The 57671-nt window shown below is 41.0% G+C and carries 51 protein-coding genes (1 of these 51 running past the window's edge); 18 read left to right on the top strand and 33 right to left on the bottom strand.

Annotated features, from left to right (window positions below; all coding sequences use genetic code 11):
* A protein-coding gene (locus Q0037_RS04885) for a prolyl oligopeptidase family serine peptidase (RefSeq protein WP_297516262.1) crosses the window boundary here: on the bottom strand, window positions 1-1590 show its 5' portion. It extends 816 nt beyond the left edge of the window; the window shows 1590 of its 2406 coding nt (coding positions 1-1590); the start codon lies at window positions 1588-1590; its stop codon lies off the left edge, out of view.
* 134 nt (window positions 1591-1724) lie between these two features.
* Between Q0037_RS04885 and Q0037_RS04880 the strand changes: the two genes are divergently transcribed.
* Both Q0037_RS04880 and Q0037_RS04875 read left to right on the top strand, forming a co-directional pair.
* Complete coding sequence (locus Q0037_RS04880; RefSeq protein ID WP_297516257.1) at window positions 1725-2975, top strand: T9SS type A sorting domain-containing protein; 1251 nt, start codon at window positions 1725-1727, stop codon at window positions 2973-2975.
* Window positions 2976-3090: 115 nt separating this feature from the next.
* Entirely contained in the window at window positions 3091-4098 is a 1008-nt protein-coding gene (locus Q0037_RS04875) for a 3-oxoacyl-ACP synthase III family protein (protein WP_297516254.1), read from the top strand.
* Between the two features lie 99 nt (window positions 4099-4197).
* Here the strand turns inward: Q0037_RS04875 and Q0037_RS04870 are convergent, their stop codons facing one another.
* Entirely contained in the window at window positions 4198-8772 is a 4575-nt protein-coding gene (locus Q0037_RS04870; protein WP_297516252.1) for a choice-of-anchor L domain-containing protein, read from the bottom strand.
* Window positions 8773-8971: 199 nt separating this feature from the next.
* On the opposite strand from Q0037_RS04870, the gene argS reads away from it, so the two are divergent.
* Window positions 8972-10744 (top strand): arginine--tRNA ligase, encoded by a 1773-nt coding sequence (gene argS, locus Q0037_RS04865; RefSeq protein WP_297516249.1) that lies wholly within the window; start codon window positions 8972-8974, stop codon window positions 10742-10744.
* A 31-nt stretch (window positions 10745-10775) separates the two neighbouring features.
* Here the strand turns inward: argS and Q0037_RS04860 are convergent, their stop codons facing one another.
* From Q0037_RS04860 to Q0037_RS04850, 3 genes are all read right to left on the bottom strand, one after another.
* Complete coding sequence (locus Q0037_RS04860) at window positions 10776-13223, bottom strand: TonB-dependent siderophore receptor (protein WP_297516246.1); 2448 nt, start codon at window positions 13221-13223, stop codon at window positions 10776-10778.
* An 83-nt stretch (window positions 13224-13306) separates the two neighbouring features.
* Window positions 13307-14218 carry a FecR family protein gene (locus tag Q0037_RS04855; protein ID WP_297516243.1) on the bottom strand — a complete coding sequence of 304 codons (912 nt, stop codon included), beginning with the start codon at window positions 14216-14218 and terminating at the stop codon, window positions 13307-13309.
* A 42-nt stretch (window positions 14219-14260) separates the two neighbouring features.
* Window positions 14261-14770, bottom strand: coding sequence for a sigma-70 family RNA polymerase sigma factor (locus Q0037_RS04850; protein ID WP_297516240.1), 510 nt, complete (start codon window positions 14768-14770; stop codon window positions 14261-14263).
* An 88-nt stretch (window positions 14771-14858) separates the two neighbouring features.
* Between Q0037_RS04850 and Q0037_RS04845 the strand changes: the two genes are divergently transcribed.
* From Q0037_RS04845 to Q0037_RS04820, 6 genes are all read left to right on the top strand, one after another.
* Entirely contained in the window at window positions 14859-15881 is a 1023-nt protein-coding gene (locus Q0037_RS04845; RefSeq protein ID WP_297516237.1) for a hypothetical protein, read from the top strand.
* Between the two features lie 187 nt (window positions 15882-16068).
* Window positions 16069-16770 carry a hypothetical protein gene (locus tag Q0037_RS04840; protein ID WP_297516234.1) on the top strand — a complete coding sequence of 234 codons (702 nt, stop codon included), beginning with the start codon at window positions 16069-16071 and terminating at the stop codon, window positions 16768-16770.
* Window positions 16771-16809: 39 nt separating this feature from the next.
* A complete protein-coding gene (locus Q0037_RS04835; RefSeq protein ID WP_297516231.1) occupies window positions 16810-17271 on the top strand; it encodes a hypothetical protein in 462 nt (153 codons plus the stop codon).
* Between the two features lie 131 nt (window positions 17272-17402).
* A complete protein-coding gene (gene ffh, locus Q0037_RS04830; RefSeq protein WP_297516228.1) occupies window positions 17403-18764 on the top strand; it encodes a signal recognition particle protein in 1362 nt (453 codons plus the stop codon).
* Between the two features lie 86 nt (window positions 18765-18850).
* Window positions 18851-19738 carry a bifunctional 5,10-methylenetetrahydrofolate dehydrogenase/5,10-methenyltetrahydrofolate cyclohydrolase gene (locus Q0037_RS04825; protein ID WP_297516225.1) on the top strand — a complete coding sequence of 296 codons (888 nt, stop codon included), beginning with the start codon at window positions 18851-18853 and terminating at the stop codon, window positions 19736-19738.
* Window positions 19738-20226 (top strand): GNAT family N-acetyltransferase, encoded by a 489-nt coding sequence (locus Q0037_RS04820; protein ID WP_297516222.1) that lies wholly within the window; start codon window positions 19738-19740, stop codon window positions 20224-20226. Before Q0037_RS04825 ends, Q0037_RS04820 begins: the two co-directional genes overlap by 1 nt.
* Here Q0037_RS04820 and Q0037_RS04815 read toward each other — a convergent pair whose 3' ends face one another.
* The 6 genes from Q0037_RS04815 to Q0037_RS04790 form a co-directional block, all read right to left on the bottom strand.
* Window positions 20227-22443, bottom strand: a complete 2217-nt coding sequence (locus Q0037_RS04815) for a T9SS type A sorting domain-containing protein (protein ID WP_297516219.1) — start codon at window positions 22441-22443, stop codon at window positions 20227-20229. It abuts the gene before it with no gap.
* Window positions 22444-22929: 486 nt separating this feature from the next.
* A complete protein-coding gene (gene rluF / locus Q0037_RS04810; protein WP_297516216.1) occupies window positions 22930-23655 on the bottom strand; it encodes a 23S rRNA pseudouridine(2604) synthase RluF in 726 nt (241 codons plus the stop codon).
* A gap of 26 nt (window positions 23656-23681) precedes the next feature.
* Entirely contained in the window at window positions 23682-24515 is an 834-nt protein-coding gene (locus Q0037_RS04805; RefSeq protein ID WP_297516211.1) for an alpha/beta fold hydrolase, read from the bottom strand.
* A gap of 49 nt (window positions 24516-24564) precedes the next feature.
* On the bottom strand, window positions 24565-25344 hold the full coding sequence (locus Q0037_RS04800) for a C4-type zinc ribbon domain-containing protein (protein WP_297516209.1): 780 nt from the start codon (window positions 25342-25344) through the stop codon (window positions 24565-24567).
* A 3-nt stretch (window positions 25345-25347) separates the two neighbouring features.
* Window positions 25348-26481 (bottom strand): Nif3-like dinuclear metal center hexameric protein, encoded by a 1134-nt coding sequence (locus Q0037_RS04795; protein ID WP_297516206.1) that lies wholly within the window; start codon window positions 26479-26481, stop codon window positions 25348-25350.
* 41 nt (window positions 26482-26522) lie between these two features.
* On the bottom strand, window positions 26523-27089 hold the full coding sequence (locus tag Q0037_RS04790) for a hypothetical protein (RefSeq protein WP_297516202.1): 567 nt from the start codon (window positions 27087-27089) through the stop codon (window positions 26523-26525).
* Between the two features lie 48 nt (window positions 27090-27137).
* Between Q0037_RS04790 and lpxK the strand changes: the two genes are divergently transcribed.
* On the top strand, window positions 27138-28169 hold the full coding sequence (gene lpxK / locus Q0037_RS04785) for a tetraacyldisaccharide 4'-kinase (protein ID WP_297516200.1): 1032 nt from the start codon (window positions 27138-27140) through the stop codon (window positions 28167-28169).
* A complete protein-coding gene (locus Q0037_RS04780; RefSeq protein ID WP_297516197.1) occupies window positions 28141-28962 on the top strand; it encodes a purine-nucleoside phosphorylase in 822 nt (273 codons plus the stop codon). The genes lpxK and Q0037_RS04780 overlap by 29 nt, the downstream gene beginning before the upstream one ends.
* Here Q0037_RS04780 and Q0037_RS04775 read toward each other — a convergent pair.
* From Q0037_RS04775 to Q0037_RS04720, 12 genes are all read right to left on the bottom strand, one after another.
* Window positions 28954-31131 (bottom strand): ATP-binding protein, encoded by a 2178-nt coding sequence (locus Q0037_RS04775; protein ID WP_297516194.1) that lies wholly within the window; start codon window positions 31129-31131, stop codon window positions 28954-28956. The genes Q0037_RS04780 and Q0037_RS04775 overlap by 9 nt on opposite strands.
* A 32-nt stretch (window positions 31132-31163) precedes the next feature.
* Complete coding sequence (gene gap, locus Q0037_RS04770; RefSeq protein WP_297516191.1) at window positions 31164-32162, bottom strand: type I glyceraldehyde-3-phosphate dehydrogenase; 999 nt, start codon at window positions 32160-32162, stop codon at window positions 31164-31166.
* An 11-nt stretch (window positions 32163-32173) separates the two neighbouring features.
* Complete coding sequence (gene lipA / locus Q0037_RS04765) at window positions 32174-33046, bottom strand: lipoyl synthase (protein ID WP_297516189.1); 873 nt, start codon at window positions 33044-33046, stop codon at window positions 32174-32176.
* A 77-nt stretch (window positions 33047-33123) separates the two neighbouring features.
* On the bottom strand, window positions 33124-34368 hold the full coding sequence (locus Q0037_RS04760; protein WP_297516186.1) for an MFS transporter: 1245 nt from the start codon (window positions 34366-34368) through the stop codon (window positions 33124-33126).
* 76 nt (window positions 34369-34444) lie between these two features.
* Window positions 34445-35266, bottom strand: a complete 822-nt coding sequence (locus Q0037_RS04755) for an energy transducer TonB (protein WP_297516183.1) — start codon at window positions 35264-35266, stop codon at window positions 34445-34447.
* Between the two features lie 166 nt (window positions 35267-35432).
* Window positions 35433-35981, bottom strand: coding sequence for a sigma-70 family RNA polymerase sigma factor (locus Q0037_RS04750; protein ID WP_297516180.1), 549 nt, complete (start codon window positions 35979-35981; stop codon window positions 35433-35435).
* Window positions 35972-37096, bottom strand: coding sequence for a glycosyltransferase (locus Q0037_RS04745; protein WP_297516177.1), 1125 nt, complete (start codon window positions 37094-37096; stop codon window positions 35972-35974). The genes Q0037_RS04750 and Q0037_RS04745 overlap by 10 nt, the downstream gene beginning before the upstream one ends.
* 59 nt (window positions 37097-37155) lie before the next feature.
* Entirely contained in the window at window positions 37156-37770 is a 615-nt protein-coding gene (locus Q0037_RS04740; protein WP_297516175.1) for an FMN-binding negative transcriptional regulator, read from the bottom strand.
* 1 nt (window position 37771) lies between these two features.
* Window positions 37772-38785 (bottom strand): UDP-N-acetylmuramate dehydrogenase, encoded by a 1014-nt coding sequence (murB, locus tag Q0037_RS04735; RefSeq protein WP_297516173.1) that lies wholly within the window; start codon window positions 38783-38785, stop codon window positions 37772-37774.
* A gap of 39 nt (window positions 38786-38824) precedes the next feature.
* Window positions 38825-39502 (bottom strand): DUF2461 domain-containing protein, encoded by a 678-nt coding sequence (locus Q0037_RS04730; RefSeq protein ID WP_367274078.1) that lies wholly within the window; start codon window positions 39500-39502, stop codon window positions 38825-38827.
* A complete protein-coding gene (locus Q0037_RS04725) occupies window positions 39499-40221 on the bottom strand; it encodes a thioredoxin domain-containing protein (protein ID WP_297516171.1) in 723 nt (240 codons plus the stop codon). Before Q0037_RS04725 ends, Q0037_RS04730 begins: the two co-directional genes overlap by 4 nt.
* A 54-nt stretch (window positions 40222-40275) precedes the next feature.
* Window positions 40276-41355 carry a DNA replication/repair protein RecF gene (locus tag Q0037_RS04720; protein WP_297516169.1) on the bottom strand — a complete coding sequence of 360 codons (1080 nt, stop codon included), beginning with the start codon at window positions 41353-41355 and terminating at the stop codon, window positions 40276-40278.
* A gap of 140 nt (window positions 41356-41495) precedes the next feature.
* Here Q0037_RS04720 and Q0037_RS04715 point away from each other — a divergent pair, with 140 nt between their 5' ends.
* From Q0037_RS04715 to Q0037_RS04690, 6 genes are all read left to right on the top strand, one after another.
* Window positions 41496-42305, top strand: coding sequence for a hypothetical protein (locus Q0037_RS04715; RefSeq protein ID WP_297516167.1), 810 nt, complete (start codon window positions 41496-41498; stop codon window positions 42303-42305).
* A 36-nt stretch (window positions 42306-42341) separates the two neighbouring features.
* Window positions 42342-42833 carry a 6,7-dimethyl-8-ribityllumazine synthase gene (ribH, locus tag Q0037_RS04710; RefSeq protein ID WP_297516164.1) on the top strand — a complete coding sequence of 164 codons (492 nt, stop codon included), beginning with the start codon at window positions 42342-42344 and terminating at the stop codon, window positions 42831-42833.
* A gap of 106 nt (window positions 42834-42939) precedes the next feature.
* Entirely contained in the window at window positions 42940-44805 is a 1866-nt protein-coding gene (gene mutL / locus Q0037_RS04705) for a DNA mismatch repair endonuclease MutL (protein ID WP_297516162.1), read from the top strand.
* Complete coding sequence (locus tag Q0037_RS04700) at window positions 44802-45590, top strand: rhomboid family intramembrane serine protease (RefSeq protein WP_297516160.1); 789 nt, start codon at window positions 44802-44804, stop codon at window positions 45588-45590. The genes mutL and Q0037_RS04700 overlap by 4 nt, the downstream gene beginning before the upstream one ends.
* A 1-nt stretch (window position 45591) precedes the next feature.
* Complete coding sequence (locus Q0037_RS04695) at window positions 45592-46458, top strand: rhomboid family intramembrane serine protease (protein ID WP_297516158.1); 867 nt, start codon at window positions 45592-45594, stop codon at window positions 46456-46458.
* Window positions 46458-47510 carry an endonuclease/exonuclease/phosphatase family protein gene (locus tag Q0037_RS04690; protein WP_297516156.1) on the top strand — a complete coding sequence of 351 codons (1053 nt, stop codon included), beginning with the start codon at window positions 46458-46460 and terminating at the stop codon, window positions 47508-47510. Before Q0037_RS04695 ends, Q0037_RS04690 begins: the two co-directional genes overlap by 1 nt.
* On the opposite strand, the gene Q0037_RS04685 is transcribed toward Q0037_RS04690, so the two are convergent.
* From Q0037_RS04685 to Q0037_RS04640, 10 genes are all read right to left on the bottom strand, one after another.
* Window positions 47496-48119 carry a WbqC family protein gene (locus Q0037_RS04685; protein WP_297516154.1) on the bottom strand — a complete coding sequence of 208 codons (624 nt, stop codon included), beginning with the start codon at window positions 48117-48119 and terminating at the stop codon, window positions 47496-47498. The two genes, Q0037_RS04690 and Q0037_RS04685, sit on opposite strands and share 15 nt — an antisense overlap.
* A gap of 2 nt (window positions 48120-48121) precedes the next feature.
* Entirely contained in the window at window positions 48122-49717 is a 1596-nt protein-coding gene (gene lepB, locus Q0037_RS04680) for a signal peptidase I (protein WP_297516152.1), read from the bottom strand.
* 12 nt (window positions 49718-49729) lie between these two features.
* Window positions 49730-50428, bottom strand: coding sequence for a 4-hydroxy-tetrahydrodipicolinate reductase (dapB, locus tag Q0037_RS04675; protein WP_297516150.1), 699 nt, complete (start codon window positions 50426-50428; stop codon window positions 49730-49732).
* 35 nt (window positions 50429-50463) lie between these two features.
* Entirely contained in the window at window positions 50464-51036 is a 573-nt protein-coding gene (locus tag Q0037_RS04670) for a DUF5683 domain-containing protein (protein WP_297516148.1), read from the bottom strand.
* Window positions 51033-51935 (bottom strand): ParB/RepB/Spo0J family partition protein, encoded by a 903-nt coding sequence (locus Q0037_RS04665; RefSeq protein WP_297516146.1) that lies wholly within the window; start codon window positions 51933-51935, stop codon window positions 51033-51035. The genes Q0037_RS04670 and Q0037_RS04665 overlap by 4 nt, the downstream gene beginning before the upstream one ends.
* Before the next feature lie 6 nt (window positions 51936-51941).
* Window positions 51942-52706, bottom strand: a complete 765-nt coding sequence (locus tag Q0037_RS04660) for a ParA family protein (RefSeq protein WP_297516144.1) — start codon at window positions 52704-52706, stop codon at window positions 51942-51944.
* Between the two features lie 164 nt (window positions 52707-52870).
* Entirely contained in the window at window positions 52871-53755 is an 885-nt protein-coding gene (locus Q0037_RS04655) for an SDR family oxidoreductase (protein ID WP_297516142.1), read from the bottom strand.
* 367 nt (window positions 53756-54122) lie between these two features.
* Window positions 54123-55055, bottom strand: a complete 933-nt coding sequence (locus tag Q0037_RS04650) for a T9SS type A sorting domain-containing protein (protein WP_297516140.1) — start codon at window positions 55053-55055, stop codon at window positions 54123-54125.
* A 186-nt stretch (window positions 55056-55241) separates the two neighbouring features.
* Window positions 55242-56162 (bottom strand): LysR family transcriptional regulator, encoded by a 921-nt coding sequence (locus Q0037_RS04645; protein WP_297516138.1) that lies wholly within the window; start codon window positions 56160-56162, stop codon window positions 55242-55244.
* Window positions 56163-56266: 104 nt separating this feature from the next.
* Complete coding sequence (locus Q0037_RS04640; protein WP_297516136.1) at window positions 56267-56542, bottom strand: hypothetical protein; 276 nt, start codon at window positions 56540-56542, stop codon at window positions 56267-56269.
* A gap of 10 nt (window positions 56543-56552) precedes the next feature.
* Here Q0037_RS04640 and Q0037_RS04635 point away from each other — a divergent pair, with 10 nt between their 5' ends.
* Window positions 56553-57668, top strand: coding sequence for a methionine aminotransferase (locus tag Q0037_RS04635; protein ID WP_297516133.1), 1116 nt, complete (start codon window positions 56553-56555; stop codon window positions 57666-57668).
* Window positions 57669-57671 lie beyond the last annotated feature (3 nt).

Raw genomic sequence — 57671 nt, 5'->3', positions numbered from 1 at the left:
ATTCTTAAATTGGGTAATAGGTGTTAACTTCCCAGACTTTATATTCCGGAAAAAGTAATTCGGGAATTCGTTTTTGGATTGAATCATGACAAGCAATTCCCCTTTTTTGAAGTCTTCAATCGAAAGTAAATCCTCTTTTTTGTCTTTCAACTTAGATTGATACAATCGTTTGGTTTTTAATGTTTTAAGGCTAAATTCATCCACGAAAGGAAACTGTCCTTCTTTGGTGAATCCATCGCCTAAAAGGTATAAATTGTCGTTTTCAATAGCCAAAACATTTCGATTGTATGCATTGCGCTTGGTTTCAAAATTACCCGGATCGGCATAAATGTCTTGTGAGTTTACATCCCATACAATTTTGGGATTTGTATTGTTGATCGAAGGATTGATAAAGTACGTTTTTTGATTTCGCGTATCATACCAATCATCATACACAAAGGCCACCGTTTCATTCCCCCAAGTGATTCCTGCAAAACGTTGTTGGGTTCGCATAAATTCACGTGGAGCCGCAGTAAATGGCGCTTCCCATACCCATAGTGCATCACGGTGTGTTACCGTTTTTCCCGCATCACCCTCATCCAAAGCTTCCACATAAAACAAAGTTGCCGCTTGATCAGGTCGCCAAGTCATGTTTCGTTTTCCTTTGCGTACCGAAGAAAATCCTTTGGGCATAATCTCTGTCAAAGGGACTTCGTTTACTTGTTGCACCAAAGTGCCATCAATTCGATACACCAAAGAGCGTTGTGGAAAACGACTCATGGGTACGATATACGAGTAAGGACGCTCAATTTGCGTAAGCATCAAATAGTTTCCATCAGGGGAAAAGCTCATGCTGGCATAAATGGCAGCCGGTTTAAACAAGGTTTTTTTGGCGTCCAATCCAATCCAGTACAACTCCGATTGCACCAATGCGTCAAAATTGGCTTCGTCGGTTTTGTTTTTTAAAAGGTCTTGGTACGTTCGGTTTTGCGACTTTTTGCCCTCACTCACCGAAACCGTAGGACCCGTAGGTAAGTCCTTTTTTTCGTCAACTAAGGCAGCCCGTTGGGAGGGTAATTGCAATACCAATAACTGTGAATTGTCGTTTTTCCATAGGAAGGGCGAACCCAAATTAGCATTCAAAACGGCCTCTGTAAGGCGCTTGGCCGTAGCGGTAACCACGTCAATTACCCACAATTCAACGCCAGTGGCCGTAGTATGCGTGAACGCAATTTTTTGTTCATCAGGCGACCATGTGATAAAGGCAATCTTCGGGTTTTCAGGCAAACCTTTGACTTGCATTTCTTGCGCATCTTTTACGTTACGCAGTTTTAAATTATTCACATAATTGGTCGTACTCGCACTATTGGTGATGGGGTTGATACGTAAACCTGCCAATCGCATTTCCTCTTGATTCAAGTCGTCGAGGGATTTGTAGGTATTGCGATACGAGAGCAACATATAGTTTTTCTTGCTATCCATTGAAACCGAAGGAGCGCGTTGGTAATCGGCCAAGGTCATAATTTCGGCGGGTGGTTTTTGGTACGTAACATTTTCCTGAGCCCAAGTGGAGGTCGTTAACAGGAATAAAAAGAAAGCTTTTAATTTCATTTTTTTTGGATTGTTGTTCGTCTTTTAAAACGAAATGTTTTCACGAAGTTAAAACTCCTATTTTTATTTGAATCGAACGACTAATAAAAAGTTAATTTTTTTACATTTGGTCAAATTCCAACCCGATGAAAACAATGCGATTCCTTCTTTTGTGCTTTTGTTTCCCAATGTACGCACAGTTAACGTGGGCGCCTCTTCCCAACATTACCGTGAATACCAACGGACAACGTTTTGATGATGTGTTTTTTTTAAATGAAACTACCGGTTGGGCTGCCAATGGGTATTATGCAGCGGTTTATAAAACAACCGATGGTGGTGAAAATTGGGTTTTGCAAACCAACAATGCTCTTTTAGGAAGTGATCATTATTTTCGAAATATCGAATTCATTGATGAAAATGTTGGGTTTTTAGGCACCTTAAACGGTAAGTTTTACCGCACAACGGATGGGGGTATTACGTGGAATTTAGTTTCTATTTCGCCCAATCCACAAGCCATTTGCGGCCTTGATGCTATAGGATCAACGGTGTATGGCTGCGGTGCTTATTTTTCTCCTGCTTACATGATTAAGTCAACCGATAGCGGCCAAACCTGGCAATATTCCGATATGGCAACCTATGCCAATGCGTTGGTAGAAGTACTTTTTTTGGATGCGCAAACGGGTTTTGCTTGCGGAAATAATGCTACTGGAGCTTTAATCTTAAAAACCACCGATGGCGGACAATCGTGGTCGGTATTGTATAACGGTTCGATTCCCGGCGAGTATGTTTGGAAGTTGCAAGTTTTACCCAATAATCCCAATCAAATCTTTGGCGCAGTGCAATCGTTTGGTCCTCAGACTGGAAAATTGATTGCCTCTAGTGATGGAGGACAAACGTGGACAACCAAAACAGCCCCTGAAACCGGTATTCAAGCGGTAGGTTTTCTAGACGCCAATCACGGTTGGATGGGGGGCTACTCAGCAGGGATTTATGAAACCACCGATGGAGGCGATACCTGGGTGAATACCAACGTAGGAGGGAATTTGAACCGCATTTTCATGGTGAATTCGACCTTAGCCTTTGCTTGTGGCACCACAATTTATAAGTTGTCGGGCAATTTGAGCGCCACTACTTTTGTAGACCAAGGACGTATGCCCTTGCAGGTTACTGTTGCTCCCAATCCTATTCGCGATAAATTGCAACTCACTATTGAATATTTGGGGACCGATCATTTGAACTTAGGTTTGTATGATGCCCAAGGGAAATGGTTGAAAACATTGATTATCGACGAGATTCAGCACAAAGGACCCAAAGCGTATCAATTTGATTTCCCGTATCCTTCAGGGGTGTATTATATAAATCTGCATACCAATACCGGTCGTCAATCGGTAAAAATTGTAAAATAGGTCAAGGATTTAGGGACTTAAATTTTGTCAAAAGCACTATTTTTTGGGTGGTAATCAGGTCAGTTTTTTAACAATTCACTAAATTTGTAGACTTAATTTTGTAAAAAAGAAGTCTATGTATCGTTCCAAAATAAAAGGCTTAGGCTTTTATGTTCCCGATAATGTTGTCACTAATGATGATTTGTCCCAACGCATGGATACCAACGACGCTTGGATTCAAGAACGTACTGGGATTCAGGAGCGGCGACATGTGATTCGTGGCGAAGATACGACCACCTCGATGGGGGTTAAGGCGGCCAAAATAGCAATTGAACGCGCTCAAATTTCTAAAGACGATATCGATTTTATCATTTTTGCTACCCTTAGTCCCGATTATTATTTTCCGGGACCGGGCGTGTTGGTGCAGCGTGATTTGGGATTAAAAACGGTGGGAGCATTGGATATTCGCAACCAATGTTCGGGATTTGTATATGCACTTTCCATTGCCGATCAGTACATCAAAACAGGTATGTATCAGAATATATTGATTATTGGTTCTGAATTACACTCCCATGGATTAGACATGACGACACGAGGGCGGGGCGTTTCCGTCATTTTTGGCGATGGGGCAGGAGCGGCGATTATCAGTCGTGAAACCGAAATGCAAAAAGGAATTCTTTCGACCCATTTACATTCCGAAGGACAACACGCTGAAGAATTGGCCTTGATTGCACCCGGGATGGGACAGCGTTGGGTTACTGATATTATTCGCGATAATGATCCCAATGATGAATCGTATTTCCCATATATGAACGGCCAATTTGTGTTTAAAAATGCAGTGGTTCGTTTCACAGAAGTCATAAATGAAGGTTTGGAAGCCAATCATTTGCAGGTTTCCGACATCAATATGTTGATTCCACATCAAGCTAATTTGCGTATTGCTCAATTCATTCAGCAAAAGTTCCGCTTACAAGACGATCAAGTCTACAATAATATCATGAAGTATGGCAATACTACAGCCGCTTCGATTCCAATTGCGTTAACTGAAGCATGGGAGCAAGGAAAAATCAAAGAAGGTGATTTAGTCGTTTTGGCTGCCTTTGGTAGTGGTTTTACTTGGGGAAGTGCCATTATTCGATGGTAATTCAACCCCGATTTTACAACTAAAAAAAGCCCGACATTCCATCGGGCTTTTTCATGTACAAACGTAATTACTATCCTTTTCATTTGGGGCAAAAAGGTGTTATCGTTTCAACGCAAAATGCGCTCTAAATTCTTTTTCTTGTCCATCTTTCTGATAGGTTATAGCGAACCAATAATCATCAGAAGGCATAAGTGTATTGTTATACGTACCATCCCATCCCGATCCCGAAGGTTTGATTTTAGTAAGCACTTTTCCATAACGGTCATAAATATAGATGTAAGCTACTTCTTGATCCCGTAAGTCGCGAATATTCCATGTTTCATTGGCACCATCACCATTGGGTGTGAAGAAATGCGGGTAGTTCACTACAACAATTTGAGATACGGTAAGACCACAACCGTTTTTGTCACGAACGGTCAACGTATGGAAACCACTCATTACATTGTAAAAGATAGGGCTGTCTTGAAATTCACCGTTATTCAATTGGTACTCATATTCACCACTGCCTTGTGCATTTACAGTCAATGTTTGCGAATCTGCAAAATCTTCACTCACAGTATACGTTACAATTGCAGGTTCAGAAGGAGTTACAGTCACCATGACTTCCTCTGAAGCACATCCCGTAGCGTTGTTTGTGGCAATAACGCTATATACACCAGGAGTAAGAACCGTATATACTGCACCCGTACCAACTTGATTTCCTTCTTCATTATACCAACGAATCGTGTGTGTTGAAGCCGATAGACCACTGTTTAATGTGTACGATTGGATCAACTGATTGGTAGTAGTGTTGTAGCAAATGATACCATCTTGTGGTGTTGGCTCAGGTAATTTATTAATGATGAATTGAAGCGTGCGTACTGCAAAACAATCTGGTGCTAACGTATTGCTCACACGAACATACACAAGGCTAGCAGCACTTTGCGTAAGGGAAGCTGTATTGCTTTGTGCATCAATTAATGTAGCGTGATAGGTAACTACAAATTCAGGACCGCTTTGGTTCCCCAAAACCGTAGTATTGAATTGGGTTAAATCAAGGTTTAAAACACCATCATTTGTTCCATCGGTATCACAAAAAGTACGCTGCGCTACAGGTACAGCTTGAGCTGTTGGAGCAGGAACAATTGTTACTGTAAACGACGTTTCATCGGTACAATTTGGAGTGTATCCCGATTGACCAAACACGTAAATGGTTTGACTTTGGGTGACTACACTGCCCACTGCAATTTGTCCTCCTGTCCCATTGGGTCCGTTGAAATAGTTCCCTGTTGTTAAAGCCGGTAAAACATAGCTCGAACAAGAAACAACATTATTCATTTGAGGAACATTATAAATTGTGATTGAAAAACTAGTTTCAGTAAAACAGTTAGGTGTAGTTCCCGTTTCAGCATACACATACAAAGTTTGATTTGAAGTGATCATTGTACCAGCGGCAACTAAATCTCCTCCTTTATTAGGTTGAGTGTAATAGTTTCCTGCAGTAAGAGTCGGTAACGTATAAGATTCACAAACAAAAACGGATGGGATAACGGGTAATACAGGCGTTTGGTTTACCGTAACGACAAAGCTACTTTCATTGGAACAATTGATACGTTCACCCGATTCTACATAGATATAGATTGTTTGGGAAGTTGTGACGGTAGTACCAGGAGCCAACTCTTGACCCGTTCCGTGTTGTCCTCCTGTTTGGGTAAAATATTTATTGTTTCCGGGTAACGCTGGAAGTACATACGAATCACAAACGGTAACATCATTTAACTCATGGGCATCAATAGTGAAGATGTTGATTGAAAAGCTCGTTTCATTAGTACATCCATTACTTTCTGCATAAATATATAAGGTTTGCGTTGTTTGGATAACATCACCGCCTTGTAATTGTGTGCCAGTTCCATTTGGACCTGTGAAATAATTTCCATGTTCCAAATTGGTGAGTACATACGCATGACACGCATCAATATCAGAACGCGAGTCAACTTCTGGGAAAGGATGAATAGTTACAGGGAAACTTACATCATTTACACATCCTCCTTCACCATCAAGGTAAACATACATGGTACGACTAGTAGTAACTAAATCTCCAGCAAACATGATGTCTCCTGTTCCGCCTGGTCCAGTAAAGTAGTTCCCGTAAGGAAGTTGAGGTAATTCATAGCTTCCACATCCTGCCGCATTTTGTGGAGGATTTAATGGTGGTAAACTGATGGAAATTGTAAAATTGTAATTATCGGTACAGTTCGGTTGATTTTGGGTCACTGCATATACGTAAATGGTTTGTGTGGTATTAATCACTGTTCCCACTGGAATTTGTGTTCCCGTTCCCATAGGACCTGTATAGTAATTTCCAGCGTCTAAAGCAGGTAACGTGAAAGAAACACACTCATTAACTGAAGTAGGGAAGTTCATACCGATAACAACTTGAAATGAAGACTGACTTGTACAGGTACCATTGGTTGCATAGATAAATACCATTTGTGTACTTGTGAGTACCGTTCCAGGCGCTAATTGCGTTCCTTGTCCGCCTGGTTCGGTGTAGTAAGCACCAAATGACAAGGAAGGTAAGGTATACGACGTACAATCATAGACGTTATCCATCGTTGGCACATCACCAAAAGGAATAATGGTGACATTAAATGGCATATCAATTTGACAAAACGGCGGTTCTGGTGAAATAAAATAATAGTAAATAGTTTGTGAGGTAGTAATAATGGTTCCTCCAGGTAATAACATACCTCCTCCATTGGGAGCAGTGTGATAATTTCCGCGTACCAAAGCGGGTAAGGTATAACTGTTACAATGCTCCTCATCAGGAATAGATTCATCGGGTCGGATAATTGTAATAGTGAAAAACGTTTGATTAGGACATAATGGAGGGGTAGGATTACTATTAAAAATGTAAATAGTGGAGTTTTGCGTAATTACATCCCCGGGAAATAATTGCGTTCCTTGTCCGTTAACCTCTGTAAAGTATTGTCCGTTGGTTAAGGCAGGAAGCGTATAATCATCACACGTGATTACATTTTCCAAATCATCTACAGGAGGAATAGGTAATACTACCATGTTTACGGGTACTACAGCAAAACACGTTGGGTCGGTAAATACGAATACACGAACATAGCAAGTTCCACCCAATGAACTGATGACACCATTAGCAACAATATTGGTATTGTTGGTAGCATCAGTCAAGGTTTGGTATACGCCAACCCCATAAATAGTTGGATTTTGACCTCCCAATACTTGGCTGGAAACCGCTTGACGGATGTTAAAATTTACTAGACTTCCATCGGGACGCGCACACATTTGTACGGTATTTGGAGTATTGGCAACGGGAGGTGCGGTTAGTAGTAATTGGAATGATTTTACCATACCACAGCCTGTTACCGGACTCGTTACGCGAACGAATATCGTTTCATTTCCTGCGCTAACATAACTAGTTCCAATGGGGTTTACGTTGTTTTGCGCATCAGCTTGTGTTGCAAAATAGGCTACTGTATGACCAGGCGCAATACCATTAGTAACATGGCCAGTATTGTAATTTAAATTGTAAGTGTAAGGACTACTTCCCGTATTACATTTGTATAAATTCACAGGATTCGGAAATACAAAATTAGCATGAAATTCTACCGTTAACTCATCCGTAACTTCTTGGCATGGAAAGGCAATATTAGTGTAGGTAAGCGCGTACGTTCCTGGTTGTGTTACTGTTAGTGTTGGACTAGTTTGTCCTGGAATTACGACACCATTACGACTCCATTGAAACGAATATTGAGCTGGATTAAGTCCAGAAGTAATGACAGTAGATCCCCCTTGACAAACCGCCGTGCCACTGGCAACAGTTCGGTTTGGACCCAATACATTTTGTCCAATATTGAAGCTATTGGAAGCAATAAAAATAGCCGAATCCGAATTGAAATCACCGCGGTCGGCAATGACCAATTTGATTCGGTAATTGCGCCCTGGGACTAAAGTAGCAGTTGCATTTAATACCGTAGTTTGACCGTTGTAGTTTATTGGAGCCGAAGCGGCATTGTTTCCTCCATTAAAACGACCAAAATATTGCTCATTTACCGATGGACACCCCGAATTGTAAAGAAAGTCACGAATGGTTACTACCGAAATAGGCGTATTGGTGTTTGGTACCACCGCCAAATTCTGTGTTGTACCAGTACTTAAATCCGTCAACAAAAAGGCAAAGGCATCGGAAAATTGACATTGAAAATTGCCATATTCTTCAGAAGCAAATAAGAAATTAAAATCGAAATAGGGCGATAATGCCGAAAACTCAAATTCCAGAACCGTAGCATTAGTAGAATTCATCGAAATCCCAGAAGCAGCCAATATAGCTTCCAAGTCAGTGTCTCCCGTCCAAGCAACATTTCCTGAGTTCAATAAAACAGTATTTGGTCCTGCTGCTTCAACAGCACTACCCGTTGATAAGACAATACCGCTTTGCATAGGGAAATTTGGATTCGTATTCACAAAATATCCAATACCATTAACAGATCCAAAATTGGAACCCGTACGCCAAGAGATATTCTGTGTTGAAATACATGGAGAATTGATCAAAATATTATTGACCAATTGCGGTACGGTATACGTACTCGCATCAACAGTGATCGGCTGTGATAAGCCTGCGACACTGATGCACAGTAACAAAAGGGTTAGTAGTTTTTTCATAGGGGCTTGATTTTGACAAAACAAATATGCACTATAAAATCGATAAAAAACAAATAAAATCGATGAAATGTATAAAATTATGTTAATTGTAAGAAAAAGATTATATATAATCAATTTTTCTGAGGAATGGTATTCGTAGGCATTGGATTACAATTACTATTCTTTTTATGTGGTATATTTGCCATCAAAAAAAATACCAATGACGACTCAACATTTTTTAACTGTTCCCATTCAAAAAGCCCTAGCGCTTCATTTTGACGTAACCCCTGAGAAAATTGAATTTCAGGAGACGCGCAAAGAGTTTGAAGGAGACATTACCGTTGTTATTTTTCCTTTTTTAAAATGTATCAAGGGCAATCCCGTTCAAATCGGTACCCTCCTCGGTGAGTATTTGTTGACAAATACGCAAGAGGTAACGGCTTATAATGTTGTCTCCGGTTTTTTGAATTTGTCCATTGCCGATTCGTTTTACGTCCAATCCTTTCAAGAAATACGGGAAGACGCCACTTTTGGATTTTCTACCCCCAAAGCGACAGAGGCCGTGATGGTCGAATATTCTTCCCCGAATACTAACAAACCATTACACCTTGGCCATATTCGCAATAACTTATTAGGCTATGCCGTGGCCGAAATTTTAAAAGCCTCGGGAAAAAAAGTATACAAAACTCAAATTATCAATGATCGCGGAATCCATATTTGTAAGTCAATGGTGGCTTGGCAAAAATTTGGAAACGGTGAGACACCCGAAACAAACGGTATTAAAGGCGATAAACTCGTAGGAAACTATTATGTCGCTTTCGATAAGGCTTATAAATCTGAAATTGAAAAGGCTCTAGCGCAAGGTGTTGCTGAAGAGGAAGCCAAAAAAACAGCGCCAATCTTACTCGAAGCACAAGAAATGCTGCGCCAATGGGAAGCGGGTAATCCCGAAGTAGTCGCTCTTTGGAAGACTATGAATCAGTGGGTTTATGATGGTTTTAATACTACTTACACCAATTTAGGGGTTGATTTTGATAGTTATTACTACGAAAGCAATACTTACTTGCTTGGAAAAGAAGTGGTGCAATTAGGTTTGGACAAAGGAATCTTCGAACGCGATCCCGATGGCTCTGTTTGGATTGATTTGACCGCCGATGGCCTCGACCGTAAGATTGTTTTGCGCTCCGACGGTACTGCCGTCTATATGACACAAGATATTGGTACTGCCATTCAAAGGGTGAAGGATTATCCCGATGTTAAGGGCATGGTCTACACTGTCGGGAATGAACAAGATTATCATTTTAAAGTGTTATTCTTAATCCTCAAAAAATTAGGTTTCACTTGGGCTGAACACTTGTATCATTTATCGTACGGTATGGTTGAATTACCTTCTGGAAAAATGAAATCCCGTGAAGGAACCGTAGTTGACGCCGATGATTTGATGCATGATATGACCCAAACGGCAGGAAATATTGCTGCTGAGTTAGGGAAACTAGACGGATATTCTGAAGCGGAAAAGCAGGAGTTATATCGTATCATCGGATTAGGGGCTTTGAAATATTACATTTTAAAAGTCGATCCAAAGAAGCAAATCCTATTCAATCCTGAAGAATCGGTAGATTTTAATGGCAATACGGGACCCTTTATTCAGTATACCTATGCCCGAATTCAGTCGATTTTGCGAAAAGCCGATTTTGAGTATCAAAACCCGGTTCTCGTTGCATTGCATCCCAAAGAAAAAGCGTTGTTGAAGCAACTCTTTCAATTCCCAGCTGTCATTCAAGACGCTGCACGTAACCACAGTCCCGCCTTGATTGCCAATTATACTTATGAATTGGTCAAAGAATACAATTCGTTTTATCAATCGGTATCTATTTTGGGAGAAGAAGATGAGGATAAAAAAGTGTTTCGTGTACAACTCTCAGCAAAAGTCGCCGTAACGATTCATAAAGCTTTCGGACTCCTTGGAATTCAAGTTCCTGAACGTATGTAAAAAAAAGAAATCCGATGCATGTCGGATTTTTTTATAGCGAATAGCGCACAAAAATATTGAGCGTTCGTGCCAAAGAAAAGGTGTCAATTTGCTCCAACGTTTGCGCATTGGTATTAATCCTGAAAAATTGGTTGATACGATTTTGCGTATTGGTCAAGTTAATCACCGAAGCCCCCAAGGTTAGGGTATGTTTTTGAAGGGAAAAAGCATAACTTCCCGAAGCATTCAGCTGGAAAAACTCAGGCAAGCGATCACTATTGGGCGATTGATAATTGACAAAACTATTTCCTGCTTGGGGATCAAAAAGAATAGCGGGTTCGCTCGGTAAAGTGGTCGGACGGCCGCTAAACCATTTTCCTCCCAACGTGATTTTGAGGGCTTTGTTCACATATCCAATACCTGAAGCGATATGGTGTCGAATTTCGTTGTTGTTAGGAAACTCACTCTCGGGACGTAATCCTTTGAACGTATAGGTGTTATAATTATAGCTGTAGGTGATCCAACTTACCCAATTTTCCCATTTTTTTTGTAAAAGAATTTCCGCGCCATATACCAAAAAGTCTCCATAGAAGTCCAAATTTTCATATTGATTTTGAAAATCTTGACTACGCCCAGTAATGCCTGTTACTTTTTTAGCAAAAAGCTCAGTACCCCAAAGCCACCCGTTATTTTTAAAGGTAATTCCTGAAGACAGTTGTCGGCTTTGTAAAATCGGACGATCCTCGTTATTACTAAAAATCCAACGCCGGCGTTCAATTCCCAAAAAATCTTGTTGACGGTCGACTATTTTGCTAACGGTTTGACTTTTCATTTCCCCAGCCCATTCCCATTCCCATGCGGGATGAAATTGCCAAGTCGCTGTAAAACGGGGCTCAGTCAGCCAAACACCCCAGCGTTCATAATAGTTTTGTCGTAGGCCGCCACTCAACTTAAAAGCGTTTCGTTGCCAATTAACATTCGCAATTAAGGCATGATTTTGCAATACGTTCACTTCATTGCGATCCACAAAAGGACTGTTGACTCGGGTGATGTTTTGATTGCTTATCGCATCCCATTGATAACCTGCATCCAAAGTGATTTCGGGTGTCCAGATATACGCTTGACGCCATTCAAGTCCCAAATGGTTAATATCGTTTCGTATAAATGTGGTTTGATTAGAAAACAGCGCTTCATTAGAAGCATAGAGTTCATGTCGGGTAAAAAACGCTTTCAATGCACTATTTGTTTTGGCATTCCATACTATAGTTCCATTGATTACACCGCCAAAAGTTTCTTGATTCAACCCATTTTCTTTTTCAATAAGTAACGTATTTTCTTGACGCGATTGTTTGAAATTAAGTTGGTTGGAAATGGTCAGAAAATCAAAAGTTAAAGTAGTTTTAGAACCAATCTTTTGGGCATATTGCCCCGTGAAATCTAAAAAGTAAAAGTTGGATTCCGTAGTGTAATTCGTGGTTGCAGCTTGTCCTAAATCGGTCACAATGGTGTTTTGGAATACCCTATCGAAGTAGTTTTGATACGTTGGTGTATTCAACACATCGGTAATCGCGCGACGTGCACTTAAGGCCAAACGTGCATTTTTAGAAAATCGATGGCGAAACGTTGCATCGGCATTAATGAGGTTGAGTCCCAATTCCAAAGGAGGTGATTTCTCTGTATCATCCAAGGTAGACAGGCAAACTACTCCCGAGACACTCTCGCCCAAAAACGGAGAGGTTCCATTTTTTATAATATTGATTTTGTGGGTTAAATTGGGATTTATAGCCGAGAGTAAGCCAAAAAAATGACTCACTTGATACAACCGCATTCCATTCCATTGAAATAGTATTTGATCTTGGGTTCCCCCGCGAATCGTCAAATTAGAAAGCGTTTCATCGGCGCTAATTACTCCTGGAATTTGTTTGATGGATTCAAAAACATCCGCTTCGGTAAGTCCAGGTAAGAGTCCAAACTGTTTCGGCTTTATTTCGTACCCCATATCCCATTTTTTAGTCACCCCTTTAGTGAAATAAAATTGCGTAGCTACCTCTTGCAATTGAGTGGGTTTCACGTTGAGGTAAAAAACGGAGCCATTGATTTTATTCAAATCGGTTAATCGAACGGCAGCATGATTTAAATGCTGGATTGTAAGTGCGGTAACCTCTTTTTCTGTAGAAAAAACATAACCATTTTCATCCGAAAAGAGTACACTTTCGCTTGGATGTATTGTTATACGTGCATTTTCAATTGGTTTTTTCCATTCGGAATCCCTAAGAAACAATTGAAATCGAACTTTTTTCTGAGGATTGTCCGATACTGAAATGTATCGGTTGTTTACCTTGGTAAAGGCCAACAGGGTTTGTCGAGATATCGCAACGAGTTTGGCATCTAACGAAAAGGAATAAGGAGGTTGAAGTACTTTTAGTGGGTTGATGTCACTTTCGATGTAGCTGAATTCAACACGGTGCTGTTGTTCGATATCTTTTAATACAGTTGCCAAAAAAACTGGATCTCCTGACTGAGCAAAAGTGCTCAAACAGGAGATATAGTAAAGTAAGAAACTTGAAAAGTATCGAAATCGCATCAAGGAGTAGCGTCTAAGGAAAAGGCATGGTCATTAACTTTGACCACTTTGAAATGATAAGGATGGGCCAGCAAGTGTAGGGCAGCTTCCGAACTATCACCGGGTAATTTTCCGGTAAATAATTCGTTTTTCGGGAACGCTGGTGCTTTGATTGTAATGTCAAAGTGGCGCTCAAGTTCTGCCAAAACATCTTGAGGTTTCTCTTTTTCAAAGGCTAATTCCTTAGCAATCCAAGCGGGTTGCTGTGCTGATGTAGTATGGAAAAATAGGCGCTTTTGTTGAACATAGGCCAATGTTTTTCCGGGTGTAAGTATAATTTTTTCGGAGGCGGTAGCCACTTGAACTTTTCCTTCAAAGCAGGTTACTTCCAACCGATTTCCTCTCACTTTTACATTAAATTGTGTTCCCAAAACCGATACGGTTCCTTGTGAAGTTTCTACCTCAAATCGCTTCCCTTTAGCGACCTTAAAGAACGCCTCTCCCGCTAAGGAAACTTGGCGATTGGAATCCCAGTTCCATGATTTGTAATTCAGTTCAGAACCGGCATGCAATTGCACTTCAGAATCATCGGGTAATTGAAAAGAGAGATTTTCCCCCGATGCGGTCATTTCACTTTCAAATCGCGTCATCATATATCCCATGCTTAAACCAAGGAATACAAGAAGTAAAGCGGCCCATTGAAGTGGTTGTTTTACGTACAAACGACGAAATTTACTGGGTTGACGTTGCTGGTTTTGAATGCGAAGCAAAAGCGCATCTTCCTTAAATTCAGGGGTACACAAGGCTGCGGTGTAGGATTTAATTTTTTCCATCACAGCATAATCCGGATCTTGGCGCAATTGCTCTAATTCCGCATCAGAAACTTGGTCATCCAACCAAGCTGCCCATTGATATTTTTCTTCTTCTTTCATAATGATTCAAGGTTAAAACCGTTATCGTTGTATAAACCCTACCTAAAAATTGGAAAATTTTTTTCGTAATTCTTCCAGTGCCAAATGAATCCGCTTTTCTACAGCTTTTACACTGATGTTTAATTCTTCCGCAATTTCATGGTATTTTTTTCCATCAATTCGATGCATTAAAAAGGCTACACGTTGGGTTTCGTTTAAATTTTCAATGGCGGTTAACAATCGAGTTTTAAATTCTTCCTCTTCCATCAAATACTGCGGTGATTCTGAGGTGGCAGAAGAAACATTTGCTTTTTGTACATAAGTTAGTACAACTTTCTGGTGTGCAATTTGATTTAAATTCAAATTATTGGCTACTGTGTATAAAAATGATTTTGCTTTTTCTGGAGTAACTTGTCCACAGTTTTGCCATAATTTAATAAAGGCTTCTTGGGTACAATCTTCAGCTTGCTCGGTATTTCCGAATTTGTAAAGTAGAAAATTACGCAAGGCCTTGACATGTGAATGGTAAAAACGTTCGAAAAGGGACTCGTTACATAGGTTAGCATCTTCCATGAGACAAAACTATTTGCGGTTAAAAGTAAAAAAATAAATTTCAGGTAGGGAAAATGCATTTATATTTGTTATACCCTAAATTAATTTCATGTTTAAAAGATTACTTTTTTTGGGAATTGCGTTTACAATTATGAGTTGTGAGAAGGAATCGTTGACCGAAACGACGTCCAATTCCAACTTAACCCAATCATCCATATTAACAGGGTTGTTGCAAAGAATTGCTCAAAATCCAACGGCCTTTGATAATGTATTAGACGGTTGTAGTGGATTTAGTGTTCAATTGCCTGTGACGGTCACCGTAAATGGAACTACTGTAACGGTAGCATCAGAAAGTGATTTTCAGACGATTCAAAATCTAAAGAATGCTAGTCCCAACGATAGTGACGAGGTTATTTTTACCTATCCTATTCAACTTCGATTAAAAAACCATCAACTGGTTTCTGTTTCCAGCTACAATCAATTTGAGGATTTTTATGAGGATTACAGCACTGATGATTTAATGGAAATACGTTGTGTGAACATGCAATTTCCAATTACTATAAATACATACAATACTTCCAATCAACAAACTCAAGCCTATACTTTGACGAATAATGTGTCATTGTATCAGTACTTGGCAAGTTTGACGTCCAGCTTTCAATACAGCTTAACCTATCCTATTACGGTCACCGATGCAAACAACAATCCACAGACGATAACCTCAAATATTGGATTTGAAACATTTATCGATGCCAACCTTACGCAATGTGATGTCCCCGTAGGCAATACGCCCCTATCGTTTACCACCCTACTTACCGATAATATTTGGTATGTATCGAGTTATATTGATGATGATGGAGATGACGAAACCGATGATTTTGAGGAATATACATTTGATTTTCTAAGTAATTTCGATATTCAAGTTTTTGAAGGCAGTTTGTTTGCCAATGGCTCCTGGAATTACTATACCGCTTCAGGAAATACGCAAAAACTAAATCTAAATTTTAGCAACTCTATTTTGTTGGATTTAGATCAAGATTGGACGATTGTCGAATATTCAACTGCTGTGATTCGACTACGATATATTGACAGTGACAATGACGTAGAATATCTTGTTTTGCGAAAGCTATAACACATAAAAAAAGATAAAGTTAAGCCTGAATTTGTTCAGGCTTTTTTTTTGATTATACTCTAATCTCCTTGTTTTATAAGTCCTTTATTTTTTTTTAATAAACGAATGTTAAATAAATATTTTAGGTAGGGTAAATGGGCTGTAATTTGTTTTACTAATAAATCAAATAACTCTAAAAAACATTCTTATGAAAACAAGATTTTATGCTTTCTTCGTGATTTTAGTTTTAGTTTTACTAGCTTCTTGTAGTAATGATAATGGAGGTAAAAGTGACAATCTAGTCCTTAAAGCAAGGAGTATTTATAATCAAGGAAAGGTAACCGCAGCGAGTCCAAATGCTCTAGTAAGTCTTACTTCTTTCACCTTCAACTTTAAAGAAATCGAATTTGAATTTGCCGAAAATACTTCCAACGATGATGATGGGTTTTTTGATGGCGACGATGAGGTCGAATTGAATGGCCCATTTATCGTAAATATTTTAAATAATACAATTGATATTGCTACTTTCAATGTCCCTGCGGGCGTTTATGAAGAGTTTGAATTCACCATGAGTCGCAACAAACAGGTTAACAGTCCTATGTATAATAAATCAGTACAAATTGAAGGAACGATCAACGGAACGCCTTTTGTTTTCTGGCATAATATCGAAGAAGATTTTGAAATTGACTATGAAGATACTGCGCAAAATTTAGTAATCGATAACACAACGTCTATGCTCTACCTCAATTTTGACTTGAACACTGTTGTTAACAGTATCGATTTCAGCGTAGCTACGGATAACGATGGTGATGGGGTAATCGAAATTAATCCCAACGATCAAGATGGCAATCAAAGCTTGGCCAATTTGATCAAAGATCGTATCAAAGATACCATCGAATTAGACGACTAGATTGTTGTCTACCAAAAAGCAACCTAACTATAAATAGATATGAAAAAACTAAAAATCCTTATGCTACTGTACCTCGTTTTTCTGGTCAATGTAGCCTCCATGTGTAGTAATGATGACGATAATTCTTCTTCATCAGTCAATCAAACGACGGTAGTCAATACCGTCTCTTCAGGTACATGGCGCATCACCTTGTATAACGATTCGGGTACCATCAAAACCAATCAATTTACAGGATACAATTTTACCTTCGGTCCTTCCAATGTATTGACGGCAACGAATGGAACACAAACGTATACAGGGGTTTGGTCGGTGACCGATTCCAACAGTAATGATGATAGTTTAGATGATTTGGATTTTAATATTGCATTCACGGCTCCTGCTAATTTCTTGGAAATCACCGATGATTGGGATATTCAATCCCGAACCGATACCAAAATTGAGCTTATCGATGTCAGCGGCGGTAACGGCGGAACCGATTATCTCACTTTTGAAAAAAATTAAGTAGATTACCTACTAATGTGTGTTTTTGTTAGAAACCACTCTCTTACATGAGGGTGGTTTTTTGTTTGTTTTCGGCTTGAATGGCATAGGGTTAATTTGTATCTTTGCCATCATTTTTTTAGCAGTAAACTATGTTTCAAAATTTAAGTGACAAACTCGATAAAGCCTTTCATATTTTAAAAGGACACGGTAAAATTACCGAGATCAATGTAGCCGAAACGCTCAAGGAAGTTCGACGCGCACTCCTTGACGCCGACGTGAACTTTAAGATCGCCAAAGATTTTACTACCCGAGTCAAAGAAAAAGCATTGGGACAAGATGTATTAACTACTCTTCAGCCGGGGCAGTTGATGGTCAAAATTGTAAAAGATGAATTAACTGAATTGATGGGTGGTGAGGCTACTGGGATTAACTTAACAGGGGCTCCTACCGTGATTTTAATGTCGGGTTTACAAGGGTCGGGAAAAACGACTTTCTCAGGTAAATTGGCCCATTATTTAAAAACCAAGAAAAACAAGAAACCTTTATTGGTTGCCTGTGATATTTACCGGCCCGCAGCGATCAACCAGTTGCATGTGGTTGGGGAACAAATTGGCGTTGAAGTATATTCCGAATCCGAGAATAAAAATCCGGTGGATATTGCTCAAAAAGCCATTCAACACGCCAAATCCAATGGCTACAACGTAGTTATCGTCGATACGGCCGGTCGTTTGGCCATTGATGAGCAAATGATGAACGAGATTGCACAAGTTCATCAAGCCATTAAACCCCAAGAGACTCTTTTCGTAGTTGATGCGATGACAGGACAAGATGCGGTAAATACGGCCAAAGCCTTCAATGATCGTTTAGATTTTGATGGTGTAATCTTGACCAAACTCGATGGGGATACCCGTGGTGGTGCAGCGTTAACGATTAAATCGGTAGTCAACAAACCCATCAAGTTTATCGGTACAGGAGAAAAAATGGAAGCCCTCGATGTATTCTATCCTTCGCGTATGGCCGATCGTATTCTAGGAATGGGGGATGTGGTTTCTTTGGTAGAACGTGCCCAAGAACAATATAATGAAGAGGAAGCGCGAAAACTCCAGAAAAAAATTGCCAAAAACGAATTTGGTTTTGACGATTTCTTGGCACAAATTCAACAAATTAAAAAAATGGGAAGCATGAAAGATTTAGTCGGAATGATCCCTGGTGCTGGCAAAGCCATGAAAGATGTTGAAATTGAAGACGATGCCTTCAAACATATCGAAGCCATAATTTATTCGATGACCCCAAAGGAACGCAGCAAGCCCGCGATCATCGATATGAAACGCAAGACACGTATCGCTAAAGGGGCAGGACGAAAAGTAGAGGAGGTAAATCAATTACTCAAACAGTTTGAACAAATGAGTAAAATGATGAAAATGATGCAAGGCCCCGGAGGGAAAAATCTCATGCGAATGATGGGAGGGATGAAAGGAATGCCAGGAATGCCCGGCGGCGGAATGCAATAAATCATAAGAAGGGTTTGGAGTTCGGAAACGAAACCAAACCCTTTGTCTTTATTACTAATACGAAACACTACTAAACCACAACATACATGATTATTTTAGACGGAAAAAAAGTTTCTGAAGATATTAAAAATGAAATTACTGACGAGGTACAGAAGATGCGTGACAATAACGAAAAGGTACCCCATTTGGCCGCGATTATTGTCGGAAATGACGGAGCCAGTTTAACCTATGTTAATAGTAAAGTCAAAGCTTGTGAGCGCGTTGGATTTGAATCAACCCTCATTCGTATGCCGAGTACAACGTCGGAAACCGAGTTGCTAAAAAAAATTAAAGAACTCAACGAAGATGATACCATTGATGGGTTTATTGTACAGTTACCTTTACCCAAACAAATTGATACCCAACACATTTTGATGTCCATCGATCCCAGTAAAGACGTTGATGGATTCCACCCCGAGAACTTTGGTAAAATGGCCCTAGACATGACCACCTTCATACCCGCCACACCCTACGGAATCCTGGAATTGTTAGAACGGTACGACGTACAAACCAAAGGGAAGCATACGGTAGTTATCGGGCGAAGTCATATTGTAGGTCGCCCCATGAGCATCTTAATGGGAAGGAATCATTTCCCAGGCAATTCTACTGTAACACTAACCCATAGCCACACCAAAAATATCAGTCAAATTACCACGCAAGCGGATATCATCATAACGGCATTGGGTGTGCCTAATTTTCTTAAAGCCGAAATGGTCAAAGATGATGTCGTAGTTATTGACGTTGGAATCACCCGTATTCCCGACGAATCTACTCCCAAAGGCTATCGCATAGTTGGCGATGTCGATTTTGAAAATGTTTCCAAAAAAGCCTCCTACATCACGCCTGTCCCCGGTGGCGTAGGTCCGATGACCATTGCCATGTTGTTAAAAAACACCTTGCTGGCACGGGAACAAAAACGCATGAAATTAGCCTAATGATACGACCCGCTACGCCCGATGATTGTATAGTAATTCAGACGTTAGCACACCAAATCTGGCCAGAAGTTTATGCCTCCATTTTATCGCCTGCACAACTCTCCTATATGTTGGATATGTTTTATGCGCTTGAAGCGTTGCAACGGCAAATGGCGGCTGGACAGCAGTTTCTAATTCTAGAAGATAATCATGTAGCCCAAGGGTTTGCAGCCTATCAACTGGATTATACTCCCGGAGTTACCCAATTGCATAAGTTGTATGTTCGTACCGCTCAACAACATAAGGGCTGGGGGAGTGCCTTATTGGAAGCCATCGAACAACGCGCAATCCAATCTGGGCAACATACGCTCCGACTCAATGTGAACCGATTTAACAACGCGCAATTTTTTTACCAAAAAAAAGGATTTCAAACCGTTGAAACCATAGATATTCCTATCGGTGAAGGATATTTGATGGAAGATTTTGTTATGGAAAAAAAGCTATTGTAGTTAGTTGCTCTTACAAAAACGAACCGTTGCTGTTGTTTCACCTTCCAAACGCAATAAATAGGTTCCATTAACGAGTGAAGTGGTATCAATTTCACGATTCACTATGGGGAGTATTGCCAATTGGCGTCCCGTGAAATCATAAACGGTAGCTATTGTATATTGATCATCATTCAAAAACAATACCCCCTTCGTTGGATTTGGGAATAGGGTAAGCGAAGGATTTAAAGGGGGAGTAAGACTCAATGCTTGGACTGTAGTGGTGAATGTATTCGTAATAATAGGTGCATTGTAATCAAAATGAATTGCTGCAGTATTACTAAATACATCGCCCAAAGTTAGGGTGGGTTGGGTTTTGATTTTAAATAAAACGTAGCCATCATTCGAGGCATCATCAAAGGGTAAATTTATGTTTTCAAATATAAAATCAACGGTCTGATTCGGATACACGCGCATTTCATAAGGATGACTCGCATCGAGGGCAACAATACTGCTCATATTCAATTTTGAGGCATCAATTACATCATGAATGACTACATTTCGTGCATTCGACGTGCCCAAGTTTTCAAACCGTATTAAATAGTGGATGTAATCACCCACTTTATCGGGTGTGATGCTTGTTCCCTCCAAACATATTTTATTATTGGGATCCATGGAGTTAACTACGGTCTGCTTTAAGGTAAACGTATTGTCAAGGGGAGACACATCGGAAAAGCCACTAACCTGCGCTGTGTATTCCAACACATCGCTCGAAACTAGCGGCGGATTATCCAACGGAGAATTCAGTAAATGGGTGATGGTATAACTGATGCTTGTCCCCGGCGCAATGGCATCAAACTGCCATTGAAGTTGTCCAGCAACATCGGAATTGGCTTCAGGAAAACTTGAAATTACTTCACATACACTCGTATCATAATTCCAAATAACCATACCCGAAACAGCGGTAGTTCCTTTGTTTTTACACGTAATCTTGTACCGACTCGAATATCCGGCAAAAGCCTCCTCCAAAGGGGTGATGAACACCTCCATATCGGCATGATTGCCGTTGGGAGTCACACAAAAATCAGTAGTAAAAGGGGAAGCTTTAGTAGGAAAATGAACTTGTACACTTGTTGGATTCACCGAAAAATAATTGGGATTTTCCAACACAGGGGCGCACGAATAGCTCCCCGCAACTAGGCCAATGTTGTAGCTTCCCGTTGCAGAAGGCTGAACCCATTGCGTGCTACCCGATGCAGTGATTGCTATTTTGTAAGGGGTAAAGGGTGCATCCGTAGGTTGACATCCGTCATTTTGTGTGTCCAAACGCAGCATGCCTTTCAAGGCATACGACATTCCACCGGGAATAAATGTACAATAACTGTTTACTTCACAGCTTGTGCTACCCGAGTTGAGGGCTACTTGATACAGCACTGATGCGCGTTCCAAAGTAGATTCGTCAGTACATATGTAGTGTAACTGAGGCGTGTTGCTTAAATTCAAACCACTTTCAAAACTACCGTTTTTCAAATTAACTTGGGTAAGTAACATATTATGACTCAAATCCAAAAACACCAAATTGCGATAGATAGAAACATCCAAATAAGTTAAAAAGGTATGCGAAAGCGTCAAATGCGAAAGCGCAGTAGCTCCGTTTAAGGATAGCGTAGTCAGAGGGTTGTTACGTAAGTTCACTAAAGAAAGCGCTGCCAATCCAAAGCCAGAAATTTGCGTTAGTTGATTGTGTGAAGCGTCCAAAAACACGAGTGGTACATTGGGTGCCAAAGACAACGACTGCAATTGGGTGTTACGACAATCCAACCATTGTAGTTGCGTTGCCGATAGCAAGGATATTGTCTCTAGTGGATTGTTACGGCATCCCAATTGGTTGAGTGAGGCAAACGTAGCCTCAGGTATCGAGGTTATGGAATTGTCTTGACAGAATAAAACCCGCAGTTGGTTAAAAGCTTCCAATCCCTCTAATGAAACAATTTTTGTCGATGATGGGCTATTGGTATTGTTTATATCCAAATGAAACACGGCATCGGCTTCATTGATCTCAATGGCACCGTTATGGTTGGTGTCAATGGCAATAGCAACACCGTTTTGATTTCTTGCGATGCTGTTTTGAGGTGAAGCTTGTAATAATTTGCTCTTAAAGTTAACGTCAGGAATAACTAAGGCCTGAGTCCAGACCACTACAGGAAGCAGTGTTAGAAAAGCAAGTAATACTCTTTTCATCCGTAATAATGGGTGTGATACTTGATTCGACGTCTATCAAAAGTAGTATTTATTTTTCAATTAAGCATTTATTTCGTTAAAAACGAAGGGATAAATCGGAGTGAATCCTGATTTGTCATCAAAATAATAAACCCCGAAAGGATCGGGGTTCACATTACACTGCAATTTATAAAGGTTGGATAAGGAACTATAGTTAACCGATTCGGGTCCAGCCGCCCCCGCTTTCCTCAGCGAAGCAGACAAAATGTACGCGCAGTTGCGACTAAACCAAAGGTGAATCAGTAGTCAGAACAATACAATACGTTGCTTTCATATTTGTTTTGTATCGTTTTTTCAAAGGCGAATAAATAGATGAATAACACAGTACGAATGTACATAAAAGAAATGCTACACCAACAGCTACTGAGTACTCACCCCAAACTTACGATTAAACACCCCTTTTCCTCGAGGATTGCAACTCATAACTCATAATTCATAACTCCTAATTCATAACCCTTTCGCTTCTGCAGTTTTACTTGAATCCGCAAGCAAGGTGTTCAATTGTGCCATTTCTTTTGAGGTGAGGGGGCGGTATTTCCCCACGGGAATATCAAGCGAGATATTCATGATGCGAGTACGCTTCAAGGCCGTCACTTCATACCCAAGGTACGAACACATGCGTCGAATTTGTCGGTTCAATCCCTGCGTCAAGGTAATACGAAATACATACCGACTTATCGCTTTCACCGGACAAGGTCGTGTCACCGTGTCCAAAATGGGAACGCCTTTACGCATCCGTTCGATAAAGCGATCGGTCAACGGTTTATCTACCGTTACGATGTATTCTTTCTCGTGATTGTTCCGTGCCCGAAGAATTTTGTTGACAATATCTCCGTCGTTGGTCATTAGCAAAAGACCCTCACTCGCTTTGTCCAAACGGCCAATAGGGAAAATGCGCTCGGGATAGTTGAGGTAGTCAATAACGTTGTTTTTCACCGAAGTGTTGGTCGTGCATTCAATGCCTACCGGTTTGTGAAACGCCAAATAAATTCGTTGCTCTTGGTCGTTGTGTATCGGTTTTCCATCTACACAAATGCGGTCTTCGGGGCCAACTTTTGTTCCCATTTCAGGACGCATTCCATTCACGGTAATACGCCCTTGTTCAATAAGGCGGTCAGCCTCCCGACGGGAACAGTACCCTGATTCGGAAAGAAATTTATTCAATCGTGTCATGACACAAAGATAGCGATTCGCAACGATTACGGTTTTTCAATAAAATCAATCAAGGTTTGATACAAATACGCATCATGCAAACTGTGTCCGAGTCCGCGTGTGGTAATGAACTCCGCATGAGGCCAAGCTTTCGCGATTTTTTCACTTTCCTCCCACAAAACCACTGTATCTTCTTTGTCGTGAACAATGATTCCCGGTAAAGTCAGCGATTCAACAAACAAAGCCGCCGAAAAAGATTCAATGGTCACATCAAATCGTTTTTGGGTGTACGCCTTTAGAAAGCGGTAAATTCGACGGTTTAACCCAAGCAATATGATATAATTTTTTAGAATAATTTTAAAATCGGACGGCGCCCCGAGAAGAATTAACTTTTGCGCCGGATGCGGATAATGTTTTTGATAATACGCAATGGCATTACCTCCTACCGAATGACCAATAAGAATGGTAGGTTGGTAGCGCGCCACTATTTTGTGAATGAATTCTGCGTACAATGGGACGTTAAACTCGTTTCCACTCGACAATCCATGCGCCGGAGCATCAAGAGCTATAATTGTTTTTCCCGTTTTGAGAAGAGGTTTGATGAGCTTTTTCCATCGTGAGGCATTGCTTTCCCATCCGTGTACAAGAAGAATTACCTCTTCATTCCCTTGCCAAACATAGGTTTGAATCACATGGGTATCCAACGCATGTTTTTCCCATTGGGCGCGTTGTAAAATCTTCGGAGGTTTTTCGGCCTTGAACCTTCCTTTTCGCGGTTGACTGAAAAAACGATACGCCAAACGGTAGGCATGTTTGGGATACACATAACTCATGAGGTTGAGGTAGAGCCCCAAGGTTTTGGCAAGTAGCAGTTGAATCATAGGCGCGAGGGGATTAAATAAAAAAGCCACCGTGGGGTGGCCTTATGTTTTAGATGGATGCAAACAATTGTTGCATTTTTTCTCGTTCTTCTTGTGCCAAAACATTGTCGACTAAAATGCGACCGGAATGTTCGTCGGTAATGATTTTTTTACGAGCAGCAATCTCCACTTGGGTTTGTGGGGGAATCGTAAAAAACGATCCCACTGAAGCGCCACGCTCAATCGACACTACGGCCAATCCATTGCGAACACTTTTACGAATACGGTCGTAAGCCGCCAACAAACGGTCTTCGATACCATCGCGATATTCCGCTGATTTTTCCATCAAAAAGTTTTCTTCTTTTTGTGTTTCGGCCATAATATCGTTTAACTCCGCTTTTTTATGTTTTAAGTGAGTAGATTTTTGGTCCAATTTTTCTTTGGTCTGCCCCAACGCTTCTTTTTTATGTTCAATCGAAGCTTTCATTTCTTTGATTTGCTTTTCAGCCAATTGAATTTCCAATTCTTGGTATTCAATTTCTTTGGTCAAGGCGTTGAATTCTCGGTTGTTACGAACTTCTTTTTGTTGCTCTGCATAACGCTTAATCGACGCCTGGTGGCCTTCAATCGCACTTTTTTTCAACTTGATACTGTCCTCAATTTGATTCAGTTCCAATTGTAATTTGTCCAAACGGGTGGTCAATCCGGTTACTTCATCTTCCAAATCTTCTACTTCAAGCGGTAATTCGCCGCGTACACTTCTGATTTCATCAATGCGGGAATCAATTAGCTGTAAATCATATAGCGCTCTTAATTTTTCTTCAACGCTCATTTCTTTTGTAGTAGCCATATTTTATAAGTACTTAACCGGGTTTGTATTTACTTCTGATACTTGAATTCCACTCGATAGCGGAATGGGTGCAAAATTAGTAATTTTTTCTTTAAGAAAATCAACTATATAATTTTTTGTAAATCTTTCACTTTCAAAATGTCCCACGTCTGCTAAGATCATTTTCCCCTCTGCTTCGAAGTAATTATGGTATTTTAAATCGGAGGTGATATACAAATCAGCATCGGCTGCTAGCGCATTTTTTATGGCAAAACTTCCCGAACCACCCAAAACGGCAACTCGTTCAATTTTTCGCTCCAAAAAAGCCGAATGGCGAATACCGCCACACTGTAATTTTTCTTTTACCTCCAATAAAAATTCTCTTGCATCTCGGGGACTGGGGAGTTTACCTATTCGTCCCAATCCCAAGTTTTGGTGTGTGTTTTGTAAATTGTAAACTTCAAAGCCCACTTCTTCGTAGCAATGGTGCTTAAAGAGCGCTTGAAGGATTTGTTTTTGGAGGTGTTTTTCAAATGTTACTTCAATTTTTTGTTCTTCGGCGCTTACCCATTCGTGGCGTTGACCCATAACCGGATTGCTGTTATCATTGCCTTGATAGGTTCCAATACCTATCGAATTGAAGCTGCAGTTTTCGTAGTTTCCGATACGGCCTGCGCCTGCGTCAAACAAGGCATCCCGAAGGGTAGCGGCTTGTTCAACAGGAGCATAGGTGACCAGTTTTTGTATAAAATCATTTTTCGGAATCAATACTTTCGACTCGATAATGCCCAATGCGTCGCACAAAATTTTATTTACTCCATTAGGATGGTTATCCAAAGCCGTGTGGACAGCATAAATCGCAATATCATTTTTGATAGCCTTTCGAACAGCCCGCTCCACATAATTCTTTCCTGTGATTTTTTTAATCCCCGAAAAAAGGATGGGATGAAAACAAACGACAACATTGCATTGCCGTGTAACCGCTTCGTCAATAACGGGTTCAAGCGCATCGTGGCAAACTATAATCCCGGATACCTTCGCGTCAGGGTCTCCTACCAAAAGGCCCACATTGTCAAAATCCTCAGCATAAGCAGTTGGTGTAAGTTCCTCCAATAAAGGAATCAATTGGCGCAAGGTAAATGAAGTGTTTGTGGTCATAGTATTGTTGTATAAAAAACAGCATTAGTAAAGGTAGGCAATCAAGTTTCCCAACGATTAAACTCATCGATGAAATGCCATGTGTCTCCCTTTTTTTGAAACAATAAAAAACTGCCACTGTTGTGTTCAATCGAGCGGTAAAATCCTACTTTGATTAAACAATAGTCATGGGCGAGATAAATCGGTTGATTTACGATCATCATGCGCTGATTGTTTTCACCATAGCGTTGGGTGTACATCTCAAATTGTTCCAGCGTAACGGGTTGTTGCACTTTTTGCTTCAAATAATGATTTTCTTTCATAAACAAAAGAGAAAATTCAGCCTCCCATGTTTCAGGAGCTTTTGGGGTTTGCACTTGCTTTTTGATAGCCTCCAACTGGGATTGTAGAATCGGATGGTTGCGACAGCCGTCCCAAATTTCAAGGGTATTGGGCGCTTTGTCGCGGTAAAAGTAAAGCAATTGCAACCTATTTTTTACAATGGGTTTTTCTTGGGCATAAAACCGATTCAACAGCAATTTTAGTAACACAGCATTGTCGGAATACGTATTTTGAGCCTGTCCCAACAAGCCAATAAATGTCCATAGTATCACCCAGAAACCTTTCATTTTTTGGTATTCCATCGCTCAAAGATAAAAAAATGTTACTTTCGTAATATGATTATTTTGCGTATTCTACTTTTCCCTTTTGCCCTCCTTTACGGGGGAATTACCGCCCTGCGTAATAGTGCATACGATTTGGGTATTTTACGTTCCCATACTTTTCCCGTGCCCATTATTGCGGTGGGCAATTTAAGTGTAGGTGGAACGGGGAAAACGCCGCAGATTGAACAGTTAATTCGACTTTTACAACCCCATTACCGCATCGCTACCCTTAGTCGAGGCTATCGCCGTAAATCCAAAGGGTATTGGGTGGCCAATGACCTCACAGATGCGTCTTCAAAAGAAGCTATCTTAGGGGATGAGCCGTATCAAATCCACCGTAAGTTTCCCGAAGTCACCGTAGCTGTGGATGCCGATCGCGTGCGGGGTATTACACAATTACTTGCTCGCAAGCCGCAACCCGAACTTGTTTTGCTGGATGATGCCTTTCAACACCGACGGGTAAAAGCGGGGTTTTATATCCTGTTGACGGCCTACGATGATTTGTATTGTGACGATTGGATGTTGCCTTCTGGAACCTTACGCGAGTTTGCTTCAGGGGTACAACGTGCCCATATGATAATTATCACAAAATGTCCCCCCAATTTGTCGGAACTTGCACAGCAGAAGATACGACAACGTTTGCACGCCTCCGCACCAGTTTTTTTTAGTACAATTGTTTATGAAGATGGGGTATATGATGACCAAAAACGATTAGAGTGGTCAAGTGTAAACAAATCAGATTGCGTGTTTGTTACTGGAATTGAGAAGCCAAAACCCTTTTTGGAGTTTGTGGGAGCAACCGAAAGTCAAACCCTTCGATTTCCAGATCATCACTCTTTTACTCCGCAAGATATTGAACGAATAAATCGGGAGTATTTAGGTAAAATAGTGATTACGACAGAAAAGGATTTTGTTCGCTTACACGGAAAAGGACTGCAATTACCGCTGTATTATCTTCCCATGCAAAGTCAACTTTTGCACAATGAAAACCAATGGAAACAATTAATTGAAGACTATGTGGGAACAAGTACAAGAAACCGTTAATTACATCAAAAAAGCAACGTCATTTTCACCCGATTACGGTGTGATTTTGGGCTCGGGTTTAGGGAGTTTTACCGAGGATATCCAAATAGAATACGTTTTACCTTATGCAGAAATTCCGCATTTCCCCATTTCAACTGTTCAAGGGCACCAAGGCGCTTTGGTTTTTGGAACCATAGGAGCCAAAAAAGTTGTGGCCATGCAAGGGCGATTTCATTATTATGAAGGATATTCTATGCAGCAAGTGACCTTTCCTGTTCGGGTGATGAAAGGATTAGGGGTGTCTACACTTATTGTTTCCAACGCTTCGGGTGGAGTAAATCCCCATTACCAAGTGGGTTCTATCGTGTTGCTTACCGATCATATTAATATGATGCCTGAGCATCCGTTGCGTGGCGCCAATGAGGATCGTTTCGGTCCCCGTTTTGTAAATATGAGTGCTCCTTACAGTCGTAAAATGATTGCCCAAGCGCATGCCATAGCCCTACAAGCAGGATTTCCTGTCCACGAAGGCATTTATTTAGCGTTGCAGGGGCCAACATTTGAGACTTTGGCTGAATACCGTATGGTTAAAATTTTAGGTGCCGATTGTGTGGGCATGTCCACGGTTCCTGAAGTCATCGTTGCGCGTCATATGGAAATGGAGGTTTTCGGATTGTCAGTCATTACCGATATGGGCAATGAAGAAAGCATTGAAGTAGTCAACCATACTGAAGTGCTCAAAGCGGCGCAAAAGGCCGAACCTCAGGTGCGCTTACTGATTCGTGAACTTATTCAAACGGACTCCCTAGAGTAAGTGATCGGTAATGATTTTGTAGAATTTTTCAGGTTCAAAAGGCTTCGTCAATACCTCGGTCATCCCATAAGAGAGGAGCATTTCTCGATTTTCATTTAAAGAAATAGCCGTTAGTGCAATAATCGGAATATGGGTATTAAATTCTCTAATTTGTTGCGTCGCGATGGTTCCGTTAATGCCGGGTAAATGAACGTCCATCAATATCAAGTCATAGCTATTGGGCTCTTTTCGGAGTAGCGTAACGCTGTCTTCGCCATTATCAACAATGCGACAGGTCATGCCGCGATTTTCCAACATTTTTTTGGTGATCATTTGGTTGATTTTATTGTCTTCTACCAACAAAATGCGTTTTCCTTCTACGACGGTTTCAACATGTTCTTCGGGTAAGGATGAATTTTTTTCTTCAATCAACGTTTCGCTTACTTGAAAAGGCAAAATGAAAGTAAACGTGGTTCCAAGACCCACCTTACTGTTTAAGGTGATGGTGCCACCCAACAACTCGACTAATCGTTTTACAATAGCTAATCCCAAACCTGTGCCACCGTATTTGCGATTGATTTCTATTGATCCTTGTGAAAAACTTTCGAAGATTTCATGTTGTTTGTCTTCAGGGATGCCAATTCCGTTATCGGACACTTGGAATTTTATTTTGATGGTTTTGTCCTGAATTTCTTCCAAATGAGTGCACAAACGTACGTGACCATTTTTGGTAAACTTAAGTGCGTTGTTTACTAAATTGATAATGATTTGTGATAATTTCGTCGGGTCACAAATAAGCTGTTCAGGAATCGAATTGTCAATATCAATTTCAAAAATATTGTTATTCTCTTGTGCAATCTCTTTAAAGGAATTTTGGATGTTTTTAAGTTGTGTATGAAAAGCACAATGAATATTTTCAATAGGAACATTTTCCGATTCAATTCGGTTGATTTCTAGGATATCATTGATAAAAGTCAATAAGTAATTTCCAGAAAACTTTAGAGAGTTTAAATATTCAATCTGACTTTCTTTAGGGCTTTCCTCAATCAACAAATGCGTGATTCCATTGATGGCATTCAAAGGCGTACGCAATTCGTGACTTACCGTTGAAAGAAATTCGGAACGGGCTTTGGTGGCATTTTCAGCCCGTTCTTTGGCGATTTCTAACTCGCGGTTTTTCTCTTGAAGTAATTTGTTGGATTCGTTGCGTAGAATGTTGTTTTTGTATAGTGATAAACTTAATAAAGAGAGAATTGAAATCAAAGCAATGGCCAAAATACTAATCAGTTTGGCAAAATTTTTTGCTTTAATTTGACTCTCATTTTCCCGTTCCAATTGTTCAGCATGTTTTAACTTCTCAGCGTTTTTAAAAGAGTCAAAATCAATAGGTTCAATTTTTTGGAGGTGTTGAATATCATTTTTTTCTTTTAATTGGACATAACGCTTTAGAAAGGCATGTGAAAGTTCGAGGTTGGCATTTTTTTCATAGATTTCACTTAAAGCAAGGAGCACTTTGGCTTGTAAACCCGCTTGCCCTTCTGATTGTTTCAAAGCCCGAGTCATATAATTCAATGCCAAATTATTACGCATTTTATTCTTCTCCATAATGCCCAAATGATACAAGGCTTCTGGTTTAACTTTCCGGTTATGAACAGTGTCAGTGAGACTTACAATTTTTTCCAAGAGTCCTTTTGCTTGATTAATTCTCCCCATACGTTTATATACAATAGCACGTTGCAGGTTAATCATTTCAATGGCACTATGGACTTTTAACTTATCATAAATTGCTTGGGCTTTATTCAAATTGTTTTCAGCCAAAGCGGTATTGTTTTGTTCGATATAGGTGAGTCCCAAATAGTAATAACAAAGTGCTTGTTCGCGAGATGGCGATTGGGTTGAATAAATAGCAATACTTCGCACAAAAGCATCTACGGCATCTTCATTCTTTTTTAGATCAAAATAAATGAGTCCCAAATTGAAGTAACCATCTCCTAGCGCTTTTTCATCGCTTTTCTTTTGCGCAAAATCAATTGCTTTTTTTGCATAATTGAGACAATTTCTATAGTTATTCGCTTTTTTATGGTATTGAATTTGTTCAAAATAATAGACTACGCTATCGAAAGGCTTCGATACCTTTTTTTGTGCCGAAACGACACAAGTGAATAGGATGAAAAACCACAGTTTTCTCATTACAGGGCAAAATGAAATACAAAATAATAAAATTATTTGGAAATCAATCGAATTAATTCGACCAATCGCGAGGAATACCCGATTTCATTGTCATACCATCCGACGACTTTAACCATTCGGTCGATGACAGAAGTGAGTTGCGCATCGAAAAGACAAGAATGTGTATTCCCAATTACATCCACAGAAACAATGGGGTCTTCGGTATAATCAAGGATGTTTTTATAGTGGCCTTGAGCTGCTTTTTGAAAGGCTTGATTAATTTCTGGAATACTCACATCGCGTTTTACATTAAAGGTAATATCGGTGAGCGAACCATCAGCTACAGGAACCCGAATACCGCAGCCTCCAATTTTACCCTCCATATGCGGAAATATCTTGGTCAACGCTTTAGCGGCACCAGTAGTGGTTGGTACAATTGATTGTGAAGCGCCACGGGCACGACGTAAATCTTTATGAGGTTGGTCGTGCAAACTTTGGTCAGTAGTATACGAATGCACGGTGGTGATGTAGGCTTGCTCGATGCCACACAATTCTTCAATGATTTGAATCATTGGCGCAGCATTGTTGGTGGTACAACTCGCATTGGAAATAATCCGCTCGGTTCCGTCAAGATCCTTTTCGTTCACGCCTAAGACTATCGTTTTGATTTCAGGAACTTCCGAGGGAGCTGATAAAATCACTTTTTTAGCCCCTGCTTCAATATGTTGGTATAATGTGTCGTAATTTTTAAATTTCCCTGTAGCTTCTACTACGACATCAACATCAACGGATCCCCATGGAATTGCAGCAATATTTCTTTCGTGAAAAAAGGGAATTTTGTGTCCGTCAACTACTAAAAAATCGTCTTCTGCAAAAACAGGAAAGCCAAACCGCCCATGGATACTGTCGTAACGGGTCAGATGGGCCATCGTAGCCGTATCGGCAATGTCATTAATTGCAACGACCTCAATCGCATCATGGTTCCACAATAACCGGAACAAATTGCGGCCGATACGTCCGTATCCGTTGATGGCAACTCGAATTTTTTGCATGCGTTCTGCAGTTATAGAATGTGCTTTTCAGCATGGTAACTCGATCGAACCAACGCTCCACTTTCCACATGACGGAATCCCATTTCTTTCCCAATGCGTTCATATTTTTCAAACTGCTCAGGGGTAATGAATTCTTTTACAGGTAAATGTTTCTTGGTAGGTTGTAAATACTGACCTAAGGTTACAATATCTACATTGGCCTTGCGTAAGTCTTGCATGGTTTCAATGACTTCGGCTTCCGTTTCACCCAATCCCAACATGATACCCGATTTGGTTCGGCGAATTCCTTTTTCTTTTAAATAGCGAAGCACTTCCAAACTACGGTCGTATTTAGCTTGAATACGCACTTCACGGGTTAAACGTCGTACAGTTTCCATGTTGTGCGATACCACTTCAGGGTTGGCTTCCACAATGCGATCGATGTGTCGGTGAATACCCTGAAAGTCGGGAATTAAGGTCTCCAATGTAGTTTCGGGATTCATGCGTCGGATGGCTTCAACCGTTTCCAACCAAATGATAGAGCCCATGTCCTTCAGATCGTCGCGATCTACACTGGTAATAACCGCATGTTTGATCCGCATGATTTTAATTGAACGGGCTACTTTTTCAGGTTCGTCCCAATCTACACTCTCAGGCCGTCCGGTTTTAACCCCACAGAATCCACACGAACGCGTACAAATGTTGCCCAAAATCATAAACGTTGCAGTACCTTCACCCCAACATTCTCCCATATTGGGACAGCTTCCCGAGGTGCAAATCGTATTGAGTTTATATTTGTCAACAAGCCCCCGTAATTCAGTATATTTTTGACCAATGGGCAACTTGACTTTCAGCCATTTGGGTTTTCCTTGGGGAGGCAATACGTTGGTAGTTTCTGTGTGCATAGTTGGAAAATTGAATACAAAAATACAATCTAAATTTGAGAAATTCGGTGATGTGTTAAAGTTTTAAGAATCGTTTGTTACTCCAAAAAATCCAATTCTTTATTGTGTGTTTCGGGTATCGTTAGTGTGGCGTAAATGCCCAATGAAAATGCCAAAATGCCCACCCAAATCGCTGCTTGGATGGTGGATATATCTTGTTTTAAATAATCAAACAGCAGCAACATCACGGGGAGTAAACCGCGAACCATATTGGGTACTGTTGTGGTCGTAGTGTTGCGTAAATTAGTGCCAAACTGTTCGGCTGCGACGGTGACAAACATCGCCCAATAGCCCGTACCTAGTCCCAACCAAACGCAGAAAAAGTAATAGCTTTGTTCAGAGTAAGCGCCTCCAAACAACATTCCAATCACGCCCAAAACCGTAAACAGCATCATGTACAAGATAGCCTTTTTTCGGGAATGTAAGGCGTGGGAAATGAAACCACTGGCAAAATCTCCCACCGAAATTCCCACATATGCCCACATGATCGCTTTCCCTGGAACGATGGTGTCAATACCCATTTCGGGGGCAAATTGATTGGCCATCATCGCTAAGATACCAATGCAATACCACGTTGGTAAGCCAATAGCGATGCATTTAAGGTATTTCATTAAACGGGTTTTGTGGGTAAATAGGGTCAAAAAATTTCCTTTTGACAAGGTTGTATCTTCGGCGATGCTCTTGTATATTCCGCTTTCGGTGACACTAATTCGAAGGACCAACAACAAGAGTCCCAAACCACCCCCGATGAAGTAAGCCGTGGTCCAATTGTCGGCCATTTCCACCGTGAGTTGTGCAACGACCGCCCCCAATAATCCAAAACCAGCGACCAATGACGTTCCCAAAGCACGTAATTCTTTGGGTAAGCTTTCCGAAACCAAGGTAATGCCCGCACCGAGTTCACCCGCCAAGCCAATACCAGCAATAAATCGCAACCAAGCATAAACGGTGGCTTGATCCATAGAATTAATTTGTGGTAAAAATCCACAGGCAATATTGGCCAAAGAATACACTAGAATAGACCCAAAGAGCACCGATAAGCGTCCTTTTTTATCCCCAAAAACACCCCAAAGAATGCCGCCCAACAGCAGACCTGTCATTTGGTAATTGATGATTTGTGTCCCCACGGTATCGACATCAAGGTTGAGTTCGGTGAGACTAGGAACACGTACAATACCAAAAAGCAATAGGTCGTAAATATCAACAAAATAGCCTAAAGCAGCAATAATCACTGGAAAACTCAAAAGGTGTTTCCATTTTTCTTGGGTAGAAAATTGGGTCATAAACGGTTGGGTTTGTCGGGCTAAAATAATAAAAAAACCGCAGGGATTAGCTGCGGTTTGGAGAGCACAATATCAGTTATTGACTAACTGTGATCGGAATGGTAAAACGGGAACGCACGGGTTCTCCTTTCTTTTGACCCGGACGCCATTTGGCTTTGATGGCATGTAAAACACGTATTGCTTCTTTATCAACCAATTCATCGGCATTGCGTAAAATTTGGATGTCGGTCATCGTTCCGTTTTTTTCAATGACAAAAGTGACAAAAACTTTATGAACTTTATCGCTTTCTTCGAGGGCTTCTGGGTCAAATCTTCGTTTGATTTCCTCATAAAAGCGGTTGATACCTCCCGGAAACTCGGGTTGTTCATCCAACCCCACACTGTTTTCAATAATGTTGGGATCAATGCTATTGCCTTGTTCGCCACCTGTGGTTGTGTGAGTACTTGTGCCATTGGGATCGCCACCATTGGCAAGCGGATCGGTACTGGTGCCTGTATCGCTACCAGCGCCAGGATTCGGATTCACTATGGGATCTTTAGGCTCAGGTTCAGGTTCGACAGGGACCAATTCAGGCGCGACAGGGGTGTACTTTTTCACCGTATTTTCCGTTGCTTTTGCTTTGGCCGATTCGCCTTTTTGAATTTCCTTTTTCAATTCAATTTTAGTGAAAACCAAGGAGTCATTTAATACAGGGGGCAGATTGTTATGGGGTGCCGGCTTGGTGTGAAACGAACTCAAAAGGAAGACTCCAAAAGTGAGCAAGGAAAGCCCAAAAATAAAGGCTAACCAGGTGGTTTTTTCATTTTCGCGCCGAAGTTGGTAGGCGCCATACTGTTGGTTTTTACCCTCAAAAATGACATCCAGCCATTTTTTTTCAAAGATACTTACATGGTTCATAGTTCTAATGTGTTAATGTTAGCGTATCTTTTTTACATAGGCAAAAGGGATAAAATAAGGTTGTTTTACGATAACGCCAGTATGAATCGCAATATTGTCATTGAGAATTAAAAAATTAACATCACCATTGAATATTAATCAAAAAAAGATAAAAAGGAGTATTGTTTTAACGTCCCAGGATGATTTCAGCCAGCAGTTTTTTGGCACGCAAAAGTTTAATTTTTACGTTGCTAAGGGGTTCATTTAAGTGTTCTGAAATCTCTTGATAGCTTAACTCTTGGAAGTACCGTAATTGGATGACCTCTTGATAATGAGGTTTGAGTTCTTTAATCAATTGCAGCAAACGGGATAAGTTTTGCTCTGTAATAAGCTCATCCTCAGCCGTAGGTGAAGTGTCAGCAATGTTATACGCTTGTTGATCTTCTTCGTCGGTGATTTCTACAAAAAGCGCTGACTTTCGTTTACGAAGCAAGTCGATATGGACATTTTTGGCTATCGCAATGAGCCAGGTGTTGAATTGGAACTCGGGATTATAATTGGCTATTTTATCAAAAGCTTTGGAAAAGGTTTCAATAGTAATATCCTCTGCATCGGTCTCATTTTCAGTGCGTTTGAGCATAAATCCATACACCTCATTCCAATAATGGTCGAGTAAAAAGGTAAAGGCCACTTGATCGCCTTTTTTAGCTTTTTCGATGTGATGAATTATTTCCAATGCACGGGTTTTGAGAAAAGATTGGTAAAAGCCACATTGAGTTGAGCAAAAATGAGTACAATTTCAATAAAAGGAAAGAAATACATCACGTCTTTTTCCTTCAACTTTCCGGCTGCCATTCCCAGAACTATCCAACAAAAAATATACCGAAATCCAATTAATCCCAACACAATAATCCATTGGTATTGAAAAGCCAACAAGGCAATTGGAGTTAGAAGAAACAAAAGCTGGCTGAGGTAAAAAACGCCTAATTGAAAGCTGTCAAACCCTTTGTAATGTTGGGCTGTAGCCACATGACGACGCTTTTGTTGGAACCAATCTTTAAATTTAGTTTTGGGGTGCGAATAGGTAAAACTATCAGGGGTATAACTGCATACCGTATTTTTTCCGTTGGCTGCTTGGTTGATAAATAAATCATCATCGCCCGAACGTATTTTCATGTGGTCCATAAATCCCCGAACCCGGAAGAATTCCTCGCGCTTGTATGCCATATTTCGACCCACGCCCATGTAGGGTTTTCCCAAACGCGCCCACGCAAAATATTGGGTTGCGGTAAGTAGGGTTTCAAAACGAATTAATTTATTCAAAAACGACCCTTTTACTTTTTCATAAGCACCGTAACCCAAGACAATGGTCTTTTGCGCCGTAAAATGGCCTGTCATTTCTTTGATCCATTGACTGGAATTAGGGTAACAGTCGGCGTCGGTAAACAATAAGTATTCGTATTTGGCTGCTTTAATGCCCAGCGTTAAGGCAAATTTTTTATTGCCCCAAAAGGCTTCATTGTTTTCAACTTTAACCAACTTAATATTGGGATAGGCCGTTTCAAAATGTTCAAAATGAGCTAAGGTATCGTCACTTGAGGCATCGTCAATCAATACAATTTCAAATTGGGGATAGTCTTGTTCGGCCAAAAGAGGAACCAATTTCAGTACATTTTCAGCTTCATTTTTGGCACAGACAATCACCGAAACGGGAATGCGCTTGGGGGCACCTTGTTGGGCTTTTTGAAAAGCAAATTTGCCAAAAACAAAGACGTAGTATAAGAATTGAACAGCAACAGCGGCAATAAATAATCCAAAAAGAGTCCCTAAAACCATAGTGGTAAATTGCATTTAAAGCGAGTCCAAAGGTAGCGATTCTCTAGGCAATACACAACCTCGATTTTAACATTTTACGAACGGTTTTTACGCATCGCTTGCATCAAGGCAAGTGTATTTGGATCGTCCGTTTTTTCGAGGGCATTTAGAATACGTTGGTAATTTTTATCATCCCGATTTTGGGACAGTTTTTTCTGTCCTTGCATGTCCGTTATGGCAATTTCAAATCCTACGATACCACGGGCTTCTTGTAGGGTTCTCTCCGAAAGGTTTTCCATTCGAATGGGATGCTCAGAAACTACTTCCTGCCGATCAACAAGCTTTTTCAAGCCCGCCAACGCTTCTTCATACGAATGGATTTTAATTTTTCCATACACATGCACCGCGATATAATTCCAAGTCGGCACATTTTCATGGTCATACCAAGAAGAAGAGATGTAGGCATGGGGACCCGAAAAAATCACAAGGACTGCATCATTTTCCAAAAACCCTTCGTGTTGCGGATTTAGTTTGGAGAGATGTCCCAAAAGATAAGGCGTGCCATCTTCTTTAGTGTCCAAAACCAACGGAATATGAGTCGCCCACAATTGGCCATGGGTTTGGTTGACGAGAATGGCAAAATTGTTGGTCCGAATGAATTCATGCATTTCTTCTGGGTTCGAAAGGCTATAATTTTCGGGAATATACATGCTAAATAATATTTACTTCGGCTTCAATGGCAATGCCATATTTATCTAAAACCGTTTGCTGTACTTTCTGCGACAGGTTTAAAATGTCTTGTCCCGAAGCATTGCCATAATTTACCAAAACCAAGGCTTGATTTTTATGTACCCCTGCGTCGCCTTCTCGATAACCTTTCAGGCCGGCTTGTTCAATAAGCCATCCCGCGGGAACTTTCACCTCGGTGGGGGAAACGTCATAATACTTAATATCGGGAAACTGTGCTTGTACCGTTTCAAAATGCGTGCGGGGAATCACTGGATTTTTAAAAAAACTACCGCTATTGCCCAACTCTTTCGGGTCGGGAAGTTTGCGTTGACGTATCGTTATCACTGCGTTACTAATGTCTTTGATTGTAGGTGTTACAAGATCATTTTTAGCCAATTCCGCTTGAATATCTCCGTAATTACTATTGATGCTATGGTTGCGTTTGGTAAGGCGAAAAACGACCGAAGTAATGATATAGATTCCTTTGGCCTCTTGTTTGAAAACACTTTCGCGGTATCCAAATTGGCAGGCTTCCAAATCAAAAGTGCGCATCGACTGTCCGTCTAGGGTTATCGTTTCACATGAAACAAAGCTGTCTTTGATTTCGGCACCATACGCCCCAATATTTTGAACGGGAGTCGTGCCCACATTACCGGGAATTAGTGACATGTTTTCAAGACCACCATAATTGTGCTCCAAGGTCCAAAGCACAAATTCATGCCAGTTTTCTCCGGCCATAGCTTCTACCCACACATGGTTATCGTCCTCTTTTACTACCTTTTTGCCTTTCAAATTTACATGAATTACCAAGGCTTCAATATCGCGGGTCAGCAACATATTACTGCCACCTCCTAGGATAAATTTGGGTTCGTTTACGTGTTGTTGCAACACGGTTTGTAATTCATCCAAGGTTTGCACTTCGATAAATTTTTGTGCAAAGGCTTCGATGCCAAAGGTGTTGTATTTTTTTAATGAAAAATGGGTTTCAATGGTCATAACGGAAATTGCTTAAGGCAAGAAGTTGTATGTTTTCACTTATTCTTCAGTCTCCAACGCCCGACGGAGAAAGTCGTTTAAGGGTTTTAATACCGCCAATTCACGGGCTATTTTTTTACCAAAATCGGGATCGAGAAACCGGTCGTCGGCAATGGGGGCTGCTGCTGTAAAACTTTTTAATTTTAAAAATTCAATCCCAGGATGGTTCGGGTCGGTGTCTTTGGGTGCTTTTTTGAGCATGTTACCTTCTTCCCGAGACAAGGATTTATAGTGAGTCGCAAATGATTTTTCAGTGATAATTTCGTCCAAATCTTCGTAAAAGAATTCAATTTCCTTTCTGATTTTTTTCAGTTGCTCGGGTTCAGGACACCATACCCCACCGGCGATAAACGAGGCTCCTTTTTCATAATGAATGTAGTAGCCGGGACTGTTTTTCTGACTTTTATCTTGGGTAAACCACATGCCGATATTGGTTTTATAGGGCGATTTATCTTTGGAAAAACGGATGTCGCGATTGATACGAAAAGTACAGTTTTTGGGCTCGAGGGGTTGTAGTGTTGGGTCCCATTTTTTTAATTCCTCCAAAATCGTTGCAATGGTACCATGATACCACTTTTTGTAGGCTTCATAGGTTTTTTTTTGGTTGTGAAACCATTCCGTATTGTTATTGTTTTTGAGCGCTTCAAGGAAATCAAACGCTTCACGAGTGGTCATCATTGCAATTGTTTTTTGAGTTCCTCTTCTGAAAGATAGCCAAGGTAGCGCCACACTTGTTTTTTGTTTTCGTACACCATTAGCGTGGGATACCCTTCGACTTTGAGTGCTTCTGCTAGTGCAAGATTTTCCTCAGCATCGATGCGCACGACAACTACCTTATCGCTCATTTCGGTGGCAATTTTATCCAAGGTTGGTTTCAACTTCTTACAAGGGCCACACCATGTCGTGTAAAAATCGACCAATACTTTTTTGTCGGTATCCAAAAGTTTTTCAAAATCACTTTGGGTCATTCCCTTAGCAGGCGCGTCATCAGCCAACCCAGCAGCACGCCATTTTTGATAGCCTCCTTCCAATTCATAAATAGTTGCGAATCCCAGTTCTTGCATTTTTTTGGCTGCAGAAGCGCTACGACTCCCTGCCAAACAATACACAAATACAGGTTTTGATTTATCGAGTTGAGCCAGTCCTTTTTCAAATTCCTCAGTGGCATTCCAATTCAAATTTTGCGCTTTGTCGAGATGGCCCGAGGCGAATTCTTCTGGGGTACGCACATCAATAATTTGGGCTTCAGGTTGGTTTTTTAATGCCATAGCAAAGGCTTGCGCATTCAGGGTTTTATAAATACTAGCCGTATTTTTTTCGGTCGTGTCGGTAGCTTTTTTTTGGCAACTGGCGGTTATCATAACAAGGGATAACACCGCTAATACAATTTTTTTCATAGTTTATTTTTTTGCTAAAATAATAAGGTAAAGATAGCCATTCTGTAAGCTTTGTTACAAATGAAATAATTTATACGATTGTTGGGTGTTTTTGACCAATTGCTCCGTGCGTTCGGGATGGGTATCAGAGATAAACAGCTGACCAAATTCTTCCTGATGCACTAGGGCTATAATTTGCTGTACCCGATTTTCATCCAATTTATCAAAAATATCATCAAAAAGGAGAATGGGTTTTTCACCGCTTTGTTTTTTTACAAATTCAAATTGTGCCAATTTTAGGGCAATTAAAAACGACTTTTGTTGGCCCTGCGAACCGTATTTTTTTATGGGATATCCTTTTATTAAAAACGATAAATCGTCTTTATGAATGCCGGTGGCCGTATATTGTAATTGACGGTCACGGACGAGATTTTTTGCCAACAATTCTTCGGTGGATCCCTCCAGTAAGTCGCTATCATAGCAAAGTTCAACCATTTCAGCACTTCCTGTAATGTGGTGATGGTGTTTTTGAAAAATGGGTTCAAACGTTGCAATAAAGTCCTTTCGTTTTTGAAAAATAGGTTCGCCCAATTGCTGCAACTGGTGGTTATAAACGGCAAGCGTTTCGGATTCAAAAGTGTGATTTAAAGCAAAATACTTCAACAAAGCATTGCGTTGACTAACCACTTTTTGGTACTGAATAAGTTGTTGTAAATAGGGGGCATCCAATTGCGAAATCACGGTGTCCATGAAGCGGCGGCGGGTTTCGCTTCCTTCCACAATCAAATCCGTATCAGAAGGTGAAATGATGACTAACGGAATGAGTCCCACATGTTCTGAAAACTTCTCATACGGTTTGCCGTTGCGTTTCAGTACTTTTTTTTGTCCTTTTTTTAAGCTACAAACAATATGTTCACTGCGTTCTTGTTTTTCAAATTCCCCTTCAATCATAAAGAAATCAGTCCCATGTTGGATGTTCTGTGCTGCCAACGGATTGAAATAGCTTTTTCCATAAGCCAAATGATACACGGCATCCAACACATTGGTTTTGCCCACTCCATTTTTCCCTACAAAGCAATTGATTTTAGCGTCAAAAGCATAGGTTACTTCTACGATATTTTTATAGTTCAGTAAAGAAATGCGTTTTAAAAACATTGCAAAACAAAGGGTTATTCTGTTCGATTGCCTCGTAAGGGAGATTTTTACAAGAGGTGCAAATTATTGAAAAATATCGAGAAAAAGGGCTTTTAAATTTGAATAAAAATTATATTTTTGCGCACACTAATTTAACATACATGGCAACATATAATAAAAGAGGACACAAAGCCCCCAAAGAAAAAGTAGAAGGCGATGAGAACGTAAAGATGGACAATCAGTTCTTGGAAGACGTGCCCAATGTTGATGAAAAGGAAAGTGCAACAGCACGTACGTTTGATGCATTAGACCAAACCGCATCGCGAACGGAAGAATGGGTAGCGCGTAACCAAAAATTTATTTTAGGGTTCTTGGGTGGTGCAGCTTTGTTGACCATCGGGTATTTGTTGTATCAAAAGTTTGTTGTTGAACCTAACGAGCAAAAAGCAACCGACGATTTGTATGTAGCACAACAAAATTTCCAAGCGGCAGTAGATGCGCAAGATCCCAAAGTACAAGATTCTTTGTTTACGTTGGTGGTTAAAGGCGCTGAAGGAAAACAAAGTGCTGTGGATTTAGCCAACCAATATAGTGGTACCGATTCCGGAAATTTGGCCAATTATTATGCGGGTATCGCGTATTTGAATTTAAAAAAATACGATGATGCGATCAAATTTTTGGAAGCGTACAAAGCCAATGACGATTTTACAGGTCCGATTGCAGTAGGTGCTATTGGTGATGCTTATGCCCAGAAAAAAGACAATGCAAAGGCTTTAGAATATTATGAAAAAGCGGCACGCGCCAAAGCCAATGAATTCACAACGCCTCGTTATTTATACAAAGCGGGCGTAATGTGTGTTGAAATGGGTAAAAAGGCAGACGCGTTAAAGTACTTTACCGAAATTAAGGAACAGTACGAAGGGGCTCCTGAAGCGCAGCAAATCGATGTACTAATTGGAATGGTGAAGTAAGTCAACTTCACGTTTCTTTGTGCACCCTTTTTAAGTATGGCAACAGAAAATAAAAATTTATCCCAATACGATAAAAATACAATCCCAAACGCGAAGGACTTTCGGTTTGGGATTGTTGTTTCTGCTTGGAATGGCCATATCACTGATGGCTTATACCAAGGCGCTTTAGACACTTTATTGGATTGTGGCGTGCGCCCCGAAAACATTATTAAGTGGGATGTGCCTGGAAGTTTTGAATTGATTTACGGCGCCAAACATATGATGGGCCAACCTGTTGATTGTGTGATTGCTATTGGTTGTGTGATCAAAGGTGAAACCATGCATTTTGAGTTTGTGTGTGAAGGAGTAACGCAGGGTATTAAAGATTTGAACTGCTTGGGGCAACAACCCGTTATTTTTTGTTTACTCACCGACAATAACGAACAGCAATCTATCGACCGTAGTGGAGGAAAGCACGGCAATAAAGGTGTCGAGGCTGCCATTACAGCGATTCATATGGCCGCCCTTCGGCAACGAACCTCACGATAATGAAATCCTGTCGCAGCGGCAGGTTTTTTTGTTTTTTTAACCCTAGTTTTTCGTTAACTTTGCGTGGATTTGTCTGAAAAGATAAGTTTACTAATTTCTGCATTGTATGTCGTCAATCATTCAATTACTTCCCGATCATGTTGCCAACCAAATCGCCGCAGGTGAGGTGGTACAACGTCCGGCTTCTGTGGTAAAAGAGTTGCTTGAGAATGCTGTGGATGCTAAGGCGACCGACATTAAGTTGATTGTAAAAGATGCAGGAAAGTCCTTGGTTCAGGTGGTCGACAATGGTATTGGAATGAATGTTACCGACGCCCGACTTTGTTTCGAACGTCATGCGACCTCCAAGATTCGTCATGCAGAGGATTTGTTTTCTATCCATACCAAAGGGTTTCGGGGGGAAGCATTGGCCTCTATTGCCGCGATTGCTCATGTTGAAATGAAAACCCGTCAAGCCGATGACGAGTTGGGAACCCATATCATCATCGAAGGGAGTAAGTTTATTGCCCAAGATCCCGCTGTAGTGCCGAAGGGTACATCTTTTGCTATTAAAAATTTATTTTTCAATATTCCTGCCCGACGTAATTTTTTGAAGTCCGAGCATGTAGAGTTTCGCCATGTTATGGATGAATTCCAACGGGTTGCTTTAGCCCACCCAGGCATCCATTTTACCCTAATTCACAACGGAAGCGAAACCTTCAATTTGCCCATTTCCAATCAGCGGCAACGCATTGTGAATTTGTTTGCGGGAAAAACCAATGAAAAACTCGTTCCGGTTCAAGAAACTACCGAAATTGTAAGCGTTCAAGGATTTATTGGAAAACCCGAATTTGCCAAAAAAAATAAAGGCGAGCAGTTCTTTTTTGTCAATGATCGCTATATCCGAAGCAGTTACCTTCATCATGCAGTGCTTGCTGCTTATGAAGGCTTGTTGAAAGAAGGCATGCAACCGAGTTATTTTATCTATTTGGAGGTGCCTCCGCATACCATTGACATCAATATTCATCCCACTAAAACCGAAATTAAGTTCGATGATGAACAGGCACTCTATGCTATTTTACGGGCTGCGGTCAAACATAGCCTGGGGCAGTTTAATGTGGCTCCTGTCTTGGATTTTGAGCGGGACCCCAATTTAGATACGCCTTACGTGTATCAGCACAAAGAAGCAGCCTATCCCACCATTCAAGTCGATCAGCATTACAATCCGTTTGCCGATGATAGTACTCCTGTTCGAACAACATCAACGCAACAATCTGTTCGCCAGCAACGGTTTACTCCAGCGCCAACTTCGGCTTCGTGGGAGAGCTTGTACGTTGGTTTAAAGCAAGATACCGAAGCGATGTTTATTCCCGAATCAGCGAATGAACGCGCCACACCTTCGCTATTTAATGATCAAGAACCCGAGGCTGCTGTCACCAAAACCTATCAGTTGCAACGAAAATATATCGTGAGTCCGATAAAGTCGGGACTTATGTTTATTCATCAAAACCGAGCCCACCAACGGATTCTTTATGAACAGTTTTTAACGCAAATAACGGTGCATCAAGCGGCCAGTCAGCAACTTTTGTTTCCCTTGTCGCTTTCGTTTACGCCGGTAGAAATGCATTTGTTGACCGAACTCGAACCCGCTCTTCAAGCCGTGGGATTCCAGTTTGAGCGCTGGGAAAACGAGGGGGTGGTGGTGAGCGGTATTCCTGTCAATACGACAGCGCAAGCTATTACGGGGGTGTTTGAAACGGTTTTGCATGCGTTTCAAGAAGGATTCACCGATAGTTTTAGTCCCAATGATACCTTGGCCAAAGCGATGGCACGATCCTTGTCGATCAAGAAAGGGGTTGTTTTGTCGGAAAAAGAACAAGAAATGATTGTCAACGGTCTTTTTGCCTGTAAAGACCCCAATGTAAGTCCCCAACAAAAGCCCACCTTCATGACAATAAGTGTGGACGAAATCGATAAAAAATTCTCGCTATGATGCAATTGTCTCCTGTGGTTAAACAACTTTTAATCATCAATGTAATTTTCTTTTTGGGGTGTATTCCTTTGGTTCATGCTACCGACTACTTTGCCTTGCATTATTTTAAAAACGATAGTTTCCGCTCGTGGCAGTTCTTTTCGTACATGTTCATGCACGGGGGATTTATGCATTTGTTTTTCAATATGTTTGCTTTGTTTTCTTTTGGTACCATGTTGGAACGTATTTGGGGCAGTTCTAAGTTTTTGTTCTTTTATGTATCTTGTGGATTAGGTGCCGCTTTGGTCCATATGGGGGTTAGTTTTTTTATTGTCCAAGAGGTAGCCGACCAATTGTCGAGTTTGCAAATTGCTCCCGATGATTTCAACTTTTTGATGAATGCCAATTACAATCTCTCTGTAGATCGCGATTATAAAATTGTAGGTGAGGAGAATACTTACCGTTTCACCCAAGACCAATTCAATACCTTAACCCTAGCGGTAAAAGAATACCAAACGCCAATGGTAGGGGCTTCGGGCGCTATTTACGGCTTGTTAGTAGCTTTTGCCTTTATGTTTCCCAATACTGAATTGATGATGTTGTTTATTCCGGTGCCTATCAAAGCCAAGTATTATGTGACTGCTTTAGTACTTTTGGATTTGATCATGGGCTATCGAGGAACATCCATTTTTGGAGGGAACAGCACAGGAATTGCCCATTTTGCGCACCTGGGAGGGGCCTTGTTCGGATTTATCATGATGTGGGTGTGGCGAAAAAATCAGTTTAACCAAAACCGTTGGAATTAATATGCGTATCTGGGAAGATATCAAATTACAATACCGTATTGGCGGTGTTGTTAATCAGGTCATTTACTGGAATGTAGGCGTCTTTATTCTGGCTATTCCCTTCTTTTACCAATTTCGTGAAGGGGTTTTTGCCTATCCCGAATGGTTGGCCTTGTCGGCGAGTTTCAGCTCTTGGCTGTACAAGCCTTGGACATTAATCTCCTATGGATTTTTGCATTCCGGTTTTTTTCACCTGTTTTTCAATATGGTCATGCTCAATTTTGCGGGGCGACTGTTTCAAACCTTTTTTACCCAAAAGCAGTTTTTAGGGATGTACCTCTTCAGCCTCCTGTTTTCGGGTTTAGCCTACAGTATTGCCTATACCTTGTTGGGCGGTAACGGAATCATAGTGGGGGCTTCAGGGGCTGTTTTGGCTGTTTTAACAGCAGTAACCATTTACCAACCGCTCATGGAATTACGATTGTTGCTCATTGGGAACGTAAAGTTGTGGCATGTGACGGGTGTAATTTTGCTGTTAGACATTTTACAAATCTCCATGTCCAATACTGGCGGACATATCGCACACCTAGCAGGCGCTACGTTTGGAGTTCTTTACATGAAGCTGTTACAATCGGGTACGGACTTAAGCCGGCCTATTACTCAATTTATTACTTTTTTTACTACTTTAGGGCAACCCAAATCGAAGTCGCCGTTTACCCGCGTACACAAAAATCCCCAAAGGAAAACAACAAATACTACTTCAAAAGTGGTTTTGGAAGACAAAAAACAACAACAAATTGATGAGATTTTGGACAAAATCAGTCAATCGGGTTATGATAGTCTAACCCAAGCGGAAAAAGAATTTTTATTTCGAGCAGGAAACGAATAATGCGCAAATTATCACGATTTAATAAGCTGATGTTAGGGTTGAATGTGACGGTGGTCATGCTCACTTTCATTGCTTATGTACTTCCGTTTTTGGCGCCAAATTTTTTCCCTTTTTTATCGGTTCTTACGCTTGTCTTACCTTTCTTTCTTATTGTCAATGCCCTGTTTTTTGTCTATTGGCTTCTGCAAATGAAGCGGCAAATGATTGCCTCCGGATTGGTATTGATTTTGGGAATCACTTTTATCAATAAATTCTATAAATTTTCGGCACTTGATTTACCCCAAGAGGAAGGCGATATGGTGGTGATGAGTTATAATGTTCGTTTGTTCAATCTATTTCAATGGCTTCCCAGTCCTCATGTCAAAGAAGATATTCGCCGTTTTATTAATGAGATGAATCCCGATGTTTTATGTCTTCAAGAGTATTCAGAAAATGCGGGCGTCGATTTACGAGTTTATAAATACCGTACCGTCTTTATGCAGGGTTATCAAATTAAATCGGGACAAGCTATTTTTTCCAAATATCCTATTATCGATGAAGGGCAAATCGCTTTTGAAGGGTCTGATAATATGTTAGTCTACGCTGATATTCGCAAGGGAAGGGATACGCTAAGAGTATACAACATGCATTTGCAATCCATCAAAATTTCACCCGATGTCAATGAAATGGAACAGCACGTAGATTCCATTAACAAGCGCAAATCGACTATGGTATTGCACCGCATTTCAGAAGCGTTTAAAAAGCAGCAATTCCAAGCGGAAGAATTAATGGAACATAAAAAAGAATGCCGCTACCCGATGATTATTTGTGGCGATATGAATAACAGTGCCTTTTCGTATGTGTATCGAGGCATCAAGGGCGACTTGAACGATTGTTTTGAAGAAGCGGGAAAAGGATTTGGGGCAACTTATAATTTTAAGTACTATCCCGCACGTATTGATTACATTTTTGCTGATCGCCGTTTTAAAGTGAAGTCCTTTCAACATTTTCCTGAATTCAAGAATTCCGATCACTTTCCCATCGTCACCCGTATCAAGTTAGAGCCCCGGTAACGATTGCCGTTTAAGATAATCTAACGCTCGTCGACCTTCATTGAAAAGCAAGTCATGGATGCTTAGGTTGTTTAAAAACCCGTGTTTATCTCCAAAAACCTGTACGTAAGGTTCTAAAACTGTAGGGTCTTTTTTTCCTTGAATTAAAAGGCGAAAATCCAAGAAATCAGTCACTTCTTTGTGGTATTCTTCGGTTTCTTCATAGGGGAAGTCCAAACCCAAACAATGCGAAACAATTTCTAAGGTTTGGTAATTTAAATCCCAAAGAAACTCGTGTTTCTTTTCAAATATCGGACGTAAATCATCTTCAAAGTATTCAAAAAACGGGGACGTTCGGTAGGCCGCTTCAAGGGATTTAAAATGTTGTTTTTGCCAATCAAAAGCCGTTTCCAAACGAACATCGCACATTTTTTGATGCCCTTCTTTCACGTGTTTGATGGGTACATTCAACAGTTGCAACCCATTGGGACTGTAGATATACATTCGGTTGCGGTTGGTTTGTTTTTGAAAATGATCGCCTGTTTCAAAGACCACATGCGATGCTTTGGCCAAGGCAACAAATGTACTTGTAGAAGGGAAATAGCCAGGATGTAATAGGACTTTGGACACGATTACTGCTCTTCCGATTTAGCTTTTTTCTTTTTCCAGAAGTATTCCCCCACAAAATAAAGGCCCAGCGCAATCAGGAAGTATTTGAAGTACGATTGCGGTTGTCCTTCACCACTGACCGTCGTAAACATACGGTCCCAACGAATACTCCAATTTTTGAATCCTTTGTCAAAGTTTTTCACACTCATCCAAATGAAAATCGGTTTCCCCACAATATGATCTTCAGGGACATACCCCCAAAAACGACTGTCCTCCGAGCGGTGACGGTTGTCTCCCATCATCCAGTAGTAGTTCTGTTTGAAGGTGTATGATGTACTCCGTTTTCCGTTGATGAAAATTTCACCGTTGCGAATCTTTAGCGTATTGTTTTCGTATTCTTGGATGATTTTTTTGTAAAAAGGCAAAGTTTTCAAATCCAAAGCCACAGTTGCCCCCGCTTTCGGAATGTAAATCGGACCGAAATTGTCGACATTCCAGGGTTTGGTATAGGGGAAAACGCCTAAGTTAGCATCTTTAAATACAATACGTTCTACTTTTTTAATCCCCGAAACGGTTCGCAATTTCTTTGCCACTTCATCGGTCATAGCATTGATGTAGAGAGTATCGCTTTCCCATCGGCCATTGGCAATTCCACCGCCATCTGTAACATCATTTTCTTCTAAAAACGGTGTAATATCTGAGAATTGTTTGTGATCAAAAACAACAGTGTACGAATACTGCGGTTTGGCCCGTTCAGGCAAAATCAAGGGTTTGCCATTGACATACACGATGCCTTCTTTAATCTGTAAACTATCGCCCGGAATACCCAAACAACGTTTTACATAATTAGACTTTTTATCTATGGGTTTGAGGTATTTGCGATCTTTCACAAAGAATTGTGCTACCGTATCGGCAGGCCAATTGAATACCACAATATCATTGTTTTTTACCGTTTCAAATCCAGGAAGGCGCAAATAAGGAAATTGTAATTTTTGTTTCCAGGAATTTGAATCTGCATCATCGTAGAGGTATGATTTTTTTCGTAACAACGGAATGGTATCGTGAACCATAGGCGCGGCAACCGTTGTATTGGGCACTCGAGCACCATAATGAAACTTGCTCACAAATAAGAAATCGCCTACCAAAAGTGATTTTTCCAAAGAGGAGGTGGGAATCGTAAACGGTTGTATAAAATACGTATGCACAAAAGTGGCTACCACAATAGCAAACAGAATTGAACTCACTGTTTCCCCCGTTTTGGTGGTGGGATGGGTACTGCGTTCGGCTTCATAGGAAAGCGGTTGAGTGTAATTTACATAGTAAAGGTACAATCCCAATGTAAATACTACCAAAGCGGTATCGCCGGTCGATTTTTTACCAAAACTACGCAGTGTTTCCACCCAAACTACAGGGATGACAATCAAATTGATAATCGGTATAAAAAACAAAAGCAACCACCACGTGGGACGCTTTACAATTTTCAACAAAACAACGGCATTGTACAGCGGTACAAAAGCTTCCCAGGCTTTACGGCCCGCAGCAACATAAAATTTCCAAGTCCCAGCACCGTGAATGATTTGGATAATAAGGATAAAAACGAACCATTGTGTAAATGTCATAATACTCTATTTTTATAAATCTAAAACGTCTTTCATAGTAAACACGCCTTTGCGTGTTGCCAACCATTCGGCGGCAATGACGGCACCGTAGGCAAATCCCTCGCGGTTGTGTGCGGTGTGTTTGATTTCAATCGTATCTACGGCTGAACGGTAAAAAATGCTGTGTGTGCCGGGAACTTCATTTTCTCGCTTGACATCAATATAAAGCGCATCCGTAGCATCGGCATCTAAACTCCATTGTGTAAAAGCAGTGTAGGGGAGTAGTCCTTCAGCCAAGGTAATCGCAGTTCCGCTGGGTTTATCCAATTTTTGGGTATGGTGAATTTCTTCCATATCCACTGCATATTGCGGGAATTTTGCCATCAATTGCGCTAATTTTTGATTTAATTCAAAAAATAAATTCACGCCCAAACTGAAATTCGACCCATACAAAAAAGCACCGTTTTGTTTTTCACAGAGCGTTTTCATGGCGTCATACTGCGCTAACCAACCTGTAGTACCCGAAACAACTGGGATGCCAGCTTGTAAACAGGCTGTAATATTTTCGACCGCAGCATCAGGAATGCTAAAATCAATGGCTACATCGGCGGTCTCTAAACCATCAAATGCGTTTTGGCGGGTTTTACGTACAACGATGGTATGACCGCGTTCCAAGGCGATGCGCTCGATAACCTTACCCATTTTTCCATACCCTAATAACGCGATGTTCATACCCATTTAGTAGCGGTTTTTGTTGGTTTGTTACATTAAAACTTAAAGCTGATGCCCAAACCTAGTTGCCGGCGTTGGGTGAGGTCGTTCTGAATCAAATCGGGTTGAAGCGTGAGTTTATCGCTCACATTGTATTGCATCAAGTGCGCATCAACATTGGCATCGACGATATTTAGAATGTAAAAAACACCGATCAATAACGCCGATAAATCCCGATTCCGCTGGTAAAAGCGTTGGGCTTGTATCAGTCTAGAGGTATCTAGATACGAGAATTCGTCATCGGTAAAGCCCAACAAACGACGCTTGTAGGCATCCCGATAATCGTTGTATTTGTTGTTGTTTGTAATGTAAAAATAAACGGTCGTTCCCAAAGCGGCATAAACTAATGGGATTTTCCAATACTTTTTGTTGTACGCCTGACCCAATCCAGGAATCACTGCCGAATAAAAAGCAGCACGTGAAGGGGCAAGCATGTTGATGGGTTTGGCAGGTGTATTGAGACTATCAGCGGGTTTCACAGGGGTTGTCGGTGCAGGCGTTTGTTGTGCCCAACCAGTAGCGATTGATAAACAACCCCAGCCAAAGAGTATGTAAATCCAACGAATCACCCTTTTTGCAATAATTTGAGTATCCGGTTAAAGTCCTCTTCCGAATGAAAAGGAACCGAAATTTTACCTTTTCCGTTGCCACCGATTTTAACTTCTACTTTAGCGCCAAAGAAGTCCGTCATCGTTTTTTGGTGCGAAGGCGCTAGGGTAAAAGAGGTGGTTTTTTTACTTTTGGGCGCCGCTGGTTTTTGACCTTCATGGTGTTTTTTTACCAACGCCTCGGTTTCGCGAACGGAAAGGTTTTGACTTATGATTTTGTGATAAATATCGGCTTGTGCTTCGTGATCTTCTATGTTGATGATGGCACGCCCGTGGCCCATGGAAATGAAACCATCGCGAATTCCGGTTTGAATAATGGGATCCAATTTTAACAAGCGCAAATAATTGGCAATCGTCGAGCGTTTTTTGCCCACACGATCGCTCATTTGCTCTTGCGTCAATTGAATTTCTTCCATCAAACGTTGGTACGAAAGTGCAATCTCAATCGGATCTAAGTCATGACGCTGGATGTTTTCGACCAAAGCCATTACTAGCGATTCATTGTCGTTGGCAATGCGAATGTAAGCGGGGATTGTGGTGAGTCCCACCAATTTTGAAGCCCGTAAACGACGTTCCCCAGAAATCAATTGATATTGGTTGAAGTCAAGCTTTCGCACCGTAATGGGTTGGATAACCCCCAATTCACGAATCGAAGTGGCCAATTCTTGAAGCGCTTCTTCATTGAAATTAGAACGGGGTTGAAATGGGTTGATCGCCACCGCATCGATGTCAATTTCCAAAATATTGCCGATTAGTTTGTCAGCATTTTTATCTTCGACCGAACGAATATCGTTGTCTGGATCTTTCAATAAAGCCGACAATCCACGTCCAAGCGCTTGTTTTTTAATTGCTTTTGCCATACCCCATTAACTATTTTTCTTAATCACCTCTTCGGCCAAACTCAAGTAGTTGGTTGCCCCTTTACTGGTGGCGTCAAAGTTGATGATACTTTCCCCAAAACTTGGAGCTTCACTCAATTTTACATTGCGTTGAATGATGGTTTTAAATACCATATCATTGAAATGTTTTTGTACTTCTTCGACCACTTGATTAGATAAACGTAAACGAGAATCATACATGGTAAGTAGCATTCCTTCAATGTCCAAGGCTGGGTTGTGAATTTTTTGGACACTTTTGACGGTGTTGAGTAATTTACCCAATCCTTCTAAGGCAAAATATTCGCACTGAATTGGAATAACCACCGAATCAGCAGCCGTCAACGCATTCAACGTCAGTAATCCTAACGAAGGCGCGCAATCGATTAATATATAATCATAGTGGTTGCGAATGTCCTTTAAGGCTTCGCGTAACATGTATTCGCGGTTTTCTTTGTCGACCAATTCGATTTCAATCGCTACCAAATCAATGTGGGCCGGAATGACATCTACATTGGGGGAAGTGCTCTGTACTACCGCTTCCGAAGGGCTATTGCTGTGCTCTAAAATTTGATACGTACCGATAGCCACCGATTCCACATCAATTCCTAATCCTGAAGTGGCATTGGCTTGTGGGTCGGCGTCAATAAGTAATACTTTTTTTTCTAAAACACCTAAAGAGGCCGCCAAATTAACCGAAGTAGTGGTTTTGCCGACACCGCCTTTTTGATTTGCAATTGCAATGATTTTACCCATGAAAATTCGCGTCAAATTTAAGAGGTGTAAAAATACGCTTTTTTATGGTTTATTCAAGTCTTATTTGTTAACAATCGACTAAAGTTTGTCTTCCATTCCTGCTTAAAATCTATGCTAGAGTACCCTACCTATGGGCACAAAAAAAGGGGCCAACCCCCTTAATTTTATGACTTACTGCCTTTGCTCTTAATCATTGCTTCGAGCATATCCCACATTTCTTGGGGTATTTTTTCTAGAATGTTGAACTGCCCAGCGCCTTGCAACCATTCGCCGCCATCAATCGTTATGACTTCCCCATTGATATATGCTGAAAAGTCCGAAACCAAATAGGCCGCCAAGTTGGCTAACTCCTGATGATCGCCCACACGACGCAAAGGTACTTTTTTGGACATGTCAAATTTTTCAGCCAAATCCCCCGGAAGTAATCGGTCCCAAGCCCCTTTGGTAGGAAACGGCCCCGGCGCAATCGCGTTCATACGAATGCCATATTTGGCCCATTCTACGGCCAAACTACGGGTCATTGCGAGCACGCCTGCTTTGGCTGTTGCGCTGGGAACGACATACCCCGAACCGGTCCAAGCGTAAGTTGTCACTATATTCAACACATTGCAATTCGTTTGTTTTGCTGCAATCCAATGCTTTCCAAACGCCAATGTACAGTTTTTGGTTCCTTTTAAAACAATATCAATAATCGTGTCAAAGGCATTGGCCGATAAGCGTTCGGTAGGTGAAATAAAGTTCCCCGCCGCATTGTTCAGCAACACGTCTACCTTTCCATACCGTGCAATTACCGCCGCCAACATCGCTTCAACTTGGTCGTAATGCCGCACATCACAGGCTAGTGGTAAACAGGTCCCTCCCGTGGCAGCTTCCAATTCGGCCGCCGTGGTTTTTAACTTGTCTAGGTCCCGAGAAGTGATGGCTACTTGAGCTCCCAATTCCATAAAATATTTTGTCATGGCTTTTCCCAAGCCACTTCCACCGCCTGTAATAACAATGGTCTTTCCTTCCAAAGCTCCGTCGCGAAGCATTTTAGCTGCAAAATTCATAGAGGTCTATTTTTCGTAAAGATAGGAATTAATTTTGTATGCATGCATAATAAAATTAATTTTTGGGCGCCCCTCCTCACGTCGGCCGGGTCATCCGTTGCAAGTCCGTTGGCTCCTTTCATACGCCATTCGGGCTTTCCACTACTACCCCTGGCGCGGGGTATCTGCGTTAATGGGGTAATTTGTCAATGTGTCAACTTGCCTTCCGTTAGGCAGGTAATAAACGATCAAGGTTACACTACTTGCATTCTCCCGTTTCCTCCACTTTTCCATCAAATCATAATTCATAACCGATAACAAAAAAACCGAACCTTAATCTTCTCAAGGTTCGGCTTTTATATGTAGTCTTCGAATTTAGTTTAGCTCCTTATCGTTTGATGATTTTTTGAGTGTAGAAATGACTCGCATCTTGTGCAGTAACGATATAAATGCCCGAGGATAAGTCAGAAATATCCATAGTATATAAATAGTTGTTGTTATTTTCTAATTGATTCTGTCGGATACGTTTGCCGCTGGTGTCAAATAATGAATAGGTAACCCACCCATTTAAATCGCCTGGTTGTATGTGTAAAATGCCATCAACAACTTCAGATATCAAACCGAATTCAGGTTTTGGAATAGGATTTGTTACAACTAATGCATTGAAATTAGTAACCACATTGTCCACGATTAATCGGGTGCCAAATACTGGAGTTTGTTCCTCTTTAGCCGTTTTTAAAGTGATGTACATGTACGAGGGTGGTGCTGTTGAATGGAATGGGATAAAGCTGTACACGAATTCAAAATTGGTCCCTGTGGGTAGTAAATCTATAGTGGTCGAACCTATTTCTTCTCCCAGTTCATCGAGCACGGTTATTTTTGCCTCACCTGTTTCATTTCCGAAGGGTAAAAATTTATAATACAATCCCAAAAGAGTGACATTTGCCCCGGGTTCGATAGGCACTCCGGCATTCCAGCCTGGACTGTCCAATTCGGGATTGTTAAAAATTGATGCTTCGGCCATTATAGCTTCATTTTGCGTTGTATTAAATCCATTGGATAACTCCATGGCATATACCCCAGAATGACTTTCTGTGGTGGAGTATACAAAAGATGGAATACACCAAGGATACAGGATTTGATCCATTTCAGTTTCTCCTGTTGTCGGGTTCATACTAACCAATTGCACAAAATCCATACCCCAATTGGAAGGGAGAAAATTCTCTTTTACAATTTCAAAATCGCCATTGACTACTTGGGACCAACTTGTCCAACTAAAGAGAAGGGCAGACATACTCAAAACAAGGTAATTCTTTTTCATAGGATTTTATTTGTTCGTTTTCTGATTATGAATTGGTTGTCCAAAAGTACAATTTGTTTCAATAGAGGCTTCTATTTTTTCATTCCATCAAAAATAGAGAAATCGAACAGACTCTACCCAAAATATGGTTTACATCAGGCAAACTGCAGAAGTATTATGTTGATTAACAAATGGAGACTGCTTAATTCAAAGCTGTGAAGTCCAACCAAAATGATTCTGGATGATGGTGGATTTGTTTTCGAGCAAGTAATTTTTATAGGCTTCAGCCACAGGCGATAGGTTTTTGGATTTCATCCAGATCATGTTCCACTGCGACGATTGGGGGAGTCCTTCGGCGGGTATGATTTGCACATCACCGTTTTGTAACTCATTTTTGATACCAATCACTGGCATGATAGAGCACCCCAGTCCGGCCATAATGGCTTGCTTGACGGCTTCGTTGCTAGTGAGTTCCATTTTTTTGGTACCCTTGCTGTCCAACTGGTTTAAAAACCGTTCCATGACAAAGCGACTGCCTGAACCGGCTTCTCGATAGATTAACGGTAAGGCTTGAATTTCTTCCAGCGTCAGGGGTTTTTTGGGCATGGGAAAATCGCGGTTGGCCACGAGCACGAGTTGGTTCTCCATTAGCGGAATGCTTTGCACCGATAGATCCGGGAAAAGCGATACGAGGGCAAAATCCACTTCATTATTTTCGAGCGAGCGTACGACCCTATTTTTATTGGTAACATCCAGCACTAGCTCTACTTCGTTATGCTGTTTTAAAAAGTCGGCGAGTAAAAACGGTATCACATATTTCCCAGTAGACACCGAGGTGATGCTCAATTTTCCGCTTAGTTTGCCTTTGTACGCCATCGTTTTATAGTTGATGGCTTGCACTTCGTTTAATATGTTTTGGGCCGCCCGGGCGATTTCCATTCCAAATTCGGTGACATACAACTGCCGTCCCACCACTTCGGTCAGCGGAATATCAAACTGATCCTGAAAATTACGCAACTGAATCGATACAGCGGGTTGGGTGAGGTAGAGTTGTTCTGCTGCTTTAGTGATGCTTTTGGTTTCAGTGACTTTCAAAAACACTTGCAATTGGTGCAGGGTGTAATTCATAACCTTTTTTTATGGATAAGTAACAAATATATCTATTTTTTTATGTTACTTTCTAAAAGGAGGAGGAAATAAGTAGGGGAGTCAATGTGTCAATGTTATCCTTTTTACTCTGTTAAGTTGGCAACCATGCGTTCCACATAGGGGAGTAATTTTTTATCACTTTTAAGGTCTGAGGCAATTAACCAACGATGAAAATTTTTCAAATCCTTTTTTAAAAAATACCCTTGCAAAATGTTGTAGGCATTTTCAGCTTTGTAGGTAGTTTCGGTTATAATTGGCAAATAATGATTAAAAGTGTCTTCAGTCGTTTGTACTCCATCTTTGGTTGATTCCCTTATTCCTGCTATCTTCGTAAAAAAAAGCGAAGGAATGGTATCCAAATTTCCCCAGATGGGTTCTAGTATTTTTTCTGAAATGTCGCAATTGGCAATGCATTATAATGCCATTAATTTGTCGCAGGGATTTCCAGATTTTCCAATAGATGACCGTTTGAAAATACATTTGGCGCAAGCGGCACAGTCCGATTTACATCAATACGTGCCGATGGCTGGTTATGGTCCTTTGCTTGAACGTTTGGCTGCGTTAACGGAAACGCAATACGGTCGCCCAATCAATCCGCAACATGAAATACTTGTTACAGCAGGAGCGACTCAGGGAATTTTTGCAGCCATTCAGGCCTTAGTCCATCCAGGGGATGAGGTGATTGTGTTGGACCCAAGTTACGATTGCTATACTACGCCCATACAATTGGTGTCAGCGCATCCTGTTCGGGTGCCATTGGGCGCTGATTTTTTACCTGATTGGCCCCAAATCGAAGCTGCTGTGGGTTCGCGTACCCGCATGATCATTATCAACAGTCCCCACAATCCCTCGGGACGGGTTTGGCAGTCTAGTGATTACCTTGCTTTACAAGAATTGGTAACACGGCATCCCCAGCTTCTCGTGCTTTCGGATGAAGTGTATGAGTATATCACGTTTGAATCGGGACCGCAATCGGTGCATCAATATCCGCAGTTATGGGAACGATGTGTTTCAGTTTCTTCGTTTGGAAAATCGTTTCACTGCACCGGTTGGAAGGTAGGTTATGTTGTCGCATCTGAACCGCTGATGCGCGAGATAAAAAAGGTACATCAGTTTTTGGTTTTTAGTGTCAATTCGGTGGCTCAAGTAGCTTTAACGGCCTATTTGGAGGAGGTCTCAGTGGCTGCTTTAGGGGATTTTTATCGCCAAAAACGTGATTATTTCAACCGTTTGATGCAAACTACTGCTTTTACCTTACTTCCTTGTGAGGGGTCCTATTTTCAGTTGGTTAGTTGGCCAACGGCTGCTGTTGAATCGGATATGAGTTTGGTGAAACGTATGGTACAGGAAGTGGGTGTAGCTGCGATTCCTTTGTCACCATTTTATGAACATCCACCTCAAAATCAATACCTTCGATTTTGTTTTGCCAAATCCAATACAACCCTAGATCGGGCCGTTGAAAGATTACAAAAAATAAAATTTTGAAAC

Source organism: Flavobacterium sp. (assembly GCF_027482425.1).
Classification (GTDB): Bacteria; Bacteroidota; Bacteroidia; order Flavobacteriales; family Flavobacteriaceae; genus Flavobacterium.
The sequence above is the reverse complement of the archived record's forward strand: the minus strand, read 5'-3'. Positions and strand labels throughout refer to the sequence as shown.

Excerpts from the sequence above, each read along its gene's own strand:
- Q0037_RS04715 (WP_297516167.1), top strand. The coding sequence starts at position 41,496 with ATGGCAACATATAATAAAAGAGGACACAAAGCCCCCAAAGAAAAAGTA.
- Q0037_RS04720 (WP_297516169.1), bottom strand. The coding sequence starts at position 41,355 with ATGTTTTTAAAACGCATTTCTTTACTGAACTATAAAAATATCGTAGAA.
- Q0037_RS04740 (WP_297516175.1), bottom strand. The coding sequence starts at position 37,770 with ATGTATATTCCCGAAAATTATAGCCTTTCGAACCCAGAAGAAATGCAT.
- argS (WP_297516249.1), top strand. The coding sequence starts at position 8,972 with ATGACGACTCAACATTTTTTAACTGTTCCCATTCAAAAAGCCCTAGCG.
- Q0037_RS04855 (WP_297516243.1), bottom strand. The coding sequence starts at position 14,218 with ATGAAAGAAGAAGAAAAATATCAATGGGCAGCTTGGTTGGATGACCAA.
- Q0037_RS04655 (WP_297516142.1), bottom strand. The coding sequence starts at position 53,755 with ATGAATTTTGCAGCTAAAATGCTTCGCGACGGAGCTTTGGAAGGAAAG.
- Q0037_RS04835 (WP_297516231.1), top strand. The coding sequence starts at position 16,810 with ATGAAAAAACTAAAAATCCTTATGCTACTGTACCTCGTTTTTCTGGTC.
- Q0037_RS04730 (WP_367274078.1), bottom strand. The coding sequence starts at position 39,502 with ATGATGACCACTCGTGAAGCGTTTGATTTCCTTGAAGCGCTCAAAAAC.
- lipA (WP_297516189.1), bottom strand. The coding sequence starts at position 33,046 with ATGCACACAGAAACTACCAACGTATTGCCTCCCCAAGGAAAACCCAAA.
- ribH (WP_297516164.1), top strand. The coding sequence starts at position 42,342 with ATGGCAACAGAAAATAAAAATTTATCCCAATACGATAAAAATACAATC.
- Q0037_RS04850 (WP_297516240.1), bottom strand. The coding sequence starts at position 14,770 with ATGGAAGATGCTAACCTATGTAACGAGTCCCTTTTCGAACGTTTTTAC.
- Q0037_RS04660 (WP_297516144.1), bottom strand. The coding sequence starts at position 52,706 with ATGGGTAAAATCATTGCAATTGCAAATCAAAAAGGCGGTGTCGGCAAA.
- dapB (WP_297516150.1), bottom strand. The coding sequence starts at position 50,428 with ATGAACATCGCGTTATTAGGGTATGGAAAAATGGGTAAGGTTATCGAG.
- Q0037_RS04805 (WP_297516211.1), bottom strand. The coding sequence starts at position 24,515 with ATGATTCAACTGCTACTTGCCAAAACCTTGGGGCTCTACCTCAACCTC.
- lpxK (WP_297516200.1), top strand. The coding sequence starts at position 27,138 with ATGATTATTTTGCGTATTCTACTTTTCCCTTTTGCCCTCCTTTACGGG.
- Q0037_RS04665 (WP_297516146.1), bottom strand. The coding sequence starts at position 51,935 with ATGGCAAAAGCAATTAAAAAACAAGCGCTTGGACGTGGATTGTCGGCT.
- Q0037_RS04725 (WP_297516171.1), bottom strand. The coding sequence starts at position 40,221 with ATGAAAAAAATTGTATTAGCGGTGTTATCCCTTGTTATGATAACCGCC.
- Q0037_RS04650 (WP_297516140.1), bottom strand. The coding sequence starts at position 55,055 with ATGAAAAAGAATTACCTTGTTTTGAGTATGTCTGCCCTTCTCTTTAGT.
- Q0037_RS04760 (WP_297516186.1), bottom strand. The coding sequence starts at position 34,368 with ATGACCCAATTTTCTACCCAAGAAAAATGGAAACACCTTTTGAGTTTT.
- lepB (WP_297516152.1), bottom strand. The coding sequence starts at position 49,717 with ATGACATTTACACAATGGTTCGTTTTTATCCTTATTATCCAAATCATT.
- Q0037_RS04755 (WP_297516183.1), bottom strand. The coding sequence starts at position 35,266 with ATGAACCATGTAAGTATCTTTGAAAAAAAATGGCTGGATGTCATTTTT.
- Q0037_RS04815 (WP_297516219.1), bottom strand. The coding sequence starts at position 22,443 with ATGAAAAGAGTATTACTTGCTTTTCTAACACTGCTTCCTGTAGTGGTC.
- ffh (WP_297516228.1), top strand. The coding sequence starts at position 17,403 with ATGTTTCAAAATTTAAGTGACAAACTCGATAAAGCCTTTCATATTTTA.
- Q0037_RS04880 (WP_297516257.1), top strand. The coding sequence starts at position 1,725 with ATGCGATTCCTTCTTTTGTGCTTTTGTTTCCCAATGTACGCACAGTTA.
- Q0037_RS04695 (WP_297516158.1), top strand. The coding sequence starts at position 45,592 with ATGCGTATCTGGGAAGATATCAAATTACAATACCGTATTGGCGGTGTT.
- Q0037_RS04800 (WP_297516209.1), bottom strand. The coding sequence starts at position 25,344 with ATGGCTACTACAAAAGAAATGAGCGTTGAAGAAAAATTAAGAGCGCTA.
- Q0037_RS04875 (WP_297516254.1), top strand. The coding sequence starts at position 3,091 with ATGTATCGTTCCAAAATAAAAGGCTTAGGCTTTTATGTTCCCGATAAT.
- Q0037_RS04690 (WP_297516156.1), top strand. The coding sequence starts at position 46,458 with ATGCGCAAATTATCACGATTTAATAAGCTGATGTTAGGGTTGAATGTG.
- Q0037_RS04645 (WP_297516138.1), bottom strand. The coding sequence starts at position 56,162 with ATGAATTACACCCTGCACCAATTGCAAGTGTTTTTGAAAGTCACTGAA.
- Q0037_RS04780 (WP_297516197.1), top strand. The coding sequence starts at position 28,141 with ATGTGGGAACAAGTACAAGAAACCGTTAATTACATCAAAAAAGCAACG.
- Q0037_RS04825 (WP_297516225.1), top strand. The coding sequence starts at position 18,851 with ATGATTATTTTAGACGGAAAAAAAGTTTCTGAAGATATTAAAAATGAA.
- rluF (WP_297516216.1), bottom strand. The coding sequence starts at position 23,655 with ATGACACGATTGAATAAATTTCTTTCCGAATCAGGGTACTGTTCCCGT.
- Q0037_RS04795 (WP_297516206.1), bottom strand. The coding sequence starts at position 26,481 with ATGACCACAAACACTTCATTTACCTTGCGCCAATTGATTCCTTTATTG.
- mutL (WP_297516162.1), top strand. The coding sequence starts at position 42,940 with ATGTCGTCAATCATTCAATTACTTCCCGATCATGTTGCCAACCAAATC.
- Q0037_RS04820 (WP_297516222.1), top strand. The coding sequence starts at position 19,738 with ATGATACGACCCGCTACGCCCGATGATTGTATAGTAATTCAGACGTTA.
- Q0037_RS04700 (WP_297516160.1), top strand. The coding sequence starts at position 44,802 with ATGATGCAATTGTCTCCTGTGGTTAAACAACTTTTAATCATCAATGTA.
- Q0037_RS04745 (WP_297516177.1), bottom strand. The coding sequence starts at position 37,096 with ATGCAATTTACCACTATGGTTTTAGGGACTCTTTTTGGATTATTTATT.
- Q0037_RS04775 (WP_297516194.1), bottom strand. The coding sequence starts at position 31,131 with ATGAGAAAACTGTGGTTTTTCATCCTATTCACTTGTGTCGTTTCGGCA.
- Q0037_RS04635 (WP_297516133.1), top strand. The coding sequence starts at position 56,553 with ATGGGTTCTAGTATTTTTTCTGAAATGTCGCAATTGGCAATGCATTAT.
- Q0037_RS04845 (WP_297516237.1), top strand. The coding sequence starts at position 14,859 with ATGTTTAAAAGATTACTTTTTTTGGGAATTGCGTTTACAATTATGAGT.
- Q0037_RS04790 (WP_297516202.1), bottom strand. The coding sequence starts at position 27,089 with ATGAAAGGTTTCTGGGTGATACTATGGACATTTATTGGCTTGTTGGGA.
- gap (WP_297516191.1), bottom strand. The coding sequence starts at position 32,162 with ATGCAAAAAATTCGAGTTGCCATCAACGGATACGGACGTATCGGCCGC.
- murB (WP_297516173.1), bottom strand. The coding sequence starts at position 38,785 with ATGACCATTGAAACCCATTTTTCATTAAAAAAATACAACACCTTTGGC.
- Q0037_RS04840 (WP_297516234.1), top strand. The coding sequence starts at position 16,069 with ATGAAAACAAGATTTTATGCTTTCTTCGTGATTTTAGTTTTAGTTTTA.
- Q0037_RS04870 (WP_297516252.1), bottom strand. The coding sequence starts at position 8,772 with ATGAAAAAACTACTAACCCTTTTGTTACTGTGCATCAGTGTCGCAGGC.